Origin of the sequence: Blautia sp. MSK20_18 (genome assembly GCF_020553125.1) — a bacterium.
In the GTDB taxonomy this organism is placed as follows: domain Bacteria; phylum Bacillota; class Clostridia; order Lachnospirales; family Lachnospiraceae; genus Blautia_A; species Blautia_A fusiformis.
Genome location: NZ_JAJCGR010000004.1, coordinates 115,343 through 173,013 on the forward strand (window position 1 = coordinate 115,343; position 57,671 = coordinate 173,013).

A 57,671-nucleotide genomic window follows, 5' to 3' on the forward strand; every position below is an offset into this window, starting at 1 on the left:
GGATACAGAATTATGAGAAAAAATCTGAAGGGCTGTAAGAAGCTGGCAGGGGAAACTCTGGCCGGTAATTTTACGGTCCCTGTGATCGGGAGTATTGCGGTTGCGGCGATGAGCGCAGTTTCAAGCTATATTTCTACAGCACTTTTTCCGGGAGATTCCCTGTATGCGATCATTGGAGGAGAGGTATTCAGCTTTGTCCTTTCTCTGGTGATCTGTATTTTTTCCGCAGGACTTTACCGGATCTATCTGAATATTTCCAGAAGGGAAGCCTACTCTTTCGGAGACCTTCTGTACTTTTTCAGCCATCAGCCGGATCATGTGATCGTGGCATCCTTTGTGCTGGCATTGATCAATCTGGTGACATCACTTCCACTGGCGTGGTTTTCTTTTACAAGCAATATGGGAAATACAACGGAGGAGCAGATGAACTGGGCAGTAACTTACATGCTGCTCACACTTCTCGGGTTCGCGCTGAACCTGCTGGCAGCTATGCCGTTCACCATGAGCTATTACATTTTGTCCGATAATTCGGACATAAAAGGAGTGCAGGCACTGAAAGCCAGTGCAAAGCTTATGAAGGGACATTACTGGGAATATATGAAAATGCTCTTAAGTTTTGTTCCGTGGATCATTTTTTCCATATTTACATTGTATCTGGCACTGATCTGGCTGGTGCCTTATATAGAAACCTGTATGGCAGTTTTCTATCGGAATATTTCCGGAGAGTTTGATGAACCTCCAGAGGATCCTTATCCTCCGGTAACTCCGATCCCGCAGTTCCACGATGAAACCGAAGCCTGATCGCCTTCCGGAGGATGTTTTCCCTTTCCGGGAGGATGCTTGAAACGCAGGTGATGCCCTTTCCGGGGGGATGCTTGAGACGCAGGTGATGCCCTTTCCGGAGGGATGCTTGAGACGCAGGTACTTTCCCTTTCAGGGGGACCATTTTGGCATGGGCAGGTACGAGGGGGAAAGCACTCAAAGTTGCGAAGCCCGCTTTTCCCCCTCGAGCTCCCCCTTTCCGGGCACGCAGCTATTGTAGGTTGTAGGAATATGTGAAGATATTGGAGGGGCGATGGATTCTACTATGTTGGCTGTGGAAGGTTGAGCCGATTTATGCTGACGTAAATATATTGGCGAAGCCTGTTCCTGAATAACAGCGATACACCACAATCCAAAGAACAGGCCCGCTACGCAGGCCACTTTCCCATTCAGCCAGAAGCGATAAACAGTGAAGAAGCAATAAACAGTGCCGAAGCAACAATCGGCTCAGCCTGCTACTGTCGGTACAGCAGAATACAGTGCCGAAGCAATAATCGGCTCAGCCTGCTACTGCCAGTGCAGCAGAATACATGGCCGAATCAATAATCGGCTCAGCCTGCTACTGCCAGTGCAGCAGAATACAAGACAGAATCAATAATCGGCTCAGCCTGTCACTGCCAGTACAGCAGAATATAAGGCAGAAGCAATAATCGGCTCAGTCTGTCACTGCCAGTGCAGCAGAATACATGGCCGAATCAATAATCGGCTTAGCCTGCTACTGCCAGTGCAGCAGAATGCAAGGCCGAAGCAATAATCGGCTCAGCCTGTCACTGCCGATACAGCAGAATACAGGACTGAGCCGATACACTTACACATTCCACAACGCATCACAGCGGCGTGGCCAGGAGGGGAAGAGCGCGAGAAGGGGAGACGGCCTTCGCAACTATGAGTGCTTCCCCTTCTCGCAAATTACCCACTTTCAAAAAGTGAAAACCATAATCCAAAAAAATCAAACCATCCAATTTCCTCTCACTTCAAAAGGTGAAAACTACAATCCAAAAAAATCAAACTACCCAATTTATCTCACTTCAAAAAGTGAAAACTATAATCTAAAAAATCAAACCACACAATTTCCCCTCACTTCAAAAAGTGAAAACCATAATCCAAGAAGCAAACCACATAATTATAGATTCAAAGGAAGTCGTCCCACAACCTCCTTTGTCAACCCACCTATGAGAATCCCCGCCAGGACACCTGACACCAGCAGTGCCGGTGCATAAACCATCAAACTCGTATTGCTCACCACGATCATGGCAACGATCAGCTGCCCGATATTATGTGTGACACCACCGGCCACACTGATACCGATCAGACTGAAGCCGGAATGTTTTTTCAAAAGATCCATCACAGTCAGGCTAAGCGCAGCGCCAGCCAGACTATACAAAATACTGAACAGATTTCCAAACATAAATCCGATCACCAGGATTCTGACAACGGACACGAGAGCCGCTTCTTTAAAGGAATATCGGTCCAGTATAAAAAGTACCGCCAGGTTTGCAAGCCCGAGCTTGATACCCGGAATTCCTGTAAATACAGGGACCAGAGACTCCACATATCCAAAAATGATCGCTACTGCGGCAAATAATCCGAGATAAGCTGTTTTTCGTTTCATAAATAAATCCTTTCATTTGTTGCAGGAATATCGTTGCAGAAACAGCACAGACATAATACCGTCTGTCAGAGAAAACTCTACGGAGAACACGTATTACGCATATTCTCCGGAAATTTTATGTCACCGCATCAATTTTAGGCGAACTCTCCGAATCCAAATCCTCTGCAGTATTTTCCCCTTCTATCACAACCTTATTAGGAAGGCAGATGATGGAACCGCCGTGCTCGTCCACAGCCTTCTGTTTCATACAGTAATGATCCGGGCAGGTTGCTTCGATCATTGTAACTTTTCCATCTTTGATTTCGCAGACATTGGTGTCTCCGATGTGGATGATCTGGTCCTGGGAAAGCGAATAGGTTCCGAATTCTTTTCCGTCAACGGTAATACGGATCGTATTATGGGAACGTTTCCCCGCAATCTGAAAACCAAGCCAGAGAACCCCCGCCAGAATCAGGATCCCGGCAATAAAAATCAATTCTTTTTTCTTCAAAACAAATCTCCATTTCTGTTACAGATTCAGAAAAAATCATATCATAATCGAAATTAAAAGGCAAACATAAGTTAATGATATCTAACCATAATTCATACAGCTGTTCCCAACGGAAAGGGAGGAGTGGCGATGATTTTTCTTTTATAAAAGACATAAAACAGAAAAATTCATATTGAAAAAAGTTATAGACTACTAACAAAAGTGTAGACAAGAAAAAAAACAGGTGATATAATACCTAACTGTAAGTTAGCATCGTCTAATTTTACAAAAAAGATTAATCAAAACTAATTTATGTATATGGATAAAAACTATATAATTTATCCAAAAGACAGTTATACGCAGATTACAGGACTGGATCGAGAGCATCTGACGTAGCAATATATGTTCGCATAGCGTGAGTCTGATGCAGCAATTTACAGAATTGTTAAAAATACAAGGGAGAAAAGAGATGAAAAATCAGAATTTTTATATGAGAGTGATCTCCTTACTGTTGGTGATCCTGGCTGTACTTTTTTATAACAGCAGCATGAAAGCCCAGGCAAATGAAAAAGAGATCGCGGCTCTGACAGATAAGGTAGATACACTTCAGGAGCAGCAGAATGAACTTCTCAGTGCGCTGGAGACGAGTTATGTAAATCGTATGCAGAATCAGGCAGCATCTGCAGGATCAGGCAGCAGTGATGCAGATACAGCAGGCGATGACAAAACAACAGACACTTCAGACGGCAATGTATCCGATGCAGACGCAGAGGACACAGCAACCGCAGATTCCGATAATGTATATAAAGATGGAACCTACACAGGAGAAGCTGAGGGATACGGCGGGACCATTCAGGTGGAAGTGACACTTGCCGGTGATGAGATCACATCCATCAACGTAGTCAGCGCCCCAGGTGAGGACAGTGCATATCTTTCACAGGCAGAGAGTGTGATCGATTCCATCCTGAGTGCTCAGAGTACAGATGTGGATACCGTATCCGGAGCAACGTTCAGCTCCACAGGAATCCTGAACGCAGTGGATGCGGCACTTGGAAAGGCGGAAAACTCATGAAAAAAAGACAGCGGGAGGTAAGGCTGATGCGTGCGGGAATACAGCTGGCATTTTTTATTGCCGCCCCGTCTCTGTTTTCTACAGCCTTTGCAGGTATCAAATCGATCTTTCTTGCCATTGCGGCCGGTCAGCCGGTGGAGTGGAATTCCTTTCTGACTGTAACGGCAGTGCTTCTGATCTTTACCTGTTTTTTCGGAAGACATTTCTGCGGATATGCGTGTGCATTCGGATCTTTCGGAGATGCCGTATATGAAGGCTTTTCCTGGATCCGGATGAAATGCTTTCACAAAAAAAAGAAACCGGCTCTTTCCGAAAAAATGGTTCACGGGCTTCAGAAAGTCAAATATATCGTACTGGCACTGATCCTGCTTTCCTGCCTTACAGGTGTATACGGAAAGCTTACGGGAACCAGCCCGTGGGATGTTTTTTCCATGCTCACGGCAAGACGGCTCCCGAACAGCAAATATCTGGTGGGAATTGTGTTCCTGGTGCTGATCATTGTGGGAATGTGTACACAGGAAAGGTTTTTCTGCCAGTTTCTCTGTCCCATGGGAGCGGTTTTTGCATTAATGCCAATCCTTCCGGGTGCACTGTTTCGGAGAAACCGTGAGAAATGTCCGCCGAAATGTGGTCTCTGTAAAAAAAGATGTCCGGCTCATCTGGATATCGACGGCGACACAGGCAGATCCGGCGAATGTCTTTGCTGTCACGCATGTGCCGCAGCCTGCCCGAGAAAAAATATTCATATTGGAACAATTGAGGAAAAATGATCTATGAGATATCAGGCTCTGAAAAAGAAAACTTTTCTGGCAGCAGTTACATTTACAGGAATTGCGGTGTTGTTTCCTGTGCTGTGCATGGCTGCTTCGGAAAATGATGTACAGACATATACCGATACAGATTTTGCAATGGATACTGTGGTATCAGAAACACTCTATACCACAGGTGACGATATAAACAGTAAGCTGACAGCTGTGCTGACAGATGTGGAGACGAACCTTCTTTCCTGGACCAATGAGAAGTCCCAGATCTATAAGGTGAATGCAGACAGCGGAAAAGATACGGAGATTTCCGACGAGCTTTCCGGATACCTGAAACGTCTTCTGAAGATCGCAGAGGATTCTGACGGAGCCTTTGACCCAACCATCGGGAAGCTGATCCGCCTGTGGGATATTGGAGGGGAAAACCAGAAAATTCCGGAAGAAGCAGAAATTAAGAATGTTCTGAAGGATTCCGGATATCAGAAGATTTTTCTTGACGTAAATACGGTCCACATGGAGGAGGGCTGTTCTCTGGATCTTGGAGCAGCGGGAAAGGGTATTGGCTGTGACCTGATCCTTAAAGAACTGGAAACAAAGAAGGATGTAACAGCAGCACTTATGAATCTGGGAGGAAGCAGTGTCATGACCTACGGAAGCAAGCCGGATGGTTCTTCCTGGAATGTGGCGGTGACAGATCCCAGAGCTGAAAATGAGGATGACTATCTTGGTGTGGTTGCCTTAAATGGTACAGAATTTCTTTCCACATCCGGAGATTATGAGAAATATTTTATCGAAAATGGTGTAAGGTATCACCACATTATGGACCCGTCTACCGGCTATCCGGCAGAAAGCGGAGTGACCGGGGTAACGGTAGTCTGTGACTCAGGTCTGGAGGCAGATGCGCTTTCCACAGCATGTTTTGTGCTGGGGGTGGAAAAAGGGACACAGCTGTTGAAAGCTTACGGTGCAGACGGACTTTTTGTGGATGAAGACCATCATGTGTATCTCACTGAGGGGATGAAGGAGCGGTTCAGCCTGCTTGCGGATTCCTATAGTGTGGAGGATATTGCAGAGTGAAGCTGATCTCCCGGCGATCCGGTTTATGACTGTTTGGCAGAGGGGAATGCTCATATCCGCAGTACTTGCGATAGTAAACCTGGAAAGGGTTCTATAAATATATCATATTTTTAGGAGGAATAAGCAATGCAGAAGTGGAATCTATTGAAAAAAACAGCTCCATGCATTTTAAGTCTTGCAGTGGCAGCAACAACCTTTCCGACCGCTGTAATGGCATCTGATCTTGATGCAGCCGTGGTTTCCGAGGCAGAGGCAGGAGATACGGAGGATTTTAGCACAGAGGAAACGGCAGAGGATACTGAAGCTGTAGCAGAAGAAACTATAGAGGATGCTGCAGACATAACAGAAGAAGCAGCAGAGGATGTAGCAGTACCAGAAGCTGCTGCAGACGAAACAGAGGATATCCAGCAGGAAGATACAGAAGCTGTCGAGACTCTGTATGAGACAGCAGAGGAAGCAGACCCGTTCTCTACAGGGGAAGAGGATTTCACAGAAGGCGATGAAGTGGCGGAAGCATTTTCCGATTCTGACCAGCTGACAGGCGAGTATCAGTACGTATATGCAGGACTTACCTGGGGTGAGTACTGGGCAGCAGAAGGCGTATATGCAGCTGGAGATACAAGCTCTTCAGAAGAGAAGGATTCACATAGTGAGTTTGATACAGGAGCTTTTGATACAGTAACAAGAGCGACTGCAAATCATGGACTTCACAGAGGAAGCTATCAGACAGAAGCTACGATCATTGCTGAAGACGGAACCAGATTCGACGTATCCTACTGGGAGGATAAAGGAAGCACACTTTATCTTACAGACGGTTCCAAGGTAAAATGGAACAGAGGCAGTATAACAACAGAAGATGGAAAAACCTATACGATGGATCATTATGAGATATATGGTCTGAAATATGTCCCGGTAGCAGTTAAGACCGCAGATTTTGCAGATTTCTGCAAAAAGTATAATGTTGTACAGGATGGAGCTGTGCTCTCCGGAGGATACAGTGAAAACAATCTCCAGTATTACAAAGGCCTTGTGGCAGACGTAAATGCACAGACAAATGGTCTGAAATATGCGGAGAAAAATGGTGACGGCTTTACATTTACAGCAAGAAAATCAGACGGAACAGCTTCCGGTATCAAGGATCAGGCGTTAAAAACAGCAACAGGGATCAAGCCGGGTGTAAAAGCAGCAAGCGGAAGCTACGGCGAATTCCTCCGTGTGGATCTCAATGGAAATTATGGCGATCTTGGTGCAAATATGCAGGCTGTACGCTGGGATTATTATGGAGATGATTCCACATATACAAAATGCCTCGCTTCTTATGGAACCAAGTTTGCCGCAGATAACTGGATGCATAAAGCAATGGGAATCCAGCTTGGACTTACAAAATCTGCACGCTGCAAGCTTCCGGGAGGAACAGACGGAACAGGATACTGGAAACTGACAGTGTATGCTCTTGGATATAATGACTATACCTACAGCTTCCAGGCAACTGCAGAGAATATCGTAAATCCTACAATGGAGCCGACTGATTTTACAAGTCTTAAAACGGAAGTAGAAGCTGCAAAAGCTCTGGCAGAGGCAGATTACACAATTGCAACCTGGAAGTCCTTTGCCGGTGAGCTTCAGGAAGCAGAAGACATTCTTGCAAAAACAGATGCAAGTCAGGCTGAGGTAAATGAAGCACTTGAACATCTTCAGGGAGCAGAGAAAGAGCTTCAGAAGGTAACAGTTACACTTGATAAGACAGCAGCAGCTGTATATACAGGAAAAACAACGACTCTTAAGGCAACAACAAATGACAGCGATGCAACAGTGACATTTGAGTCCGGCAACACAAAGGTTGCAACAGTAAGCAGCAAGGGTGTTGTTAAAGGCGTAAAAGCCGGAACAGCAGTTATCACAGCAAAGGTCGGAAATGCCACAGCAACCTGCAAGGTAACAATAAAAGCTTCTACAATTAAATTTGCAAAGGCTTCCGTAACGATCTACAAAGGAAAAACAGCAACTGTAAAAGCAACTGCAACACCATCTGCAACTGTAAAATACACAAGCAGCAACACAAAGGTTGCAACCGTAAACAGTAAAACAGGTGTTGTAAAAGGAATCAAAGCAGGAACCGTTACGATTACAGCAAAGGCAGGAGCCCTGAAGACAACTTGCAAAGTAGTTGTCAAGAATCCTGCATTCAGTCTTGTAAAATCTTCTGCAACGATCAAAAAAGGTAAAACAACAACCATCAGATCCAAAGCAACACCTGCAGGCAAGGTTACATATACAAGCAGCAATAAAAAAGTTGCAGCTGTAAACAGCAAGGGTGTTGTAAAGGGAATCAAAAAAGGTAAAGCAACGATCACAGTGAAATGCAACGGAATTACAAAGAAATTTGTGGTAACAGTTAAATAATTTCACTGTTGAACCGAATGCGAGCACAGATATCCGGGAGCCTCTGCCGCAGACATAGAGCAATGTCTGCGGCAGAGGTCTGCTGATTTCTGAAGAGCAATGTCTGACAGAGGCCGCAAGAAAAGAGGAGAGAGTAAGGAAGCATGGAAAAAGATCTGAAAGATAAAAAGCAGGAGGAAAAAAATACTCCGAAGATACCCTGGACCAAGCTGGTCCCTGCAGCTGCTGTGATTGCGGCGCTTGTGTTTTCAGGCATAAAGGCGAAGGGCTCTGATGGAGAGACAGAAGCAGTCGGGCAGGCAGAGACGACCGTAATGTCCGCTTCAGAGCTGGAAAAATATCTCGGGTATGAAAAAGAAAATACTGTTTCTGACAGCACAGCTGAGAAAAACAGTACAACAAAAAAGAAAAGCTCATCTAAAAAAAGTTCAAAAAAAACAGCAGCGAAAAAAAGCTCAGGTACAAGAACGGTTTCCGAATCTGCAAAAAGCAATGCCGGCGCCGCAGGACAGGGAACCACGCAGACACCAGTAGCAAGCGTTCCGGCAGATGGATATAAGGACGGTACGTATGAAGGAAGCGGAACCGGATTTGGCGGGACGATCCGTGTGAGGGTGACGGTCAGCGACGGAAAGATTGCAGCCATTGATATTCTGGAGGCATCTGGAGAAACCGCGTCGTATTTTGCGTCAGCTCAGGGTGTGATCAGCAGGATGATCGCCGGAAATACACCGAATGTAGATGCAGTAAGTGGAGCAACCTATTCCTCCAACGGAATCATCCAGGCAGTTCAGAATGCCCTCTCCCAGGCAGCGGCAGATGGAAACAGCCAGCAGGTCACCCCTACACCTGCAGCAACTGCTTTACCAACTCCGACATCAGCTCCGTCACCTACAAAAAAACCATCCAAAAAACCATCTCCTACAAAGGAACCGGAAGATCCGGACAGTCCCAAAAAATATCTGGATGGTAAATATACAGCTTCGGCAAAGGGCTTCAATGGAGACGTGAAAGTAATTGTGACCATCAAGGATGGAGTGATCGAAGCTCTGAAACAGGAAAATACGGACACAGAGCAGTTTTTTGAAAAAGCATGGAGCGTGCTGGAAGAACAGATCATCGGTACAGATTCTGTGGATGATATTGATGCAGTCAGCGGAGCAACCTATTCCTCCAACGGGATTCTGGATGCTGTAAAAAAAGCCCTCAAAGAAGCGGTTAATCCGGAGTATGGAAAGAAACCCACACCAACTCCTACAAAGAAACCGATACCAAAGCCAACAGCCACACCGAAACCTACGGCAACGCCGAAACCAACAGCCACACCGAATCCAACAGAGACGCCGGCAGCAACCCCGACGCCGGAGCCGGACGGCCCGGATGTGACGCCGGTTCCTGAAAAACCCAATGTAACTCCAACACCAGGGACAGATGAGCCGGATGCAACACCGGAGCCAACGGAAGCACCGGAACCGGTGGGAATGTACAGAGATGGAACGTATACAGGCTCGGCTTTTGGATATGGAGGAAAAACATATCTGACAATTACGATCTCAGGAGGCCAGATCGCATCCATTGAGCAGACAAATCAGGATACACCGGAATTTTTTGATCCTGCATGGAGCACGATCTATTCTCAGATCATGGCAAACCAGTCGGCGGATGGGATCGATACTGTCAGCGGAGCCACATATTCCTCCGAAGGGATCCTGGACGCTGCACAAAAGGCCCTTGCCCAGGCAAAGAATTAACCGGGTGAACGTTGGAGCAGCTATAAACATCTGAATCTAAGCCAATAATAAGAGGTGAAAGAAACCTCTGGACTTCTTGATTTTTTTGAAGTTCAGAGGTTTTTTGCTAGGTTTCTGAAATTGCTTCTATAAATCGATAAAAAAATAACAGGAATGTATACAGAATAATAGGAAAAATATCAGAAAATATAAGCGGTTTAAATAATTTGAAATGCAAATTAGCGGGGATTAACCTGAGAAATACAATAAAATTTTTATTGCACAGGGCAATGTTTTATGTTATGTTTGAATGTGTGTAATTAAAGTTGTTATTAAAATGACAAACAATGCTGAAAGGAGAACAAATATGAGCAGTAAAATTACGATCATCGGAGCAGGAAGTGTAGGAGCAACTATCGCTTATACCTTATCACAGAGGAGTATTGCATCAGAGATCGTTCTGATCGATATTAACAAAGATAAGGCTGAAGGTGAGGTTATGGATATTGAGCAGGGAACCAGTTTCCGTGAGCCGATCTCCATCGTGGCAGGAGATTACCCGGATGCTGCAGATTCTGACATTGTGATCATCACTTCCGGTATTGCCAGAAAACCGGGACAGACTCGCATCGAGCTGACACAGACCAACGTCAACATTATGAAGAGTATTACTCCGGAGATCGTAAAGGTGGCTCCCAAAGCGCTTTATATTATCGTAAGTAATCCATGTGATATTATGACTTATGCATTTGCAAAGCTTTCCGGACTGCCGGAAAATCAGATCCTTGGTTCCGGAACCGCCCTGGATACGGCCCGTCTCCGCTGCAGACTTTCTCAGCACTACGGTGTATCTGAGAAAAACATCCACGCCTATGTATTCGGAGAGCATGGAGATACTTCCTTTGTACCGTGGTCCAGAGCCTTTGTTGCAGGTGCGACCCTTGATGAGTTTGACAAGATCGTTCATGAGGATCAGAAAGATCTGCAGCCACTTGACAGAGAAGAGGTTCTGGAGTATGTTCATACTTCAGGATCAACTGTGATCGCCAAGAAGGGTGCTACATTTTATGCGGTAGCCGTATCTGTTTGCAGACTTTGCTCGCTTCTTCTTGCAGCATCTGATACAATAGTCAGTGTATCAACCATGCTTCACGGAGAGTACGGTGTTGAAGACGTATGTCTTAGTACCATGGCTTCTATCGGACCGGAAGGTGTAAAACGTATCGTTCGTGTTCCGCTGACCGAGGAGGAGACAGAGAAGCTTCACGCAAGCGCCAATGCTCTGAAGGACGTGATCGCACAGATTGATCTTTGATAAATGTCAGAAGCTGTGTAAAAAGGAAAAAGCAGCCTCAGGCAAATTTGAAACAACGGGAGAAAGATAAAAATGGATATTATTCAGGTAATTACCAGAGAATTGAACGTTGAGAAATGGCAGGTCGAGGCAGCGGTTAAGCTGATCGATGAAGGCTGCACCATTCCTTTTATTTCCAGATACCGTAAGGAAGCAACCGGTACACTGAACGACGAACAGCTTCGTAATCTTAATGAGAGACTTACTTATTTAAGAAATCTTGAGGATAAAAAGGCTCAGGTTCTGGGCAGCATCGAGGAGCAGGGCAAGCTGACTCCGGAGCTGAAGAAACAGATCGAGGCAGCGCAGACACTCGTTGTGGTAGAGGATCTTTACCGTCCGTACCGCCCGAAGCGCCGTACACGTGCCATCATCGCCAGGGAAAAAGGTCTGGGACCTCTGGCCGACATCATCCTTCTCCAGATGACGAAGAAACCTCTTGAAGAAGAGGCAAAAGCATTTCTTTCTGAGGAAAAAGAAGTCAAAACTGTGGAAGAGGCCATCAGCGGTGCCAGAGATATCATTGCAGAACATATTTCTGATGAAGCAGATTATCGTATCAGTATCCGTAAGAGAACAATGGATAAGGGAACTATATGTTCCACCGCAAGAGATGAGAAGGAGCAGTCTGTATACGAGATGTATTATGACTTTGAGGAGCCGGTGAAAAAGCTTGCAGGTCATCGTGTCCTTGCTCTGAACCGTGGTGAGAAAGAGAAATTTCTTACTGTGAAGATCCTTGCACCTGAGGAAGAGATCATCCGTTATCTTGAAAAACAGGTGATCGTCCGCGATAATCCATACACTACACCGGTTCTGAAAGAAGCCATTGAGGACAGCTATAAACGTCTCATCGGACCGGCTATTGAGCGTGAGATCCGAAGCGCCCTTACAGAGGCAGCAGAGGACGGTGCCATCCATGTCTTTGGCAAAAATCTGGAGCAGCTTCTCATGCAGCCTCCAATTGCAGGACAGGTAGTTCTTGGCTGGGACCCTGCCTTCCGTACCGGATGCAAGCTGGCAGTGGTAGATCCTACCGGAAAGGTTCTGGATACCACAGTTATTTATCCCACAGCACCAACCAATGAGACCAAGATCCGTGCCGCAAAGGAAACCCTGAAAAAGCTTATCAGCAAATATCATGTGACACTGATCTCTGTAGGAAACGGAACGGCATCCAGAGAATCCGAGCAGATCATCGTGGAGCTTCTTAAGGAAATCCCTGAAAAGGTCCAGTATGTTATCACCAACGAGGCAGGTGCTTCTGTATATTCCGCAAGCAAGCTTGCCACGGAAGAATTCCCGAATTTCGATGTTGGACAGAGAAGCGCCGCATCCATCGCAAGACGTGTACAGGATCCGCTTGCAGAGCTTGTAAAGATCGATCCGAAATCCATCGGTGTCGGTCAGTATCAGCATGATATGAACCAGAAAAAGCTGGGAGAAGCCCTTAACGGCGTTGTGGAAGATTGTGTAAACAAGGTCGGAGTGGATCTGAATACTGCGTCTGCATCCCTTCTGGAGTATATTTCCGGAATCAGCAAGGCCATCGCAAAGAATATTGTAGCCTACCGTGAGGAAAACGGCCGTTTCCAGACAAGAAGAGAACTTCTTAAGGTTGCCAAGCTTGGTCCGAAAGCCTTTGAGCAGTGTGCAGGTTTCACACGGATCACAGGAGGCAAAAATCCTCTGGACGCAACCAGTGTCCATCCGGAAAGCTATGACGCAGCAAAAAAACTCCTGGAAAAGCTGGGCTACACACCGGAAGATGTGGCAGAGCGTAAGCTTACCGGTATTTCCAGGCAGATCCGCGATTACGGAAAACTGGCAAAGGAGCTGGAAATCGGAGAGCCAACCTTACGTGATATCGTAAAGGAACTGGAAAAACCTGCCAGAGATCCACGTGACGAGATGCCGAAACCGATCCTCCGTACCGATGTCCTGGATATGAAGGATCTGAAAGAGGGCATGGTTCTTAAGGGAACTGTCCGCAATGTCATTGACTTCGGTGCTTTTGTGGATATCGGTGTGCATCAGGATGGCCTGGTCCATATTTCCGAGATGAGCGAGAAATTCATCAAACATCCGCTGGAAGCAGTCAGTGTGGGAGATATCGTGGATGTCCGTGTTCTTGGTGTTGATATGAAGAAAAAACGGATCAGCCTTTCCATGAAGGGAATCAGTAAATAAAGAGAAAAACTGAGTAAAGAGAAGCAGGCAAGTATATTCAGCAGCATTCTGCGGCGGATTACCGGACAGATATACAATAAAGCTATAACAGAAATACAGCAGTGGTTTATACCCTATACTTTATAGAACCGGAGAAATCAGGTTTACAGGGAAAAACCACTGCTGTATTATTATATTACCAGATGCGGATTATAGGGAATGTTTACATCAGGAATACATAGATCGATCCGCATATGTATATCGAATGATCGATCAGACAGGAGGAATCATATTTGGATAGTACTGTACAGACCGTGCAGGAGGTCGGAAATCAGGTAAGCCAGTACAGGCAGATGTTTGAAAATTACCTGCCGGACATCACAAAATTCGGAATCAAGGTTGTTCTGGCTATCGTTGCTTTCTGGGTAGGAAGCACGGTAATTAAATGGATCGTAAAGTTTGTGAGGAAATCACTGACAAAATCCAGGCTGGATACAGGAGTGGCACAGTTTATGTCCTCTCTGGTCAAGATCATACTTTACATACTCCTGATCTTTAATATATCCACAAGCTTTGGAGTAAAGGAATCATCTCTGGCAGCACTTCTTGGAACTGCAGGTGTTACTATGGGTCTTGCCCTCCAGGGTGGACTTGCCAACTTGGCAGGAGGTATGATGCTTCTTCTGTTCAAGCCGTTCCAGGTAGGGGATTACATCATCGTTAACGGACAGGACGGAAGCGAGGGAACGGTAGCCAAGGTCGAGATTTGTTATACAACGCTGTTATCCATTGATAACAAGCACATCGTGATCCCCAACGGTACTCTTTCCAATGCGACCATCACCAACGTAACAGCAAGGGATCAGCGAAGGCTGGAGATCAAAGTGGGGATCTCTTATAATGCAGATATCCAGAAGGCCAAGGATATCCTGGAAGATATCCTCACCGAAGATCCGGATACAAGAGAAGACGAAGAGATGGTGGTATTCGTAGATGAGCTGGCAGAAAGCTCTGTGATCATGGGCTTTCGTGTCTGGGTAGATACCGACCGCTACTGGGCAGCCAGATGGAGATTGAACCAGAGGATCAAGGAAGATTTTGATTATTATGGAATTGAGATTCCTTATAAGCAGCTGGATGTGCATATTCATAAATAATATGCATAAAGGAAGAAAGATAAAGCCCTTTCACATGGCAGAGAAATTGCTGTGTGGGAGGGCTTTTTTGGTGAAAGTAACGGGTTTTGGGATTGTTACTGGCATTCACGATAGTAGAGAGTATGAAAATTATTGACAAACCAGTGTCGGGGTGCAATAATACCCCACAGAGATAGTATTTGGACTCAAAACTATACTCTGGCTGAAATCACTGGAATCTTATATAAAAATAGCCACCGGAACCCGGGATCGGGAACGGACGGATATATGAAAATTATAAAAGATACGAGCCTGTATCGATGATAACGAAGGCGTTACAACAGTTATGGGAATTTTGAGCAACTGTTGAAGAGCATGCTTTTCGTGTATAAAAAACAGGACTCAATATACAGGGAATCAATCAGAAGCGTTTCAGGGTCGAAGTGTACCCCGAGACGCTTTTTTATTAAATACAGAAGCGGATGCTTTTATCCACTTGAAAATTATTCCCTGCAGGAAAGGACTTATATAAGATGACAATAGAGATGTTAAAAGGAAAGATCCACAGAGCAACCGTTGTCCAGGCGGAACTGGATTATGTAGGAAGTATCACTGTGGATGAGGAACTGCTGGAAGCTGCCGGGATACTGGAATATGAGAAGGTTCAGATCGTAGATGTGAACAACGGCAGCCGTTTCGAGACATACACCATTTGCGGAGAACGCGGAAGCGGTATGATCTGCCTGAACGGAGCAGCAGCAAGATGTGTAAGCACCGGTGACAAGATCATCATTATGGCTTACGCACAGTACGAGCAGGAAGAAGCCCGTACTCACAAGCCTGCAGTTGTATTTGTAGATGAAGAGAACAGGATCAGCAGAGTGACCAATTATGAGAAACACGGACTGCTGAAGGATATGGCCTGACGCAGATCAGGAAGATAATAAGACGAAGGTGAATTCAGAAAAGAGGCTATCTCAAATCTATTAAGAAAACCGGTTCCGGAACCGGAAAAGAGGAGAGCACAATGCAGGTAACAAAAACAGTAGAAGAAACAAGAAAACAGATCAAAGCGTGGAAAAAAGAAGGAAAAACAGTAGGCCTTGTGCCAACCATGGGATTTCTCCATGAGGGACACGCAAGCCTGATCAAAAAATGCAGAGAGCAGAATGATATCGTAGTGGTATCCGATTTCGTCAATCCTACACAGTTCGGTCCTACCGAGGACCTGGAAGCCTACCCGAGAGACTTTGAGCGTGACAGCAAACTCTGCGAAAGCCTGGGAGCAGACCTGATCTTCTGCCCGGAGCCTTCCGAGATGTATCATGATCCCCACGCATTTGTAAGTATAGATACTCTGTCAGAGACACTTTGCGGAAAAACACGTCCGATCCATTTCAAAGGTGTGTGTACCGTTGTGACCAAACTGTTCCATATTGTGGCACCGGACAGAGCATATTTCGGACAGAAAGACGCACAGCAGCTGGCCATCATCCGCAAGATGGTGAGTGATCTGAACTTCGATATTGAGATCGTAGGCTGTCCGATCATCCGTGAGGAGGACGGACTTGCAAAATCCTCCAGAAATACATACTTAAGCCCTGAAGAGAGAAAAGCAGCTCTTTGCCTGTCAAAGGCAGTAAAAGCCGGACAGGAAGCCATTCACGCAGGAATCCCGGCAGAAGAGCTTCTCGGAAAAATGCGAGCAGTGATCGAAGCAGAGCCTCTGGCAAAGATTGATTATGTATCCATGGTAGATGCACTTACCATGCAGCCGGTGGAAAAAGCTGACCGCAGCGTTCTTGTAGCAATGGCTGTTTACATCGGAAAAACAAGACTGATCGACAACTTCAGCTACGAGGTATAATGTATGGGAAAAGTTTTAAAGAAAATCGGAATTATCAGCAGCCTTGCATCCAGATATATCGGGATCATTATCATTGCTTTTTCCTGCCTGGCTTTTTTCTGGCGTGACGGATTTTCTTGGATGACGAACTATACGTCTGTATTTCTGGGAGTGATCATGTTTGGTATGGGTCTGACCATAAAACTGGATGACTTCCGGGCAATTTTTTCCAGACCCAAAGAAGTGGTGATCGGTGCAGTGGCTCAGTATACCATTATGCCGGTGATCGCCTGGCTTCTGTGTAAAGTGATGAACCTTCCGGCAGATCTGGCACTGGGAGTGATCCTGGTGGGATGCTGTCCGGGCGGAACAGCCAGCAATGTGATCACCTATATCGCAGGAGGTGATGTGGCGCTTTCTGTGGGAATGACTATAGTTTCCACACTGGCAGCACCGTTGATGACACCGTTTCTTGTATATGTTCTGGCAGGAACCTGGGTGGAAGTATCCTTCTGGGCTATGGTGATCTCTGTGGTAAAGGTAATTCTGATCCCGGTTCTCCTGGGAGTTTTTCTTCGGAGTCTTGCGGGAGAGCATGTGGATAAGGTATCCGATGTTATGCCGCTGGTGTCGGTTGTAGCTATTGTTATGATCATCGGAGGAATTGTGGCTGTAAATGCAGAGAAGATCGTAAGCTGTGGAGTTCTGGTGCTTGGAGTAGTGGCGATCCACAATTTCTGTGGTATGATGCTGGGATTTCTGGCTGCAAAAATCTTCCATGTGGAGTATTCCAGAACAACAGCTATAGCTATAGAGGTAGGCATGCAGAACAGTGGCCTTGCTGTCTCACTGGCAGCAGCTAATTTTGCAGCCAATCCGCTTGCAACACTTCCGGGCGCGATCTTCAGTGTATGGCACAATATTGCGGGTTCCATTTTTGCGGGGATCCGCCGTGCAGGTGCAGAAAACCTTGCAGAGCTTGACCGGATCAGGGAAATCGACTGCTGTAATTGCGAAAAGCAATAAGTAGTGAATGCGGATTGCGGATGTCCTCCTGACGGGGAACAGCAAAGCTGTGGAAGAATGTCTGTAAAGAAAGATCCCGGGGAGTTTGAGAGATAAAATGACAGATTATGTCGAAAGAAAAAGTCATAAAATGCAGAATTGTGGTTTACAAATTTTAGCCGGTATACTATAATAACCACATGGACGAACAAACGTCCCCAACATATGAAAACCGGGGGGCCCGCTGAAGCGAGCTGAGAGTAGACTGTAAATGTCTTGACCCATAACCTGATTTGGATAATGCCAACGTAGGGACATATGCACGAAGGATTCTTAAAGACACAGAAGATTAGAGAGTACAGAAGAGATCAGAAGTACAGAAGATTTTCATTAAGTACGTAAGATTAAGAGCCGGTTGCCGTGATGCGTATGCGTTGCAGCAGCCGGTTTTTTGTTGTATAAACACAAAGAATTTATGGAAGGAGATTTTTTTTACATGAGAAATTACAGTACACAGATGGAGGCAGCCCGTAAAGGCATCATCACACCTGAGCTTGAGATCGTAGCTAAGAAGGAACGCATGACAACAGAGGAACTGCTTCCGCTGGTAGCCTCCGGTAAGGTGGCGATCTGTGCAAATAAAAATCACAAATGTATCGATCCGGAGGGCGTAGGTTCCATGCTCCGCACCAAGATCAATGTAAACCTTGGTGTATCCAGAGACTGCAAGGACTACGATGTAGAGATGCAGAAAGTAATGGAAGCTGTAAACATGGGCGCCCATGCTATCATGGATCTTTCTTCCCACGGAAATACCATTCCGTTCCGACGCAAGCTGACATCCGAGTGTCCGGCAATGATCGGAACCGTTCCGGTTTATGATTCCGTTATCCACTATCAGAGAGATCTTGATACGCTGACAGCTAAAGATTTTATCGATGTAGTCAGACTCCATGCACAGGATGGTGTTGACTTTGTAACTCTTCACTGTGGAATCACAAGAAAGACCATCGATCAGATCCGTAATCACAAGAGAAAAATGAATATCGTTTCCAGAGGAGGATCTCTTGTATTTGCATGGATGTGCATGACCGGTGAGGAGAATCCGTTCTATGAATACTACGACGAGATTCTGGATATCTGCCGCGAGTATGATGTGACCATCTCTCTTGGTGATGCCTGCCGTCCTGGATGTCTGGCTGACGCAACAGACGTATGCCAGATCGAGGAGCTTGTACGTCTTGGCGAGCTGACCAAACGTGCATGGGAAAAGGACGTTCAGGTTATGGTTGAGGGACCGGGACATGTGCCGCTTGATCAGGTTGAGGCAAATATGAAAGTACAGCAGTCCATCTGTCAGGGTGCACCGTTCTATGTATTAGGACCTATCGTAACTGACGTTGCACCGGGATATGACCACATCACATCCGCGATCGGCGGAGCAGTAGCTGCTATGTCCGGAGCAGCATTCCTCTGCTATGTAACACCGGCAGAGCACCTTGCACTTCCGAATCTTGAGGACGTAAAACAGGGAATCATGGCATCTAAGATCGCAGCTCATGCAGCAGACATTGCCAAAGGTGTCCGCGGTGCCCGTGAGATCGATGACAAGATGGCAGATGCCAGAAGAAAGCTTGACTGGGAGGCACAGTGGGAATGCGCCATGGATCCGGAAACAGCAAAACGTATCTGGAACGAGCGCAAACCGGAGCATGATGATACCTGCTCCATGTGTGGTAAATTCTGCGCAGTACGAAGCATGAACAAGGCACTTGCAGGAGAGCATATCGATATTCTGTAAGAATACAGAATGCATATGAGCATGCAGCATCACAGTAGAACGTGGTGTTGGCAGTATCTAGCCAGAAAACTGGTTGATTGAATGCGGATATGGAAAGAACAGTAATGCTGAAATTGTGGAAAGTCTGATGTTCCGATAATAAAACATAAACCGCTGTGATCTAAAATGAAGATCACAGCGGTTTTTTTGCAGAGTAGGGGACATTATTGCAGCTTGCGAAAAGACAGGGCCGCGTTATAATAAAAACAGAACTTACATATAAACGGTTTACATAAAAAGGAAGGAAAGGTACGAAATGAAATTTCCGAAAAAATTGATAGCATTTGGTCTGTCATTATGTATGTCTGTTGTTCCATGCGGACCGGTGGCGGCCGAAGATTTTACAGACGCACAGACGGATATGACAGACGCCATTGATACTTTTACAGATGATGGGAATTCTGAGGAATCAGAAAATACCGTAAACACAGATCAGATCACGGAAGAAAATACTGCCGTGAGCACAGATCAGATTACAGAAGAAGAGTTTCCGGGATCAGATATCGGAACGGAAACGGATGAAGCTGAAAGCTCAGAGAGTGAGGAAATACAACAGGATTCTGAAGGAGAATCAACTCTGGAAGAACCTTCGGCGTTCATCAGAAAAGCAGAAGGAACAGAGGAGGCTGCGGCACCGGAAGAAATTTTTGGTGACGGAGAAAACCAGGAGCAGCAGGAAGATATATTCACAGATGATATTCCGGCAGCAGGCACTTCCGAAAAAGAAACAGATGTAGAGAGCACAGAAATATATCTGTATGCGATGAATGATACCTACAGCAGTGTGATCTCCATGCCGGATACCATGCAGACATCTTATCAGATCCAGACATCCGGCAAAAATCCGGTATATACGGTTGTTTCCGGTTATACTGCGAAAGTCAGCGAAACTGGTCTTGTTACTCCTAAAATGCAGTATGTAACCTATGTAGACCAAAACGGAAATGACGTAAAGAGCCAGTGGGAATACATGTTTGGAGAGACCCTGATCTCTGTACAGGATGGAAACAGTACCGTTTATTATAAATTCATACTTAAAGATTATGCGGAGTATTACGCAGAACAAAAAATGGATACATTCCTCAAAGAAAATATTACTGCGGAAATGTCCGATTATAAAAAGGTTGAGACGATCGCCAGATGGCTTGCCAACAACTTTAATTACAGTCAGTATCATTCCGGTTATACAGGCCTGATGCTGGATGGCGGCGGAGACTGCTGGGCCAATACCAGTGCAGTGAACTATATGTGCGAAAAACTGGGACTGACCGTGTATGCAAGGTATGCGGCAAATGATCCGGGGGCAGGAAGCGGTCACAGGAACTCCGTAGTCATCATTGACGGCGAAAGATATCTGGTTGACTGCGGATATACGGGAAATGCCCCCAGACATTATGAATTGTCCAAAATGGACTATGACTATTCTTATGAGATCCTGAATGATGGAACACTCAGGCTGTATCAGTATGAAGGGACAGATACAAATATCGTAGTTCCGGATACTATTGACGGAAGAAAAGTAACGGTTCTTGGAAACAGTACCTTCCAGTATTGCACCCAGGCTTCTGATATAGAGTCTGTTACTTTGCCGGATTCGCTTACAACCATTGAAAAGAATGCTTTTTACAACTGTGAGAAATTGAAATCTGTTACGATTCCCCCAAATGTGTCATCTATAGGGCTGGCTGCTTTTGTGGAGGGCTTGTCTGAGTCCAGTCTGACAGAAATTAAAGTAGATCCGGAAAATCCGTATTTTTCTGAAAAAGACGGAGTGGTATTCAGCAAGGATGGCACAAAACTGATCGTGTTTCCGTCCGGACGTTCCGGAGATTACCAGATCCCGGATGGAACTGTAAGCGTAGGAGACTATGCTTTTTATTACTGTGTAAATGTTTCTTCCATAACAGTCCCGGGAAGTGTCAGAAGCCTTGGAGAAGGTGCATTCGGAAACTGTTCGTCGCTTACGAAAGCTGTCCTAAACGAAGGCTTGGAAGAAATCGGTGAATATGCATTCCAGAGCAGTTCAGGGATCCGTGATATTATAATTCCCGCATCTGTAAAATCAGTTGGGAAAAATGGACTTTGTCTGTCTTCCGGGTGCAGGATAAGAGTACTGAGCACAGATACTGTCTGGGCGGATGATGCGTTCAGGGATTCAGCACTGATCGCGGGAAAAAAGGATTCCACACTTCAGAAATACGCAGAGGACCATGGCCGCACGTTTGTGGAGCTGTCAGCAGACAACCGGATACCGCTTCAGAATGAATGGTTTGAACAGATCACTCCAGAATATGAATATAATGGAAAAAGCCATGAACCCGAAATAGAATCCAGTGAATCCGCACCGGAACTTGAGCAGGGCTCCGATTATGAAGTAACTTATGAAAATAACATCAATGCAGGAACTGCGACTATAAAGATCACGGGAAAAGATATTTTCTGCGGTACAGTAGAGCGGAGTTTCAAGATTACGCCAGATGAAAATGGAATGCATGTGTGCTATTTTGCGGAAAATAATGAAACCTACCTGGAAACCACCTTTAAAGGAAAAAAAGTGGAACCGGAAGTGGTAATTGACGGACTGGTACGGGGGAAAGATTATACGGTAACCTATGTTAATAATGAAAAGCCTGGTGAAGCTCGTGCAGAGCTCACGGGAATCGGCAATTATAAAGGATCGGAAACATTATATTTTACTATTTACGGAAAACTACCGGCTGCGGATCCAATAGCTGATCAGACATATACAGGAAATGAGATCACACCGGACATCGTGATACCCGGATTGAAAGCCGGCGAAGATTATTATATGTATTACGAGGATAATCAGTATCCGGGTGTGGCAACGGTAACCATTTATGGTACCGGTTATTATAAAGGTACTGCAACCATTCATTTCAAGATCATAAAAAAGACAGAAAAGTTTGTCAGCAATGTTAAGCTAAACAGAACCTCTTACACTTATACGGGAAAAACCATCCGGCCATCAGTAACCGTAACTGTAAATGGAAAGAAGATCGGTGCGAGTGCTTATAAGCTGTATTACAAAAATAATAAAAACTCCGGAATTGGAACTGTGCAGGTCAGAGGGACTGGAAAATACAGTCGTATCAACAAAACGATTACCTTTAAGATCCTGCCTCCAAAAACTCTGCTGACAGGACTGAAAAAAGCAAACAGATCCTTTATCGCAAGCTGGAAGAAAAATATACAGGCAACCGGCTATCAGATCCAGTATGCAGCAGACAGCAGATTTACAAAAGAAAGAAAAACGGTCACAGTTGGAAAACAGTCTGCGACCAGATATAAGATATCAGGACTGAAAAACAAAAAGACCTATTATGTCCGCATCCGGTCATATAAAAGAGTCGGAAAAAAGATTCTTTACAGTAGCTGGAGTACGGTAAAGAAAATCCGGGTTTGATCATAAATGAGCGGATCTCAGACCCATATAAATGGAGAACAATACTTCCGGGACAGAATTAAGCCTTGTAATTATAAAAAGAGCGCGTTATAATGAACTCGTAAAAAAGAAAATTTCTTCGGGGCAGGGTGTGATTCCCTACCGGCGGTATAGTCCGCGACCCGCTTCGGCGGCTGATCTGGTGAAATTCCGGAACCGACAGTAAAGTCTGGATGAGAGAAGAACGCGCAGTATTTGAAGAACGTGCTCAGCGCCCCGGGAAGAAGCTCCCGGGGCTTTTTATGTGAAGGAATTTTTTCGCATAAAGATTTCTTGTAGAAATTTTCTTTGAATATTTCTGAAGAAGGAGAGAGAGTTATGAGTGAACAGATATTACAGAGAGGAAATGCCGTGGAAAGAAGCAGAACAAGAACTATCGCGCAGGTAGCTATGCTTGGTGCTGTGGCAGGAGTATTGATGAATCTTGAGTTTCCGATCCCGTTTCTTGCACCGTCTTTTTATCAGCTTGATTTTTCCGAGGTACCGGTTATGGTAGGAACCTTCGCTATGGGACCTGTAGCAGGTATCCTGATCGAGCTTGTGAAGATTCTCGTACATCTTGTGACTAAGGGAACCATGACTGCCGGTGTTGGTGATGTTGCCAACTTCCTGTTTGGATGTGCCTATGTGGTACCGGCCGGCCTGATCTATCGTTTCCGTCACAAAAAGAGCAGAGTACATGCAGTTGCAGGTATGGCAGCAGGAACAGTTCTGACGGCGATCCTTGCATGCTTTGTCAATGCCTTTGTACTGCTTCCGGCTTACGGTAAGGCTTTTGGAATGCCAATCGAGACCTTTATCCAGATGGGAAGCGCAGTACACAGCTCCGTAAACGGACTGCTTACCTTTGCATTGCTGATCATTGCTCCGTTTAATATCTTTAAATATGCACTGACATCTCTGATCGTATTTGTAATTTATAAGAAGATCCGTGTTGTACTGAAGGGTGACTGATCATAAGCAGCTGCCGGAGGATGATGGAAAGATCAGAAAATGGTGGTTTCAGATAAATATCTGAGAATGTGAGAAATGCCATGTAATATATTGCCGATGGGCAGTAGATTACATGGCATTTTTTATGTCAGGCGTTTTGTTCAGCAGCTTTCATGACTCCAAGCTCACGTCTGGCAAAAACAACGGCCAGCACAAATGCGGAGGTATCTGCAATTGGTCCTGCGTACATGACGCCATCGATTCCGAAGAAGACTGGGAAGATGACGATCAGCGGCAGCAGGAAGAGTACCTGCCTTGTAAGAGACATGATCACACCAAGCCTGGCTTTTCCAATGGAAGTAAAAAAGCCGGCAGACATAGGCTGGATCCCGTTGGCAAAGGTCATCAGCATGAAGATGCGGAGATATTTTTCTGCAAAATGAAAGTACAGGTCGCTGCCGTTTCCGAAGATGCCTACGATCTGATGCGGGAAGAACTGGAAGCAGATAAAAAATATGGTTGCGATCACAGTACATAAGGTTACGGAATAGCGGTATGTCTGGCGTACACGGCTGTATTTTTCGGCGCCGTAGTTAAATCCCCAGATGGGCTGGGAGCCCTGGGAGATTCCGATGCAGATGGCCATAAATACCTGATTGACTTTGGAAATGATCCCTGCACAGGCGATTGGAATATCACTTCCGTAAGCGGAGAGTGCTCCGTAATGGCGAAGTGTATTGTTCATGACGATCTGCACTGCAGCAATGGCAACCTGATTGATACAGGATGCCATTCCCAGAGAAAAAATGGCAGACAGATTGCGTGCCTTAGGAATCAGCATGGAGTGGTCCAGGTACATTTTTCGGAGTCTGGAAAAATAAAAGATGATCAGAAGTCCGGATACGATCTGGCCGATCACGGTTGCCCAGGCTGCACCTTTGATGCCCCAGCCGAATCCAAAGATGAAAAGCGGGTCCAGGATGGTGTTGATGGCGGCACCGGCCAGGATGCAGGTCATGGAATAGGTAGGACTCCTGTCTGCTCGGATCAGGTGGTTGCCGCCTGTGCTTAAAACATAAAAGGGAAGTCCAATGGCGGTGATCCCCATGTAATCAATGGCATAGGGCATGACGTCCGGTGTTCCGCCGAAAAAATGAAGCAGTGGCTTCAGGAACAGAAGGACGATGACAGAGAGTATCGTACCGGAGATTATCAGCGCGGAGAGTCCGGTTCCTGCAATGGAGCTGGCTTTTTTTTCGTTTCCTGCGCCCATTTCCAGGTTGTAATTGGAGGCGCTGCCGATTCCCAGGAGCAATGCAGCAGCAGTAGAGATAATGGTTACGGGAAATGCGATGTTTGTGGCGGCGTTTCCAAGCATTCCTACGCCCTGGCCGATAAAGATCTGGTCAACGATATTGTACAGAGCGCTGACCAGCATGCTGATGATGGCGGGAATGGCGAATTTGGCGATCAGGCTGCCTACAGGGGCGGTTCCCAGAGGGTTTTCGGCCTGGGCAGCATTGGTCTGGTTTTTCAATGTTTTTTCCTTCTTTCTTGTCTACAGTAGCTGTTTGGTAATGTAATAAGTAAATTTAAATTTTATAGCAGGGTATTTATTATAGCACTATTGTGAAGGGAGTGTAAGTATAAAAAATTGACCTTTGGTTTTGGATGGGATAAAATGTTTTTAGAAAAAATTTTCGGGAAGGAGTTTTTCAGATGGGTAAGATCAATAGTGTGAAAAAACTTACAGATAATAAGTTCGTGAATCTTTATGGAGTGGATGCGACCAGTGTACATGATACGCCGGTTTCTTATTTTGTGGCCTCCAGGGCGAAGAGTGTGGAGGATATGAAGCTTTCTACAGGGGAGAATCATCCGGATGGGGTGATCATTTACAGTGTTTATGGAGAGAAGCGGGATAAGGTTGTGCTGATCCGTCAGTATCGGTATACGATCGGCGGGTATATTTATGAGTTTCCGGCGGGGCTTGTGGAGCCTGGGGAGGATTTCCATGAGGGTGCTGTGCGGGAGATGTTTGAGGAGACCGGGTTGAAGCTGGAGCCGATCAAGGTTGCGGAGGCTTTTGAGAAGCCTTATTTTACGACGATCGGGATGACGGATGAATCCTGTGCTACGGTTTATGGGTATGCCAGTGGTGAGGTTAGTAAGGCTGCGCAGGAGGATAGTGAGGAGATCGAGGTTGTGATCGCGGACCGGGATGAGGTCAGGAGGATCCTGAAGGAGGAGAGGGTTGCGATCATGTGTGCTTATATGCTGATGCATTTTCTTGAGGATGAGGAGGTGTTTGGATTTCTTGGGGAGATTTAAACGGAGGTAGTTATATGGCGGAAGGGGACGCCAGTGAGGGGCTTCTTTCCAGGCTGGGGCTTCGTCGGGGGCTGGCTTCTAAGGTGCCGGAATTCTGCTAAAAGCGCTTCAAAAAATCTCGAACTCGCGTCTGAAGCCGCTCAAACAGCGAGATTTTTTGAAGCAACGCAGATTTCCGCCACCTAAGAAGCAGCTCCCCTCCTGCAGAGTCAGTCTGGAAAGAAGCCCCTCACTGGCTGTGCGTTGGCCGTGAGACGTGTTAAATCTCGTGGGGAGTGTTGCTAGTGGGGTGGTATGACGGGAGTTGGATGAGCCATCGGCGCTGCGCTGGATGGCTGGGAGGAAAGGCTGAGATTCCCTGTGGCTTGAAGAGGGGAATGGGTCATTGGCGCTGCGCTGGATGGATGAGAAAAACGGGGAATCTGCGGTTGTGGATTCCCCGTTTTGGTCAGAGCTCTGTGAGTTTTCCTAGGTCTTTGTTGTATTTGCAGTATTTGCCGTTTTCGGAGATAAATGGCTGGTAGGTGTCGGTACGGTTGTCTTTGACGTAGACGATTCCGGTGGCGATCATTTCTACCAGGGAGAAGCGTTTGCTTAAGCTGGAGATCCAGCGGTAGGTTTTTTCGTTGCCGGAGTCTGCCATGAGGAGGTTGTAGCCGCCTGGGCAGGCTTCCAGGGTGAAGTAGATTTTCTGGGACCGGATGGAGGTGTTGAAGACCTGGCCGGTGATGTAGGTGGAGAAGTTGGTTTCTACAAATTGGCGGAAGGTGTAGAGATCGTAGATCACGCCGGTGGTCTCATCTTTGATCTTGTCGCCGCGTTCGATGCGGGCTTTCAGGAGCTTGAGGACTTCGATGGTCCAATTGATGAAGGAGATGCTGCTGTAGGTCATGCTTTCCTGAAGTTGATCGACCAGCTGTTTTGACAGGATGTTGGATTTTGATGCTTCATTAAAAAGTTCTTCGTTCATAAGGTTCCCTCCAGTGTTGGATTTTTATATGGTTTTCGCTCTTTTTTTGTATCTTTTATTATAAGTCTGAATTGTATATAAAGCAATAAAAAATGCGTAAAATACAAAGATAATTATTGAAAAATGATATATAATTAACGAGTGCGTTTTGATAATATCAGTGTTTTCGGCAGCTTGTTTAAAAATGGATTGTAAACATCTAGTTAATTTGAATAAGTATAAGTAAGAGTTTTACCAAATATCGCCATTTTATTGATAAAATTTTGTTGTATATCTCCCTTGACATAAAGCCTTCCTCCGGGTGTATCATAGTGCTGTGTTAAAGGAGGTAGACTATTATGTTTGAGACATTACAGGAGAAGACGGAAGAGAAAGCAATGGTACAGTTCCTTGAACGCTTTACAGATTATCCATTTCTGGTAAAGTTCAAGAATTCCGAGTATCACATCGGAGAGGGTGAACCTACATTTACGGTGAATTTTAAGAAAGCGATTCCTCTGGCGGATCTGATGAAGAGCACATCCCTTGCACTGGGTGAGGCGTATATGCGTGGGGATCTGGATATCGAGGGAAATCTTTATGAAGCGCTGGACCATTTTCTGGGACAGATGGGGAAATTTTCTACCAATGAATCTGCTCTGAAAAAGATCATGTTCAGTTCAACATCAAAGAAGAATCAGGAAAAGGAAGTAACCAGCCATTATGATATTGGAAATGATTTTTATAAACTTTGGCTGGATGAGACTATGAGTTATTCCTGTGGGTATTTTATCCATGAGGATGATACGTTGTATCAGGCACAGGTAAATAAAGTTGATTATATCCTTAAGAAATTACATCTGGAAGAGGGTATGAGTCTTCTGGATATCGGCTGTGGCTGGGGCTTTCTGCTGATCGAGGCAGCTAAGAAATATAAGGTTCATGGTACCGGTATCACCTTAAGTCATGAACAGTATGCAGAATTTCAGAGACGGATCAAGGATCAGGGTCTGGAAGATTATCTTACGGTAGAGCTGATGGATTACCGTGATCTGCCGAAGAAGGAGTATCAGTTTGATCGTGTTGTCAGTGTCGGTATGCTGGAGCATGTTGGACGTGATAATTATCAGCTGTTTCTTGATTGTGTGGAAAAGGTTCTGAAGCCGGGCGGACTGTTCCTGCTTCACTTTATCAGTGCTCTGAAGGAGCATCCGGGTGACCCGTGGGTCAAGAAATATATTTTCCCGGGCGGAACTGTTCCGAGCTTACGTGAGATCCTGAACCATATGGCAGAGGACAATTTCCATACCCTGGATATCGAAAATCTCCGTCTGCATTACAATAAGACATTGCTTCACTGGGAAAAGAATTTCCGGGACAATATTGAAAAAGAAAAGACTATGTTTGACGAAGAGTTCCTGCGTATGTGGGATCTGTACCTGTCAGCATGTGCGGCAACCTTCCACAACGGAATTATCGATCTTCACCAGATTCTTATGACCAAGGGTGTGAATAATGATCTGCCGATGACACGCTGGTATTGATAAAAGCCTTTACAAACCTGCCGGAAAGGAATATCATACTTCTATAAAACTATTTATTAAAGCGTATAAGGAGCCTGTGGATTCAGCATATGATTACAGAAATGCTGAATCCGCAGGCTTTGTTTTTTAACCGATAAACCGCGAAGGAGTTATTCGGTCATGAGCAAGTAGCGAAGCGTATTGCGAATATTCGCTTGACTATTCCGTTTACCGATAATTATGGAATGTGCATAAAAACAAAGCTGCAAACTTGTTCAATAAGCAGAATCATAGAAAACTATCTTGACAGATCAGGAGAAAAGAATAATAATGTAATTACTTTAATAAAATAATTAATAAAAGATGATATACAATAGAAAGAAATTAAAGGAGGAGAATAAGATGCTTCAGCAGGTAATGACAAATCCAGGAGAGATTATTTTCAGAGAGGTTCCAGTTCCGGAAGTGGGAGATGACCAGGTTCTGGTTAAGATCATGAACATTGGTATCTGCGGATCAGATATCCACGTATATCACGGCAAGCATCCTTTTACAAAATATCCGGTAACGCAGGGACACGAAGTATCCGGTGAGATCACGGGACTTGGAAAGAATGTGACAGGCTTTAAGGTTGGCCAGAAAGTAACCATTGAGCCTCAGGTATACTGCGGACATTGCTATCCGTGCCGTCATGGAAAATATAATCTCTGCGAGGAACTGAAGGTTATGGGCTTCCAGACAACAGGAACAGCTTCTGAATTCTTTGCAGTAGATGCATCTAAGGTAACACCGATCCCGGAGGAGATGTCTTACGAGGAAGGTGCAATGATCGAGCCGCTGGCAGTTGCAGTCCATGCCGTGAAGCAGATGGGCGATGTAAAAGGGATGAACATCACAGTGATCGGTGCAGGTCCCATCGGAAATCTTGTCGCGCAGACAGCCAAAGGAATGGGGGCAGCCAGGGTTATGATCACGGATGTCAGTGACCTTCGTCTTGCAAAAGCAAAAGAGTGCGGCATTGATATCTGTGTAAACACAAAGGAGAAAAATTTCGGAGAGGCACTGGTAGAGGCGTTTGGTCCGGATAAGGCAGATGTGATCTATGACTGTGCCGGAAATAACATCACCATGGGACAGGCCATCCAGTATGCGAGAAAAGGCAGCGTGATCGTACTGGTAGCGGTATTTGCGGATATGGCAACCGTTGACCTTGCTGTTGCCAATGACCACGAGCTGGATATCAAGAGTACTATGATGTATCGCCATGATGATTATGTAGATGCCATCGATCTTGTAAATGCGGGAAAGGTTCATTTAAAGCCGCTGATCTCAAAGACATTTAAGTTCAAAGATTATCTGAAGGCTTATCAGTATATTGATGAGAACCGTGAGACAACCATGAAGGTTATCATCAATGTGCAGGAGAAATAATTTCTGAAGATTATAAGTGATATAAGAAAAACTCCCGGATGTTTGGCTGTCCGGGAGTTTTCAGATGGTGGCGGTGTCAGATTATGGGAGAATTTTTGGAACAGTTTTGAGTGATTTGTTTATTGATATGTGGTATGGTTATTATATCTTATAGGATTCTTGTCTGTATGGACATTCTGAAAGCTTCGTATTCTGGAGCGTTTTCCATTTTAAGTTCCTGTAGAGTTTGTAAAAATACGTTTTATGGGGTTTTTATGTTTTGATGATGTGGTATAATTTGTATATACCGGTGGGAGTGATCAATCGTTTGTTTTTGGATGGACGGTCGGATGAAGTGCAGCGTGTGATGACGGATGTAAAATGGCGTCAGAAGCTGTATGATGAGTATGAACTGTAACAAGTGATATGAGTATGACGAGGAGAAAATAGCATGGAGAATATTTTTCACAGAGTAAGTATCCGTAAATATGAAGATAAACCCGTAGAGAAGGAAAAGATCTTTCAGATCCTGAAAGCGGGTATGCAGGCGCCCAGCGCATGCAATCAGCAGCCGTGGGAATTTTATGTTGTGACAGATAAGGAGAAGATCCTGGAGCTTTCCAAAGCCACTCCCTATTCCGGATGTGCAGCAGGTGCACCGGTTGTGATCGTTCCGGTATATCGGAAAGAGGGATTGCCTGTTCAGGATATGGCACAGATCGATATGTCTATCGCACAGGAGAATATCTGGCTGGAAACGGATGCACTGGGACTTGGCGGCGTGTGGATCGGAATTGCACCGCTTAAGGATCGTATGGCGTTGGTCCATGATATTCTGAAGCTTCCGGAGAATGTGGAGGTATTTTCTCTTTTTGCCCTGGGATACCCGGCAGAGAGCAGAATGCAGCAGGATCGTTTTGATAAAAGCAGGATCCACTTTGTAGAATAAAAAAAGCCTTCTTTGAGGAAGATAACATCCGGAAACAGAAGAAGTCTGAATGTAGTGAAAAATACCAATAAATCCTCTGAAAATTTGTGCAGAACGCATTTTGCATGATCGGGATTTTTACGATAAAATGTAAGTATAAGAACTGAAAAACTGCATTAAATGAAAGAGGTGAAGGGTATGAAGGAATATGAGATCATTATTGAAACCATTAATCCTTGCGGTGGCGATCGTCATTCTCAGCAGGAGATCGTTGAAGCAAAGATCGAGAGTCCGGAAGCTTTCGTAAAAGAAAAAGGAAGATTTCCGATCATTGATAAGATCGAGAATCCCGATGGCGGAGTCGTGATTGTAACCGGTGACGGAAAAGGATACATGGTAAGATATACATTTTCTGAATAATGGATAATGCGGCGTATGTGGCGGAAAACGGATCGTAAAGCAGAGCTGGGATCAGATCTGGCTTCGTTACATACGCCGTGTTTTGGCTTTTACCTAAAAAATGCATAAAAAAACATATGCAAATTTGTAAAATATATATAAATTATTTGTTGAATTTTTATAAAAAAAGGAGTAAAACATTAGATAAATAAAAAAGAGAAATGCATGGAACAGGACAGACCACAAAAAGCAGGCCGGATCACAGAGAGCCGCAGGCTGATGAGAAGCGGCAGAAGGTATTTTGTGATATCACCTGGGAGCATCCCGCTGAATAGAAATCTTTAAGTAAGCCGGGACGTAGTCTTCACGTTACAGAAGAGGCTGTTTGAAGAGACAGCATTAAGTGGTTGTATTTAGTGATAAATATGAGAATACAGAGTGGTACCACGGAACATTCCGCCTTTGTTATCCGAAAGGATAGCAGGGGCTTTTTTAATATATAAAAATACAAAGGAAAGAGAGTTGATATTATGAACGGAATAACAATGATGATCATAGCCATTGTAGTTCTCGGAGGCGCATATCTTCTGTATGGCCGTTATCTCCAGAACAAATGGGGCATTGATCCGAAAGCAAAAACTCCGGCATACGAAATGGAGGACGGAGTTGATTATGTACCGGCTGATACAAATGTAGTATTTGGACATCAGTTTGCATCCATAGCAGGTGCAGGTCCCATCAACGGACCGATCCAGGCCGCAATTTTCGGTTGGCTGCCGGTTCTGTTATGGATCCTCATCGGTGGTGTATTTTTCGGAGCTGTGCAGGATTTTGCATCCATGTACGCATCTGTAAAGAATAAAGGACGTACTATCGGATATATCATCGAAGCGTATATCGGAAAGCTTGGAAAAAAATTGTTTCTTTTATTCTGCTGGCTGTTCTGTATTCTGGTTGTTGCCGCATTTGCAGATGTTGTAGCAGGAACCTTTAACGGATTTGTCGCAAATGATGCAGGAGCTGTTACAAAGGTAGCGGCAAACGGAGCTGTTGCAACCACTTCCATGTTATTTATATTTGAGGCTGTTGCACTTGGATTTTTCCTTAAATATACAAAGTTCAATAAATGGATCAACACTGCAGTAGCAATTATATTACTGGTAGCCGCAATTGCACTGGGACTTAATTTCCCGATGTATGTAAGCCTTGGAACCTGGCATATCATCATCTTTGCATATATCCTGATCGCCAGCGTTGCTCCTGTATGGGCACTGCTTCAGCCACGTGACTATCTGAACAGTTATCTGCTGATCTTTATGATCGTTGGCGCAGTTATTGGTGTATTTGTAGCCAATCCGTCCTGTAACCTGAAAGCTTTTACAAGCTTTAATGTGGACGGACAGTACATGTTTCCGATCCTGTTTGTAACCATCGCCTGTGGTGCTGTTTCCGGTTTTCATTCACTGGTATCCTCCGGTACTGCATCCAAGCAGATCAAAAATGAGAAAAATATGCTTCCTGTTTCCTTTGGAGCAATGCTGATGGAAAGTATGCTTGCCATCATCGCGCTGATCGCAGTTGCATCCTTTGCAGACGGCGAGGCAGCAGCACAGGGGCTTACAACACAGCCGCAGATTTTTGCAGGTGCTATCGCAAACTTCCTTTCTGTAGTTGGCCTTCCACATTCACTGGTATTTACCCTGATCAACCTTGCAGTATCTGCATTTGCACTGACCTCTCTTGACTCTGTAGCCAGAGTCGGACGTCTGTCATTCCAGGAATTTTTCCTTGATTCTGATACAGATGAGGAAAACATGAGCCCGTTCCTGAAGGTGGTGACAAATAAATATTTTGCAACAGTTATCACACTGGTACTTGCTTACATGCTTACAAAAGTAGGCTATGCGGAGATCTGGCCGCTGTTCGGTTCCGCAAACCAGCTGTTATCCGTACTTGCCCTTGTAGCCTGTGCAGTATTCTTAAAGAAAACAAAACGTCAGGGCTGTATGCTCTGGATCCCGATGGTATTCATGATGGCAGTTACCTTCACAGCACTTGGCATGACCATCACAAAGCTTTCAAAGGCACTGGTAACAACAGGGCTGGATCTTGGAAACACCTTACAGCTTGTATTTGCAGTATTACTGCTGATCCTTGGTGTACTGGTAGCGATCCAGGGCGTGAAGAAACTGCTTGAGAAGACAGATGATAAAAAAGCAACAGCATAATATTATCGGATGAGATCACGGATTTCTGTTTGGCTGAAGAGGCATAAAAGGTGCTGATCGTACTGATGGATTTGTTAGTGTATTGCAGCAATTCTTTACCTTCCTCCAGCTTGCTGCGCAAAATAAATGCGCTGACAGAAAAACCAAGGGTCTTTTTAAATAATCAGGAAATGATGGCTGCGATGATGGAAGGAATGCCGCTTCGTCAGTTGTTAAGCTTCGTTCTCGGAATTAAAAGAAAAATGCTGGAACAGATGGTTGGTGCTTTAAACGAAGGCGTTGCATATAATAAAAAAAATGTATCAATGGAAATGAAAGCCTTATGCCAGACCAGAAATTAGAGAATCTACTTAATCTTGCCATGAATGCCCTGCCGCAGGAACGGGCAAAATCGGAAAATCTGAATGTGGGGTATGATCCCACCACCAGGCTGTGGGATGTGATCGTGAAGTACAGCGGCTTGGAAAGCGGACTTGGTGGTGAGAGGATCCAGGTGGTCCCGCTGCTTGGTGGTTATGCAGTAGTGACATTGCCGGAATCGGAAATTGCTGCATATTCAGTCAGAGAGCAGATCGAGTTTATAGAAAAGCCCAAGAGACTTTATTTTGAGACCTTTGAAGAGAGGGAGGCAAGTTGTATTTTGCCGGTGCAGAATGGAGCCGATGGCTTAACCGGTGAAGGGATTTTGGTGGGTATTGTGGATTCCGGAGTGGACTATTTTCATCCTGATTTCAGAAATGAGGATGGCAGTACCCGGATCCTGCGACTGTGGGATCAGAGTGTAGCTGGAAATCCACCGGAAAACTATGTATCAGGAACTGAATATACGAAGGAAGAAATTGATGAGGCGCTTGCACTCGGGGAAACCGAAGGCAGGCGCCTTGTTCCGTCTGGAGATTTCAGCGGACATGGAACAGCAGTTCTTGGAATAGCAGCAGGAAATGGGAGAGCATCGGATGGAGTGAATCGAGGCGTTGCGTATAGAAGTGATCTTCTAGTGGTAAAAATGGGAAATCCACGGGAAAATTCATTTCCGCGGACAACGGAGCTGATGGAGGGTATTGATTACCTGATACGGCAGGCAGTGAAGATGAGAAAACCGATCGTTATAAACGTCAGCTTTGGGAATAATTATGGTTCTCATGAACCTTATAATTAAGGGAAAACATAAGAAAACACTGATATTTCCTGTGTTTTCAGGCAATTCAGTGTTTTACTCGGATTCATGTTTGGTTGTTGTTTGAGTCTTATAATACTCGGTCAGGATCATGTTAATCTGCTGGGAACGTGTACGATAGTTCGCTTTTGCATCCTTATCAATCTCAGCAACCAGTTCTTTGGACAAAGTAGTATAGACCTGAATATTGTTGGAACTGATAGCCATGTGGCACCTCCGATTCAATTTAATAGAATTATTCTATCATACTTCTTCGGGAGGGGCAATGTGAACTGAAAATTGAAGAATTATTGTTACTGTAAAATTGGAACGGTCGTAAAGAAAATCTATGAATAGAGAACGATAAGAAAGGTAGAACAGACAATGAAGAAAACAATTTTTGAAGAGATGGGCGGTACTTATATCAGACATGGGGATTATCTTATCCCTGCTCTTACCTTACCGAAGGAAGAAGAACAAAGGGTTGTCGGTGTATGGGGACAAAGACATTTGCGGTATTTGAAGGAATACCGCAGATTGCTATATCTGAATATGCTTACAAGCGGCAGGCTGAATGGTTATTTGGCTGATATAGAAGAACAGGCACAGGAACGCTTTGAAAGACTTGTAGAACAGATGAAACAGGCACAAGGCATTACAGAACAGCTAAAGGTGGAAAATGTCTTGGAATGGATAGGAAGAATGAACAATATACAAGTATGTGCGAGGGAGATTGTGGATAAAGAGATAATTTATCAAGAATGAAATGTAAGATAAATAGTGTATAAAATGTAGCAGGGCATCATAAGATAAAATTGTAATTGCATTTTCCACATAGTTCGTGTAAAATGTAATTAGAAAAGCTGTGCATCAGCGGTGGGTTGACACCTAAAATCTGATACGTTTTCCGAACGAAGGTGTCGGAGGTTGGCAGGCAACGGAAAAACCTGATATTTTCCAGACGAAGGTGCTGGAGGTTGGCAGACAACGGAAAAATCAACCATGAGAAGGGAATGTTTAGTGCTGCGGCGTGAACATTCCCTTCTCTAAATTTTATGGGATAAGGATTAAGTTATGGACAAAAGACGTGCAATTCAGATTATGACAAAAGCGGCACAACTATATAAAGAACATCTTGAGGATCAGAAGGTTTTGTTCCTATATGGCTTACCGAAAGAGGTGAATAAGCAATTACAGGAAAGTAATAAGATTTTGTCATCTGTACAGGGATATGAAGTTGTTTTCCATAGATACAATTTTTTACATTTGACAGGAGTTCGATTGAATAAAAAAGAGACAGCTTCTGCAATTCATTTTTACCAGAAATGCCTGGATAAGCGATTAACAGAAAATGATTTTGTTTTTGCAAAAGATGGCTCTACGGGGCAAAAATTGGATATATTGGAACGTATGATGCTTATTAAGAAAAACGTAACAATGATAGGAGAATTTACAGATCGAGGACCGAAATTATATACAGAAAAAGCTGCCGGGAATATATGTGGTTGTATTGGCTTCGTAAAAGATAAAAATACGAAATTAAATGTACCGAACACATTGCTGAAAAAGGACATCAGAGATGTAACAGCACAGCCTACATATAAAGTATTTGCTGTAATATCAAAACACTATACAGATGAGAAATATACAAATCTTGTGAAGATGGACAAAAGTATTGATTTGAAAGAGTGTTGTTTCTCAGAAACAATAGAAAATATGATAGATAGAGAAAATCTATAATGAAATATAAAGAAACCATGCTACTGCTTTTTGTAACAGTATCATGGTTTTATTGTTTGTCGTCTATATTTTAAGTTGATTATTACTTTACAAAATTGGCAATGTTATAATTATCATTGATTTTAGAAGAAGGGAGTATCGAGGGAAATTAGTGGAACTGGTTTTGCAAGCATAGCGTTTGGATATCCAAACGCACTTTGGGAGCCCCCCAAACCCCATTTGTTGGCTTTACAAAGTAGGAATTTTTTGCTCAAGATAAAAAGAGAGTGCGTAAGCGGAAAGAAATCAAATTATGCTTACGCACTTTGTGCCTCACTTTTGCTCGGTGGTTAGCAGTTTGTGAATTATTGGGATGAAGCAATATAACTGTTTTGAGAAAACGGGATATTTTTTATATTAGTAGTTTAAACATTATAGTTCTGTGTTGTGCGATTTTTGCCTGGATTGAACAGGATGTTTTTTTTGCAATTCCTGTTTCCTCTGATATTCAAGTTCCCAGGTACGATGAGAGAAGCTATAGGGATCTTCCATATTGAGATCATCCACTTCATGGGTTGCGATATCACGATAGTGATAGTCATAATATTCACCAAAAGTACCTTTGAGCTGCTCAATCAGTTTCTCTCGGAAAGTAGGTCGTATCTGGATTCTGGCATCCAGTAATTCTGTATATTGCTCTGGTTTAGGCCGGAGTTTTTCCTCTTGGAAAGCGACAGCATCTTTTTCAAGCTGCTCTTTGAGAGCCATATCCTGAGAATCGAGAATATCCAGATTCTTATCCATCTGGTCGTATTTTCTGGAAAGGCTCGCCATATCTTTCTCTGTGGAGCATTCAGCCTGAAACAGCAGCTGTTCTTTGGCAGATTTCAGTTCCTCGATTTCTTCTGTTACGGTTGTAAGCTGCTGGTTTAACTTTATATGCTGGAAAGGATTTAGAATACTGGTTTTACTTTTTTGCACATTTAGTTCTTTCTTTTCAGTAACTTTCGCTTTGAGCTTTTTCTTAATGGTATCATATTTATTTAGGATAGGACGAAAATGCTGCATCCAGTCATGGATCACTTCTTTTTGCATTTCATTATGAAGTAAATGATATTGTGTAAAAATCATATGATTGCGGATTGCTTCTAATGTTTCTGCAATTACCGGAATAGATTTTTCGACAGCTTGAACCAATTTTTTTATCTGTGTTTTTAATTCCCGTAGTATTCTGTTATCCGCACGAACCCGACGGTTGATTTCACACCGGTCTGCTATCATGCCTTTCTTTTCCATATTCTGGGCAATGTAGCCTTCGTGGATGGTTGGCTGTTCAGTGATTCCCTGAGCTGCAAAACTGCGGTGATCAATGGCGGCATTTATCTGATTAAGGGCAAGCATTTTATTTACGGCATCTGCCCAGTTTGCTCTCCAGAGGCAGAGCTGTTCCTCACTGTTCCATTGTTCGGAAATCGGGTTTTGTCTGCCATACCGGGTGCTTTTTGGATGTTTGTCGATACGTTCATAACCTTTCTCCTGTGCTGCCGAGGGAGTCAGATATACTTTCTTTTTCCCAGCTTTATAACGATACTGTTTTTCCCAGCCCTCTTTCTGAGCATCCTTAAATTCAGAAGCAGTAAATCCCTTTTCCTCTCCATCTTTGATGCATAGATATTCTTTTTCGGTTTTATACTGCCATGTTCCGTTTTCGTTTAATGGACGGACAGTAAGTAGAATGTGTGCATGGGGATTGTGACCATCTGTATCGTGAATGGCGAAATCGGCACACATTCCCATATCTACAAAATTCTTTTGAATAAAATTCTGAAGAAGAGAAATATTGCTGTCTTTATCCAACTCAATAGGGAGTGCGACAACAAATTCTCTTGCCAGTCGGCTGTCTTTTGTTTTTTCAGCAGCTTCTACAGCATTCCAGAGTTGCTCCCGGTTTTTCCATTTAGGCGGAGCCATAGGGGGAAGCATTACTTCCTGATAGATCAGTCCATGTTTTCGGGTGTAGTCATGCTGGATGCCATCGTAATCATTGTATATGCGGCTACAGCTCATATAAGCAGATGCAGCGACAGCAGACCGCCCGGAACCACGGCTGACGACCTTGGCTTGCATATGATAAATTGCCATATCTGGCACCTCCTTTCGATGTTGCCTGCAACAGCGGATAGCCCTCGGCAGAGCGCACGAGCCCCGTAGGGGATACCACCGCCCGATTTATCGGGTGGTGAGTAAGTGCGCCCTTCGGGAGTAGAACTTGTGCGTTTACATTCCCCTTAGCCGGATCATCAGCTCCCGCTTTAGGGTATCTAAATCCATTTCTTTAATATGTGGAGCAATGCTTTCCAGAATCGCTCCTTCTTGAATCAATCTGCGTGTTCTGGCATTACGTTCCTTTTTACGGTTTCTTGCTTCGATTTCTTCCAGTCTGTGTTTTGCCTGTAAAAGCACTTTTTCTTCTGGTGTCATAATTCTTTTATTTGCCATATCTGGCACCTCCTTTTTATGCCCGTATCCGGGCGATTTAGTTTTAAAATCTTGTGGTTTAGTACTATAGTTTTAGATAACTGACAGTGGCATGTCTCTGGTGATAAATAAGAAAAGAAAGTAGTACTACTGTCAGTGAAAAATAGTTATTGTGCGATGCTGCTTTGTTTCAACTCTGGTTTGAAGTGTGATTATCTAACAGAATTTTTTTCGTTTTTTTTAAATTAGCTGTTGCATTGTCCTGACGGATATTCCGGTTATTGATACGGATGGGAACACATCTCTCCAGAATCCGGTCATAAATTCGCTTGTGTGCGATATCAGCGGCGTTATTCAGCTCTGATAAAGTGAGATTGGTTGTTATGATCAGGGGCTTTTTACTGCGGTAACGGCTGTCAATCACATTGAATACCTGTTCCAGTGCAAAGTCAGAGTTCCGTTCAATTCCGAGGTCATCAATGATCAGAAGGCTGTAGCGGTTTAAGCTGTGGATGAACTGATTCCTGTCTTCAAAATGCATTCCGGTAAGGGTATTCAGAATCCGGGAAAAGTTGGTCATCAGTACCGGGACGCCTTTTTCCAGAAGGGCATTGGCAATGCAGCCTGCAAAGAAAGATTTTCCAGTACCGACATCGCCCCAGATGAGAAGTCCGGAAGCGTTTGCTTTCATCTCTTCCCAGTTACTTACATAATTGTGTGCAAGTTTCATTTCCGGATTGCTGCCGTTATCTTTGGCAAAGGTGTAGTCATAAAGTGATTTGTCCTGTAAGCCGCTGGTTTTGAGATGCTCTATTTCCATTTGCTTTTCATGAAGTTTTCTCTGGGCTTCCTCCTGTTCAAAGATCTCCTGCTGGCACTTACAGCGGATGGAAGGAATAAGAACCTTTCCCTGTAATTCATGCCTGCACTGTCTTGGCGTATTGCATTTGGAACAGTAGATCAGGTGATTTGTTTCGTTAAAATATTCATCAGACTGAAGCTCTCTGTTTGGTGTGATAGCTGTTGGTTTTTCTGTAAATGTTGTCATAATGTTTCGTATTCCTCACTTTCATAATTTCGTTGCCGGGAAACAGGATGATCCTGTCTTGCCCAACGGATGATGGTAGCTGCATGGTTTTGGTATTGCTTTCCGGTAGAAGCCATATAACCGGATAAGCGTTCCATATAGTCCTGCCAGTCAGGGATTGTCTGCCGGATATTTTCCAGCTCCGTCTCTGACAGAAAAACATTTTGAAATGTTCCATAGGGTGAGCGTGGCTCTTTACTCCCTCTTATTGTTAAATGGTTCTTTTTTATCTCTTTCTTATTACTGGACAGTTTTCTGTCTGTATCAGGGAAAGAATCCTGTCTGTCAATAGGACAGTTTTCTGTCTGTCTTGAGGAAAGAATTCTGTCTGTATTGCTGAGGGTTTCTTTCGGGATTTTTACATAGATCCGATTAGGGTGTCCGGGTCCCTGCCGTTTTCGGAAGATAAGCTCTTGTTTTTCCAGTACTGCCAGAGCAGTTTTCACCGTCATCTGGCTTTTGTGGAGAACTTCTGCCAGTGCTTCAATCGTAAAGTAGAGGAACACATGACCATTTGTATCTGACCAGCCCTCATTTTTCTGGGAAAGCCTTGCACGGTCGAGCAGGATCATATAAAGCATTTTGGCAGTTTCGTTTATTTCCATGTCCAGAAGAAAACGGGGAAACATCATATAAGATGGCAGGCTTGTGTCTGCTGTCAGAAAGTCCGTCATGTGTTCACCTCCAATCACAATGGTTTATTCTCCAAGAAAATCCCAGTCTATATCACGATCCGGCTGTTCTTTTTCAGGAGCTGGAAAGGGCATCCTGATGGGGGATTCCCTTTCCAACATGCCTGCAGTCAGCCCGGACAGAAAAATCGGCAATGACTGTTTCAGGCTGTGTTCTACTGCTTCTACAATCTGTTTCACAAAAAGTTCTTCCCGTTCCCTTGTTTCCAGATAGGGATCAGCCTGAGTGCGGTAGTAGCGGTCAAAATAATCGACCAGTGCAAGGGAGATTACCTGGCTGTAAGATTTAAAATTCTGTCTGTCCATCGTCTGTAAATATTCCCAGGCTCTCCGCTGCTGGTCTTTGTCCAGATTAAATCGCAGGTTTGTGTTGCGGATATGGTTCTGCATGGCTTATCCCCTCCTTTTCAGGCTCATATAAGCCAGAGATTCATAACCTTTGGCAGTGGCACAGATATCATCAAGGATGGTAACTCGTGATTTGTCATACGCTCCAAAGTTACGGATCAGGCATCCACCGCCTCCGACCACATACAGGCGCATCAGGCCAGGATTGTATTCATATTTGCGGAGCGTGGCAAAAATATCTGTGACATACTGTCTGGCAACAGCAGTAATACAATCCAGATAAGACGCTGAAATGTCAGCGGTTCCAAACCGCAGAATCTGCTCTACGGTAGATTCTTCAATCTTTACTCCGAAGTTGTCCAGAACAGCGTTTTTAGCGGCAATCATGCATTGGTTTACGCCAAACTTTTCTGTCCAGCACCGGCTTTCCTGTGCTTTCTTATTATTGATATACAGAATGTTCATGGTTCCGTTGCCGATATCTGCAAGAAGATTTGTCCCCTTGAAATCTCCAAGTCGGTTTACGATAGCCGGATATCCCTGCGGGTAAAGGCTGCATCCCACAAAACGGAGATGATACTCTTTGCTGTTAAATCGGTAATGGACTTCTGGATTCTGGAGCAGATAGGAACGGAAATCTTCTCTCTGGTTTCTGATCCATGTCAGAGGAAGCCCGGCAGCCAGATGAACGTCTGCTTCACGGATGGAAAAGACATTCAGTTCCCTTGCAATCGCCATGAGAGTTAGAAGATAATATTCTTCGTCCATAGCTTTATCTGGGATAAATTCTTTGTGTCCTTCGCCAATCCGGTAGTAAATGCCGTTATATTCCAGAATATTCCCGGTGAAGATGGGTTCTGTTTCATAGGCTTTGATTCCGGTTGGTGTGACGGTATTTGCTGTTTTCATGTTGCCGTAGCCGTGATCTACAGCAATGATTTTTGTGTTTCTGAGTTCTCGCATAAAAAACACCTCCATTTTCGTATTGATTAATTCAGCAGGCTGTACCGGTGTGGTACTGCTTTGCTGTGAGATAAGCATACGAAAGTTGGAGGAAAAAGACATTGAGGGAAAATTGAGTTGGAATTGAAAAATAGGATATAATTTTGTAAAATAGAGCAATTTCTTTAGTTTTTTATAGCCCTGCATTTTTTTGTTATAAACGTTCATTAAATGTTGACATGTTATTATATAAATGGTAAAATTGTACAATAAAATGTGGAAAGTTGGATGGAATTTATTGAATTATAATAAAACTAATCGTACTTAACTGGCGGCTTATGTATTTGTAGAACTTAGAATAATAGAAAATTTAAAATATTATCAATTTTTACAGCTGTTGCAATGCTTTCAGTAGGAACAACAGTTTTTGCAAGTCCTTAACTGTTGTTTGATAAGGAGTGTAGTTTTATACAAATAGTGATATTATTGCAAAAAACTAGGATTTTATAAAAATAAAAAAATCAAGTCTATAGCTGTTTGAAGTGAGGAGAAAAGCGTATGAGAAATGTGTTGGCAACGGACATAAAAAACAATATTCGAAGCATTCGCTTTATTTTGGGGATTTTTCTAATCGTTTCGGCTACCCTGATGTCTGAGCATGAGATGTTGCAGAAGATCATAAATGCAGGCGGATCTGCAGAAGGACCAGGCTGGTTCGTAGCATACACCTATTGTATGAACAGCGTTAATATGCTTCTGTTTGTTCCCATTGCCGTTGCTTTTGCGGGTGGAGAGAATACGGAGGCTGAGCTGCACAGTCGTTTTTTTCTGTTCAGTTATATCCGTTCAGGGAGAAAACAGTATCTCGTAGGAAAAGCAGCAGGATTGTTGGTCTCCGGAGGTTTGACAGCTTTTTTAGCCATGGTGTTCCTTCTTGTAATCTGTATACTGAGGTTCGGTCAGTATCCTTCTCTGATTGACGGAAATTATGAGATGGCAGTGCTTGTGGGCAGAACGGCGGTAAGCTTTCTGAGATTGTTTTTAAATGGCGCTTTTTGGGCGCTAATTGGCGGTACGTCGGCTGTCATAACAAAAAATCGCTATATGTCCTATGCCGTTCCTTTTATTCTTTATTATGTCCTGACCGTATTTCAGGAGCGTTACTATCAAAAAGCATTCTTTCTGAGTCCCCGCTATTGGGCGGCGTCTATTTACTACAATGATATCTTCTGCATTGCTATATTAGCGGTTGGAAGTTTTTTAACGGCACTGATCTTTATGTGCGCAATAGAAAGAAGGTTGCGGTATGCGTGATATTAAACAGGCTTTTTGGATTGCAGGCCAGAATTTCTATGGATGGAAAAAAAGTCCGAGGATCTGGATGACCTTTATTTTGGCAGCTATATTATGTCTGATGCTGTCGGATCAGATTATTTCCCATGCGATAAAATATGAGACAATCCTTCAGGTATTCGAGCCGTTTATTTGGACATATGGGGATGCATCCTCTGTTATGCTGTCCTCCCTGCTTTTAATCCTGCTCTTTGCGGACATGCCATTTATCAGTCAGGCAACTCCGTATTGGCTTGTACGCACAAAACGGAAGATATGGCTTGCGGGTCAGATTATCTATGTGATCCTGGCGACTGTGATCTATAATATTTTTTTGGCTGTGATGCTTGGAATTATGGGAGCTCCCTTTTCCTTTACGGGAAATGTGTGGAGCGAAACAGCGGCAATGTTGGGCTATGGCGGTGGGGAGAGCATAACCGTTCCTGTTTCCATAAAAACAATGGAAAGCTCAACTCCTTATATGTGCGCAGCAATAGTGTTTGGACTTGTACTTTTATATACTCTTTTTATCGCAGTTCTCATGTTGTTTTTAAATCTGGCTGCGGGAAATATGGCAGGGGTGATCGGTGCTTTTGCAGTCAGTCTGTATGGGCTCCTGCTGAACCCAGATGTTTTCCGGAAACTGTTTCATTTTACAGAAAGTCAGGAATATAGGGCGAACGTGTTCTGCGGCTGGCTGTCTCCGTTGAACCAAGCTACCTTTCCCATGCACAGCTTTGGTTATGATTACCTGCCAGGGATCGGGATGAGCATGTTCATATTTGCAATATTAATCATAGCGCTGATCGGCTTGTCAGCCGTCCGAATTAAGGGCTATAATTTCTCTTTTACGCAGACAAACGAATAAATGGAGGGCAAAATGGAATATGCAATCAGGTTGAAGGGACTGACAAAATCCTTTCAAAAAGAAAAAGTATTAAAGAACATTACCCATGATTTTGAAAAAGGGAAGATTCATGGGATTATGGGGTTTAACGGTTCAGGGAAAACCGTAATGTTTAAATGCATCTGTGGATTTTTACAACCTGAGAGCGGCACAGTGCTCGTAGGGGGAAAACAGATCGGGAAGGAGCTGGACTTTCCAGATTCCGTAGGCATTATCATTGAAAACCCTGGCTTCTTTCTGGATCTCAGCGGTTTTGCGAATTTAAAGAGACTGGCGTCTCTGAAACACCGTATTTCCGATGACGATGTGAGGGCGACGATGCGTGCCCTAGGGCTTGATCCTCTGTCTAAAAAGAAGGTAGGACAGTATTCTCTTGGAATGCGTGAACGTCTTGGTATCGCACAGGCAATCATGGAAGATCCGGAGCTTTTGATATTGGACGAGCCTTTTAATGGTCTGGACAAGCAGGGGGCAGGAGAGGTCTGCGAGCTTTTGCGGGGATTAAAGGAACGAGGGAAGACTATTCTTATCGCAGCACATAACATGCTGGAGATCGAATGGCTCTGCGATACGATCTGTGAGATGGATGCAGGTGTCCTGACGCAGATAAAATAAAAATACGGGGGAAAGAATATGGGAAAGGTATTAATTAAATGCATTCAAACACCAATGCAGAAATATTTTTATGATCGTTCTTTGGATTCTGTAGTTATGGTGAATGATGAAGAATATCAGATATTAAAAACTGTGGAAAAGACAAAATTGGTTCCTGATGGAGTGTTAAGACGGTTTGTGAAAAGCGGATTATTGCGTGAGACTGCGATAGAAGAAATTGAGCATCCTGAGACAGAAAACTTACATTTGTTGGCAGAACATTATATGGGCAATCTGATTTTGCAGGTAACTCAGCAGTGTAATTTATACATTAAAATAAATAAGGTAGTCTGTTTCTAAAAAATATACGAAAACGTTAATAGTGTCAGGAAGGTATTTATAAGTTAAAGAGTTTATAATTGAAGTTTCGTGAAAAAGCGACAATTCTATAAGATATATGGAGGAAAAATGAAAAAAAGTGTTTTAGCAATTATGGTAGGTGCGTTGTGTATTATTCTTTCCAGCTGTCAGGAAACACCAGAGGAGAGTTCGGTAGTCAGCAAAGTGGATGGGATTAGCGAGGCGGCTGTCTGTGAACCTCTTAAAAAAGGAGAAAAGAGAGAGACAAATGTTCCAACGCATTGGAAATTTGAAGAAAAGAAAAGCAACGACCGTGTGGTTATCCAGGCAGATATTAAGTTGGCCGAACAAAGCATTGGCAATCTTCCAGTCATAGAGATGCAAAATCACGAGTTAACGCAGGAAGAACTGAATGGATTGATTGATTATTTTACGGACGGTGAGGAACTATATATGCCACAGATGGTGACAAAGGATGCGTATCAGGAAGTGTTAGACAGGATTTCCAGCAAGGAAGGAAGTTACTTGCAATCAGCATATTCTACATCGATTGCAGGGATTCAAAACGCAACCCGAGAGGGGATGGAGCTTGCACCGGATGAAGCGTCTGCACCGGAAAAGATGGAGATAAAATTTCAAAAAAAAACAGAGGATCACGGTGTGGAAGCGGCACGGAGTTGGATGAGTACTGAATTGGAAAACACAGATACAGAGGATTATTTTACTGCAGATGTGGGCGAGGACAGGAAGGCATATATAGAAGCAGAGCGGTATAATCAGGAAATTGACAATGACAGTAGTTTTCTCTGGATGGAGGGTTCTAATTTTATAGAAGAAGAAACAATAGAAACTGAGGAAATGCAGAGTGAGTATTACAGTAGCTTTGGCATGGATACCAACGGCTATACAGAGAAATTTCATGAACTGGCAGATGCGTATCGAAAGTGCATGGACAAGATCACCTTTACAGAGGAAGATGGAAAGGAACAGGCAGAACAAGTTTTAGAGGATTTAGGTATCGATGGAATGGGCCTTGTAGATTCTGATCGTACCGTGTGGTTCCCGAATGGCGCATGTTCAGAGCGCAATGGTCTGGGACTTGGTAGTGATGCTTTGTGGCAGGGAGATCTGGATAGAGGATTACCGGGATATCTGTATTGTTTTTCGAAAAGTGTAGAGGGTATTACTTCAGTTCCTGATGGCGTGGTTGCGGAAGAAACAGTGGATAGTTATGTGCCTCCGTTCCAGGTAGAAACAATCTCTATTCTGATAACAGAGGAAGGAATTAAATATTTTAAATGGGATGGGATATCGGAAGAAGTCTGTACGGTGACGGAAAATACAAAGCTTCTGCCTTTTGAAAAAATACAGGCAAAGCTGACAGATCAGATTTTTTATTGGTATTCCGGAAAAGGCCAGTCTGCCAACGACACTACCGCACTGGAGTATGATGTGGTAAACGCAAAATTGCAGTATACTTATACCACAGCCTATCAGGAGCCGAAACACGCATGGTTGGTTCCAGCATGGATTTTTACTGTCAGGGAAAGTATTGGTGGAAATTCTCTACAGGAGCTTTCTTATGTGATCAATGCTTATGATGGCAGTGTGATTGGAGAAGCATATTAGGGTTCAGCGACACTTGAATTTTTATTGACCATAGAATTACAAGGTTTATCATGAGAATAATAAATATGCGATATTTGGCTTGGATATATAACAGGTAAGAATAGGAATAGTGCAAATGATTAAGCTCGCATTGATTGATAACGGTATACCTTATCATATGAGAAATAACAGGAATCAAAGGATTGTTCATAAATCTTTTTTGGCTTCTAAATGCGATCCAAGTGAGTATAAAGACGATAAATCATTCCATGGCGCTGTATGCGTCGGAATTATCACAAGCATATGTAGTGATATAGAATTATGGGACTTGAATGTGACTGACTCTGCAGGAACAACACAGATCACAGTTTTGCTGGAAGCTTTGGAATGGTGTATTCAAAATAAAATAAAGTTAATTCACATGAGTCTTGGAACAATCAATTATTTTGATATTAAACCCTTATGGATTCAAATAAAAAGATTACTTGATGCTGATGCGATTATAGTAGCAGCATATCATAACAGAAATATAAAGACTTATCCAGCTGCATATCCAGGTGTTTTTGGTGTCAGGCAGGATCGTTATGGTCTTTTGGGAAATGGTCAAATTCTGTTTCAAGAACAAAAAGGTTATAATATTGAGAATTCTATTATAGCAAATTTTTCGTGGAATGGGATCGTAAATCAAGCCAATAGTTATGCGGCTCCTGTTGTCACTGGACATATTGCTACATATTTAAACAGAAAGCCCACAGCAGGATTTGATGATGTTATGGACTTTTTGATGACTATAGCAACGCATAAATCTGATTATCCGGATATACTAGAAAATGTAATAAGGGATAAAACCAATATAGAGATACCGGTAATTGCCGGTATTGATTTAGATTACGAGGAAATGATACAGCTAAAAGTGATGTTTAGTCAGAACGGTTATTACGCAATAAATCTGCAGAAAAATCCTTTAGATGAAAATGTAATTCCTTTAGAATATTATGACGATTCCAATGAGTCATTGAACGATATCCTTTATACAGTATATATAGCTTATGAACCTGATATTATTCTTTTGAATCAAGAGGAAGAAATATTTGAAAGTAGTAAGGCATCAGATATAGATATGTATATTGTGCGTAAAAATAATATGTATGAATTGTATGCAGAAGATCGAATAGGAATAACTTACAATATAGAGGATATATATGAGCTTGTTTGTCAATATTTTGCTTAACGAATAGTGAGGATGGCAATTGGATATGAGAGAAAATGGGAAAACATGGTATCGAATTTGTAAAATGTTGTGTGAATATAAAAAGTATTTTCCAGGGATTATCTGTTGCCTTTTGGGTTCATCATTCATAACGTTTATACACCCACTGCTTATAAGACAAATAACAGATTGTGGTATATTGCAGAAAAACATGAAATACATTCTTTTATTTTCTGTTATATTAATAATAATTTCTTTAACCCAGCAAGAGTTAAATATAATCCAAACAAAATTATTTTCAAATGTACATAATCAGTTTACACATTCTCTCTATAAAAAGACTTACTGGAAAATCAATAGGATGAAAATACAGTATTTTGCTGAAAGAGGAAGTGCAGAGATTATAAATACAATTGGTATGGATATTGATAATGTGTCATCTGTTGTGGATCAGATTACTCAGTTTTCTATATCATCAATTCTCCAAATAATAGGAGGAGTAGTTGGGCTGTCCTTATTAGACTGGAAATTAGCAATATTGATAGAAGCAATTATTCCACTGAAATTTATAATAGTGTCCTATTGTGCAAACAAGAAACGGGAAGTGTTTGAACAGTGGATTGAGGATAAACGAAAGTTTATGAGTTGGTTTGCCGAGTGTATAAATGGAATTCATGAAATGAAGCTCTGGAATCTGTTTCAGGTAAAAAAATCTCAATTTGAAGGTCTGCAAAAAGATTTGATGGATTCATATAAAAAGAACGCAATGCTAGATGAATATAGTACTGTCAGTGTTGTAGTAATAGACACGGTTGTAAATGCGTTATTATATATATTAAGTGGGCTTTTTATAATAAAAGGAGAATTCACTATAGGCGGAGCATTTGCTTTTATTACATATAGTGCATATGTTGTAAATCCAATTTCAGCATTGATAAACATTAAATATTATTTTGCGCAAATTGAGCCATCGGCAAAACGTCTTTTTGAGTTATGGGGACAACCGGAAGAATTGGAAATGAAATTATGTGAAATGAAACCTGAGAAAATTTATCAAGATAGGGATATGGTTTTTGAAGTAAAAAATCTTGTCTTTGGTTATGAACCAGGACACCCTATTTTAAATGGTATTTCACTATGTGTAAAAAAAGGGGAACGAATTGCGATCGTAGGAGAAAATGGAAGTGGCAAATCAACACTTTTGAACCTTTTGGCGGGATTCTACCGGCCACAAAAAGGAATAATAAAATTGTATGGAGCTCCTGTGGAATTGATGGATATACAAGATATGAGAAATAGAATTGCGGTTATAAGCCAAAGACCATATCTATTCCAAGGGACTATAGAGGAGAATGTTAATATCGATGGAAAGGCGTCAAGAGATGCAGTTGTTGAAGCATGTAGAAAAAGTGGTGCTTTAGGTTTTATTGAAAAATTGGATCATGGATTTGGACAAAAAATTGGACAAGATGGTGCAAAACTTTCTGGAGGAGAAAGACAAAAGATAGCTGTAGCTAGGGCTCTGCTGAAAAATGCAGACATTTTACTTATGGATGAGGCTACAGAAGGATTTGATGTTGAATCAAATGAAGCTTTACGTGAGTTATTACATAGTGAATTAAAAAATAAGACTATCGTTTTTATTACGCATAAGTATAAAGAACTGGAAAGTGTTGATAAAGTATATCGCCTTTCAAAAGGAATTTTAGAATTGGTGCGGAGTTAGAGATATAAATTTCTAATAGAACTGAGCCACTATGCATTTGACATATTGTATCAAACAGTAGGTTGATGACGAGATGATTGTAATGTATCGCAGATTGAACAAGCAGAGGAGCATATTTACAAGTTCTCAGGCATTGATGAAGGCAATATACCTAGACTATAAAAAATTTGAGATAGGAGGAGCGAAAAGTGTCAAAAAAAGAAAAGTGATCCTTATGTAAACGCTCCATGTCTAAGAAAAAATGGAAATGGACAAGCGCCTAGTCTTGGAGTGTATCTCAAAACTAGGCGTTTACATTATTGAGGCAATATATTTTACAAGTGTTTGTAGGAACCGTTAGTGCTTGGTGAGAAGAATACTTTTTGCCAGAGCAATTCCAGCTTGTGGATACAATTCTTGAATTGCTTGATATTTTTCTTCAATCAATTCGGGTTCGTCTGCCCATATATCCTCATAAATTTTCAAGGCTTTTTTAAAATGGGTTTTCGCTTGCGAAATATTTGCAGTGATCAGGCAGATACTTCCAAGGGATTCCTGTACCTGGGCATAATCCAAACAGTGGTTTGAATTATATTCTTTGATAATCTGTGCTAATTTCTGAAGAGCAGACAGGGCAAGGTCAGGTTCTTGTATTTCAATTAAGAGGACAGCATAATTATTAATCTGAGGAATACTGTCATTAGTATAAAGAAGCTGGTATTGTTGTAAAAGAGAGATACCCATTTTCATGTGCCTTTTAGCGAGATCAAGTTGTCCGTTGATTCGGTAAAGCCCTCCAAGATTGGAATGGAGGTTGGAAACCAGGTGGGCATTTTCTTTTGTGGTTTCTTTTATTTGAGCAAGTGCTTCTTTTTCTAATTTTATCGCTTTTTCTGTTTTGGGTTCCAGAGTTGCCTGATAATCCAATAGTAAGGCACGGTCAGATGCAGTCCCGTAAGTATTTGCTTTTATAAAATGCTGTAGTTCCTGGATGATTTTTTTCATACCCTTTTGATAGTGGTACTTCTCCATATATGGAAAAACATCTTCTAAAAATAACAGGTATTGGGGAATATCGTCCTTTTCAATGAAAAGCATGATGTTTTCTACTGTTTGAAATAATTTTTTATAATAGCTAACTTCAATGCCATGCATCAAACATATTTTTTGCAGAGAATCCAATAACGTGTGGCAGCTTGTAACAGAAGGTGCGGTCTCGGAAACTGCAATTTCCTGAATCATTGGATGCAGAGAAATAGTATGCCGGAGACTTGACTGTACAAAACCTGTCTCGATCAGATCATTCACGTCATTTAAAGTAGGCAGCTCCAGCCATTTGGAAAATATACGGGCAGAAATACCAGATGAAGGCATAAAACACATATTGCACATAATATCCTGCTGTTTCCGTGATAAGGAGTATAACGAAAACAGGGTATGGATATGGTTGTAATAGGTGGCTTTTTTGCTCTGACCATCTTTCATTACTTTAATCTTATCTTCATTATGAAGAGAAGCCTTTTCCTCTTGAAGTTTTATCAATAATTGCTCTGGAGTTAAAATTCCATTTTCCAGAAGTTTGGCTGCCAGTTCGACAGCAAAAGTATGGTAGTGTACAGTTTCTATGATTTTTTCTACGATTGCCCGGTTTTCCTCTGCTTCTGAATAAAATACAGATGTCAGTTGAAAAAGAGTGGGTATATCTTTCAGTTCTTTTAATTGAAAACTACAGTATTCAGACAGTTGGCTTCTGGTTGTAAATAAAACCCGGCAACGGTATTTTAATACGACTGACAGGCAACTGTCCTGTGTGGATGTGACATTAAAATTGTCTATGATCAGCAGTGTATCAGATTTCAAAGAGCGTAAGAAACGGTTATGTCTTTGAAAACGTTCCTGCTCACTGATTTCTGGTGGATCATCAATAAAATCCATGTCTACAATATCTTGATATAGATTACCGGTGTATTCCATATAGAGAATATTGGTGTACTGTTTTCTGTATTGCTTTGCATAGGCTTTAGCAAGCTCGCTTTTTCCAATTCCGGCAATTCCATAAAGAAATATATGTCGGTTCTCTTCAAACAAAGTATGGAGTTCATCCAGTTCTTCTTCTCTTCCTAGAAAATGACGGCATGGTTTTGGGACTTCGCTGTCCATAATGTAATCCAGAACAATCGGAGATAGAACACCTCCTGCAATCAGTTTTTGATTTCTTGTATCACGTTTAATAAATTGCCGTTCCATACCAAAAGAAAGTACTTTTGCTAAAAACAACAGCCTTGAATCAGAAGGTTTATATAGAGATACAAGTTCCTGCTTTTTTGTATCCGAAATCGTATCGTCCTGTATGAATAACGTGTAAATGTCCTGTATAACCATGTTGCAGTCTGCCATTAAGGGAAGTAAGTTCCGCTGAATGGTTGTTGCCAGTTTTTTCTGATTGCTGGGTTTTGCATAATATGAGGTTATTTTGGGACTGATTTTTGCTTGTCCGGTTATCCAGCGGCAAATTAGACCATTATCCATAGAAAAATCTTCATTTATCGGATCATTCATAAAATCTTCAAATAATTCGTATAAAAAATCAGGTTGGTTCATCTGATTGCTTTCACTGATTTGATTTTTTAGGCATGTGCTAATAGAAGAAAAATCACATCGTTCCAACAGAAATCCCTCCTTTGGTTTTCGTGTTTTATATTCTTAAAGTCTTTTTATTATAACACGAACAAATGTTCTGGACAATAGGAATTGATACTGTATAGGAAGAAAATGAATCTTAAAAACTCAATCTGCGGTCAATTTCAATTCAATGTGATTGGTGCAGAATAATTTTAGAATGTAATCAGGCTTTCGAAAGCCGAATTCAATTCATACAGAACTTTTGTACAATCCTGCCGGCATAGGATGTAGAGAGAACTGTATGCTGAAGGAGGCATATAGCATGAATACGTTATTTGATTCTGTAGAAGTTCTGGATACAAAAAAAGAAATCCAAAAAGAGAATGTAAGCTATGAACATGCAGGATATCAGATTCGAGTGCATTTTAATGGGGAAAAGACATTGATCCAGTGCATTCAGAATCTTACTGAACGAAAAATTGCAGGTTGATTTTCTTAAGTTCTTGTTGTAAAATAAAGACAATTAAAGACAATGACTACGCAAGACCGATGAAAAGAGGGATAGAATGTATCAGGCAGGAATTTATTGCCGAATTTCCATTGAAGAGCAAAATAAAGAGGGTGAATACAGCAATAGTATTCACTCTCAGATTCAGATGGCAAGAGATTATATTGCAGAGAATAAAGATATTGCAGAGAAAAAAGTTTATGTAGACGATGGGGCTTCTGGAAGTAATTTTGAAAGAACTGAATTTCGGAGGATGCTGGCAGATATTGAGCTTGGTGTTATCAATATGGTGATTTTTAAGGACGTATCTCGACTTGGAAGAGAACATATTGATACCAACTATTATCTAGGCAAATATTTCCCGGAGAAACAGATTCGGATTGTTTCGATTCTGGATAATTATGATTCAGCCGTTGGAACTTATGATGAAATGTTAGAAATAAAAACTTTGCTGAATGATATGTATTTGAGAGATACATCCAGAAAGATTAAGACAACGATTCAGACCAAAAGAAGTATGGGCGAATATACTCCGAAACAGCCCCCCTTTGGATATGTGAAAAGTAAAACAATTCATAATCATCTGGAAATTGATCCTTATGCAGCCGAGGTTGTTCGAAGAATTTACAGAATGTATCAAAATGGATTTGGCTGTACGGTTATTTGCAGGACTTTGAATGAAGATGAAATCCCTTGTCCCGCAAAATATAAAAAGGAAGTTTTAAAAACCAATTATGTATGGGATTCGGGAAAAGGTCTGTGGACATCGTCTACTGTAAGTGGAATTTTAAAGAATCCGGTCTATACTGGGGCGGTTGTGATTCGGAAACATGAAAGACCGTCTTATAAGCTGAAATACAAAAAGGCAATTCCCCTGGAAGAAATGGAGCTGGTGCCGGATGCACATGAGGCAATCATTTCTAAAGAAGAGTTTGATAGGGTTCAGCAAATAAGAAAGGGGCGCAGAGTTTCCTATTTTGATAAAAACAATGAACCACATAAATATGTGGGACTGCTCTTTTGTGGGAAATGTAAAACAGCCATGCGAAAACGTTATCTGGCATCTCATAAAGACTATGACGGATATATGTGTGGTTTTCATCAGAAGCAGGGGCAGAATTACTGTGAGCTGAATCATATTACATTTGAAAAGCTGGATGAACTGGTTGTATTTGCAATCAACCAGCAATTGAAACAGATGAAGATGGATATGAAGAATCTGGAAACTCAGATCAGACAGAAACAGCCGGAACTGGATGGTAAAATTGCAAAATTGCAGGCAAAAATAGAAAGAAATCTGGAATACCGGAAACGAGCATATGAACAGTTTATGGATGAAGTACTTTCCAAAGAGGAATATCTGGAATTAAAACAGATGTATGAAACAGAGAATCAGAAATATCAAAAAGAATTATCAGAACTGAACCATGAAGAGCAAAGGCAGCGGGCGGCGGTCAATGAAACAAAGATATGGTTGGAGCACTTTAATCGCAGAAGAATAACGGTAAAGCAGCTTACCAGAGAAGCGCTTGTGGAGTTAGTTGATAAAATTTATGTATATCCAGAGCAGAAAATAGATATATATTTTAAGTTTGCTTCAGTAGAGAGTTCACCAGATAGAATACTTGAGAAAGATGGGGTGATATGATGTATCAGATGGGTGTATATTGTCGTCTGTCGAAGGATGATGGAGAGAATAAAGTTAGTGAGAGTATTGAAAATCAGATGAAACTGATTCGTGAGTATGTGACTAAATCAGAGGATCTGGAAATCGCAGATATTTATATTGATGACGGTTATTCGGGGCTTTATTTTGCGAATAGACCGGAATTTCAGCGGATGATGGAGGATATCTACAAAGGGAAAATTCAAGGCGTTATTACGAAAGATATTTCCCGGCTTGGGCGTGAACATATTGAAACCAGTAACTATATTGAGCGTGTTTTTCCATCTTTGGGTGTGCGTTATATTGCAATTTTGGATGGCGTGGATTCTGTTCATCACAGTAATGAAGAATTGGCACAGTTTAAGACGTTGTTTAATGATATGTATAGTCGTGATATATCTAAGAAAATCAGAGGTGCATTGACCGCCCAGAAGAAACGGGGACAGTTTATGTCTGGGTTTGCCCCATATGGATATGTAAAAGATCCGGCAGATAAGCATCATTTTCTTGTAGATGAAGAAGCAGCTAAAGTGGTACGGAGAATCTTTTATATGAGTTTGGAAGGATATTCCAGGGATGGTATTGCAAAGAAACTGAATCAGGAAGGAATTCTGACACCGTCAGAGTATAAGAGAAAGGTGCAGGGATTGAAATATGCCAATGCATTAGAAAAAGCGGGTGCAAAGGGCTGGGCATATCCTACGATCAATGTAATTTTGCGAAACAGAGTTTATACAGGGGCTATGGTACAGCATAAATCAGAAAAGATATCCTATAAAGTGGAAAAGTATCAATATATTCCAGAGGAACAGCAGTATATTGTGGAAGGAATGCACGAAGCAATTATTAGCAAAGATACTTTTGAGCAGGTACAGGAACTTATGAAGAAAAGAACACGGACACCGGGATTTAATAGCGAAGTGAGAAAGGTAAATCCATACGCAGGAATTATTGTTTGTGGAGATTGCGGATATAATTTCCAGAGGGTTACTTGTCGGGACGGTTATGAGTGCGGTACCTATCACAAAAAAGGAAACACAGTTTGTTATTCTCATTTCATTAAAAAAGAAGTATTGGATTCTATTGTAAAAAATGAAATCCAAAGACAAGCGGAACTGGCACTGAAAGAAAGTGATAAGGATGAAATATTAAAAGTAGCAGATAGGAAGAAGGAGGTGCAGAGACGATGTGCAGAAGCAGACCAGCAGATTGAACGGTTACAAAAAGAACTTGCGGCTGTCCAAAAGTATAAAAAGAAAACTTACGAAAATTATGTAGATGGTGTTCTGGATAAAGAAGAATATCTCTCCTATAAGGCAGAATATGAAAAGCAGGATAAAGATATCAGGGCGAAGATTCAGTTGGCAGAACAAGAGAAAGACAGCTTTGGAGAGGCAGAAGAATCTTATGAAAACTGGATAGAGAAATTTATCAAGTATGGAACATTATCCGAAGTGACAAGAGAAATTGTGACAGAATTGATTGAAAAAATTGTTGTGAATGGAGATAAGAGCATTGATATTGTATTTAAGTATCAGTCGCCTTATCCGGTAGAAAAACAGGCAGTGTAAAGACTGCAAATTTTTTTACAGTAATTTTCCCCTAGTTATAATGAACACACAGAGGGGATTCCCTTCTGGAAAATTACATTGATACAGTTGCGGCCATGGGGCGGACTGTGATCGTTACAGGAACCGGAAATAACGGCAGTCAGCCCTGGCATGCAGGAGGAATCCTGCAGCAGGGGAAAACAGAAGAAATCCAGCTGGCGGTGGGAGCTTTTGAGCCCACATTAAATGTACAGTTATGGAAGGATTATGAAGATGAGATGGAAATTTATCTGGAAAGTCCGTCCGGAGAACGGATCGGTCCATTATATGAAAGGCTGGGGCCACAGCGGCATCTGCTGGAAAATACAGAGCTTTTGATCTATTATGGAAAACCCGGTCCCTATCAGCTGTCCCAGGAAATCTACATAGATTTCATTCCTGAGGGTAATTATGTGGACAGCGGTGTCTGGAAAGTTCTTTTAAGTGGAAAACGTGTGCGCTCCGGGCAGTATTTCCTCTGGCTGCCGGGTGGAAATGTACTGAATCGCGGAACCGGGTTTTATTCTCCTCGGGCTGTGGGAACTTTGACGATTCCTTCCACTGCCGGAAAAGTTATTTCTGTTGGAGCTTATGATTCCAGACAGAATGCCTACGCAGATTTTTCCGGAAGGGGAAGTCAGTTCCTGCCGATCCGGAAGCCTGACCTCGCAGCTCCCGGTGTATCCATCTCCGCCCCGGTTCCCGGCGGAGGCTACGCCACTGTCACCGGAACCTCCTTTGCGGCACCCTTTGTCAGCGGAAGCGCAGCTCTGCTTATGGAATGGGGGATCGTGAAAGGAAATGATCCGTTTCTTTATGGGGAAAAGGTGAAGGCGTATCTGAGGAAAGGCGCACAGAGTGTGGGCGGATATGAGGAATATCCGAATGTGGAGGTGGGATGGGGACGGTTGTGTCTGGCAGAGAGTATCCCATACGGCATATCCTGAATATATAGAAACGGACAGGATTTTCAGATACGAGCCTTATGATCCTGACATTGATAGGAAGATGAATTCAGTTACTGTCAGAGATGCTAGTGCAAATGGCGAAGCATTCACGCATAATGTAGATAAACAAAAACACAAATATAAAAAGAAGGAGGATTGGGTATGGGATTATTTGATAAGAAGATCTGTGATATCTGCGGAGAGAAAATAGGTTTATTAGGCAACAGAAAACTGGATGACGGAAATCTGTGTAAGGATTGTGCAAAAAAATTGTCACCATGGTTTGAAGACCGGCGGCACAGTACGGTAGAGGATATAAAACGTCAACTGGAATATCGTGAAAAAAACAAAAAAGCCGTAATGGATTTTTGTATAACACGTCAGATCAATACCAGAAATTACAATGTTTTTATTGATGATAATAAGGGGAATTTTACTGTTGCACGGAAGCTGGATGTCAATGAAAATCCGGATATAGTTCCTTTATCCGCTGTTGTGCAGTGCAGAGTTGATGTAGAGCGACAGCAGAACGAGGAAACATATACAACAAAGGATGGAGAAACCGTAAGCTATCAGCCACCGGTATATAAGTATGAATTTGATTATACTATGCGTATTAAGGTAAAAAATCCATGGTTTGATGATATGGATTTTCGTTTGAATACTTTTTCCATAAGCAGCGATAACAGAGGTGAATTGATGGAAGTGGAGCAGACAGGTCATCAGATCATAGCCGCCCTG

The 57,671-nt window shown here is 42.8% G+C and carries 50 protein-coding genes and 1 riboswitch (1 of these 51 cut by a window edge); of the genes, 38 read left to right on the plus strand and 12 right to left on the minus strand.

The genetic code is table 11. The features are described from left to right. Positions 1-12: 12 nt before the first annotated feature. Entirely contained in the window at positions 13-801 is a 789-nt protein-coding gene (locus LI091_RS03980) for a DUF975 family protein (RefSeq protein WP_161209370.1), read from the plus strand. Positions 802-1,945: 1,144 nt separating this feature from the next. On the opposite strand, the gene LI091_RS03985 is transcribed toward LI091_RS03980, so the two are convergent. Beyond that, positions 1,946-2,434, minus strand: coding sequence for a Gx transporter family protein (locus LI091_RS03985; protein WP_118608873.1), 489 nt, complete (start codon positions 2,432-2,434; stop codon positions 1,946-1,948). Between the two features lie 115 nt (positions 2,435-2,549). Further along, on the minus strand, positions 2,550-2,924 hold the full coding sequence (locus LI091_RS03990; protein WP_129974765.1) for a NusG domain II-containing protein: 375 nt from the start codon (positions 2,922-2,924) through the stop codon (positions 2,550-2,552). Between the two features lie 448 nt (positions 2,925-3,372). Here LI091_RS03990 and LI091_RS03995 point away from each other — a divergent pair, with 448 nt between their 5' ends. From LI091_RS03995 to LI091_RS04060, 14 genes are all read left to right on the plus strand, one after another. Further along, positions 3,373-3,975: an FMN-binding protein gene (locus LI091_RS03995; protein WP_059086695.1), complete on the plus strand. Its 603-nt coding sequence runs from the start codon at positions 3,373-3,375 to the stop codon at positions 3,973-3,975. Next, the gene (locus LI091_RS04000; protein ID WP_173722455.1) at positions 3,972-4,745 is read left to right on the plus strand and encodes a 4Fe-4S binding protein; all 774 of its coding nucleotides are present in this window, start codon (positions 3,972-3,974) and stop codon (positions 4,743-4,745) included. The genes LI091_RS03995 and LI091_RS04000 overlap by 4 nt, the downstream gene beginning before the upstream one ends. 3 nt (positions 4,746-4,748) lie before the next feature. Next, complete coding sequence (locus LI091_RS04005; RefSeq protein WP_265190852.1) at positions 4,749-5,813, plus strand: FAD:protein FMN transferase; 1,065 nt, start codon at positions 4,749-4,751, stop codon at positions 5,811-5,813. A gap of 126 nt (positions 5,814-5,939) precedes the next feature. Beyond that, positions 5,940-8,216 (plus strand): penicillin-binding Tp47 domain C-containing protein, encoded by a 2,277-nt coding sequence (locus LI091_RS04010; RefSeq protein ID WP_265190853.1) that lies wholly within the window; start codon positions 5,940-5,942, stop codon positions 8,214-8,216. A gap of 143 nt (positions 8,217-8,359) precedes the next feature. Continuing rightward, a complete protein-coding gene (locus tag LI091_RS04015; RefSeq protein WP_265190854.1) occupies positions 8,360-9,967 on the plus strand; it encodes an FMN-binding protein in 1,608 nt (535 codons plus the stop codon). A gap of 346 nt (positions 9,968-10,313) precedes the next feature. Next, entirely contained in the window at positions 10,314-11,261 is a 948-nt protein-coding gene (locus tag LI091_RS04020; RefSeq protein WP_144095413.1) for an L-lactate dehydrogenase, read from the plus strand. A gap of 72 nt (positions 11,262-11,333) precedes the next feature. Next, positions 11,334-13,490, plus strand: coding sequence for a Tex family protein (locus LI091_RS04025; protein WP_147602661.1), 2,157 nt, complete (start codon positions 11,334-11,336; stop codon positions 13,488-13,490). 272 nt (positions 13,491-13,762) lie between these two features. Then, entirely contained in the window at positions 13,763-14,626 is an 864-nt protein-coding gene (locus LI091_RS04030; RefSeq protein ID WP_320442566.1) for a mechanosensitive ion channel family protein, read from the plus strand. Positions 14,627-15,138: 512 nt separating this feature from the next. Then, entirely contained in the window at positions 15,139-15,531 is a 393-nt protein-coding gene (gene panD, locus LI091_RS04035; RefSeq protein ID WP_015526224.1) for an aspartate 1-decarboxylase, read from the plus strand. A 101-nt stretch (positions 15,532-15,632) separates the two neighbouring features. Beyond that, complete coding sequence (panC, locus tag LI091_RS04040) at positions 15,633-16,472, plus strand: pantoate--beta-alanine ligase (RefSeq protein ID WP_015526223.1); 840 nt, start codon at positions 15,633-15,635, stop codon at positions 16,470-16,472. Positions 16,473-16,475: 3 nt separating this feature from the next. Further along, the gene (locus LI091_RS04045) at positions 16,476-17,477 is read left to right on the plus strand and encodes a bile acid:sodium symporter family protein (RefSeq protein WP_015526222.1); all 1,002 of its coding nucleotides are present in this window, start codon (positions 16,476-16,478) and stop codon (positions 17,475-17,477) included. Positions 17,478-17,952: 475 nt separating this feature from the next. Next, positions 17,953-19,257, plus strand: coding sequence for a phosphomethylpyrimidine synthase ThiC (gene thiC / locus LI091_RS04050; RefSeq protein ID WP_022426187.1), 1,305 nt, complete (start codon positions 17,953-17,955; stop codon positions 19,255-19,257). 295 nt (positions 19,258-19,552) lie between these two features. Next, positions 19,553-22,720 carry a fibronectin type III domain-containing protein gene (locus LI091_RS04055; protein ID WP_265190855.1) on the plus strand — a complete coding sequence of 1,056 codons (3,168 nt, stop codon included), beginning with the start codon at positions 19,553-19,555 and terminating at the stop codon, positions 22,718-22,720. A gap of 110 nt (positions 22,721-22,830) precedes the next feature. Continuing rightward, positions 22,831-22,948, plus strand: a riboswitch (FMN riboswitch). A 129-nt stretch (positions 22,949-23,077) separates the two neighbouring features. Next, positions 23,078-23,713 carry an ECF transporter S component gene (locus LI091_RS04060; protein WP_022426189.1) on the plus strand — a complete coding sequence of 212 codons (636 nt, stop codon included), beginning with the start codon at positions 23,078-23,080 and terminating at the stop codon, positions 23,711-23,713. A 127-nt stretch (positions 23,714-23,840) separates the two neighbouring features. Here the strand turns inward: LI091_RS04060 and LI091_RS04065 are convergent, their stop codons facing one another. Beyond that, positions 23,841-25,229 (minus strand): MATE family efflux transporter, encoded by a 1,389-nt coding sequence (locus tag LI091_RS04065; protein ID WP_022426190.1) that lies wholly within the window; start codon positions 25,227-25,229, stop codon positions 23,841-23,843. Positions 25,230-25,411: 182 nt separating this feature from the next. Between LI091_RS04065 and LI091_RS04070 the strand changes: the two genes are divergently transcribed. Beyond that, the gene (locus LI091_RS04070) at positions 25,412-26,023 is read left to right on the plus strand and encodes an NUDIX hydrolase (RefSeq protein WP_015526218.1); all 612 of its coding nucleotides are present in this window, start codon (positions 25,412-25,414) and stop codon (positions 26,021-26,023) included. A 448-nt stretch (positions 26,024-26,471) separates the two neighbouring features. Here LI091_RS04070 and LI091_RS04075 read toward each other — a convergent pair whose 3' ends face one another. After that, positions 26,472-26,993, minus strand: coding sequence for a hypothetical protein (locus LI091_RS04075; RefSeq protein ID WP_021652735.1), 522 nt, complete (start codon positions 26,991-26,993; stop codon positions 26,472-26,474). Between the two features lie 338 nt (positions 26,994-27,331). On the opposite strand from LI091_RS04075, the gene LI091_RS04080 reads away from it, so the two are divergent. The 8 genes from LI091_RS04080 (at position 27,332) to LI091_RS04115 (ending at position 34,619) form a co-directional block, all read left to right on the plus strand. Next, complete coding sequence (locus LI091_RS04080) at positions 27,332-28,516, plus strand: SAM-dependent methyltransferase (RefSeq protein WP_015526215.1); 1,185 nt, start codon at positions 27,332-27,334, stop codon at positions 28,514-28,516. Positions 28,517-28,897: 381 nt separating this feature from the next. Further along, positions 28,898-29,926, plus strand: coding sequence for a zinc-dependent alcohol dehydrogenase (locus LI091_RS04085; RefSeq protein ID WP_173776202.1), 1,029 nt, complete (start codon positions 28,898-28,900; stop codon positions 29,924-29,926). A gap of 259 nt (positions 29,927-30,185) precedes the next feature. After that, positions 30,186-30,323, plus strand: a complete 138-nt coding sequence (locus tag LI091_RS04090; protein WP_161209391.1) for a hypothetical protein — start codon at positions 30,186-30,188, stop codon at positions 30,321-30,323. A 33-nt stretch (positions 30,324-30,356) separates the two neighbouring features. After that, the gene (locus LI091_RS04095) at positions 30,357-30,854 is read left to right on the plus strand and encodes a nitroreductase family protein (protein ID WP_161209393.1); all 498 of its coding nucleotides are present in this window, start codon (positions 30,357-30,359) and stop codon (positions 30,852-30,854) included. A gap of 177 nt (positions 30,855-31,031) precedes the next feature. Then, positions 31,032-31,253 (plus strand): hypothetical protein, encoded by a 222-nt coding sequence (locus LI091_RS04100; protein ID WP_015526212.1) that lies wholly within the window; start codon positions 31,032-31,034, stop codon positions 31,251-31,253. A 509-nt stretch (positions 31,254-31,762) separates the two neighbouring features. Then, the gene (locus LI091_RS04105) at positions 31,763-33,460 is read left to right on the plus strand and encodes a carbon starvation CstA family protein (RefSeq protein WP_265190856.1); all 1,698 of its coding nucleotides are present in this window, start codon (positions 31,763-31,765) and stop codon (positions 33,458-33,460) included. A gap of 50 nt (positions 33,461-33,510) precedes the next feature. Continuing rightward, on the plus strand, positions 33,511-33,801 hold the full coding sequence (locus LI091_RS04110) for a hypothetical protein (RefSeq protein ID WP_265190857.1): 291 nt from the start codon (positions 33,511-33,513) through the stop codon (positions 33,799-33,801). Continuing rightward, positions 33,783-34,619, plus strand: a complete 837-nt coding sequence (locus LI091_RS04115) for a S8 family serine peptidase (RefSeq protein ID WP_265190858.1) — start codon at positions 33,783-33,785, stop codon at positions 34,617-34,619. The genes LI091_RS04110 and LI091_RS04115 overlap by 19 nt, the downstream gene beginning before the upstream one ends. A 54-nt stretch (positions 34,620-34,673) precedes the next feature. On the opposite strand, the gene LI091_RS04120 is transcribed toward LI091_RS04115, so the two are convergent. Beyond that, complete coding sequence (locus LI091_RS04120) at positions 34,674-34,844, minus strand: hypothetical protein (RefSeq protein ID WP_005428285.1); 171 nt, start codon at positions 34,842-34,844, stop codon at positions 34,674-34,676. 156 nt (positions 34,845-35,000) lie between these two features. Here LI091_RS04120 and LI091_RS04125 point away from each other — a divergent pair, with 156 nt between their 5' ends. Together LI091_RS04125 and LI091_RS04130 are read left to right on the plus strand one after the other, a co-directional pair. After that, the gene (locus LI091_RS04125) at positions 35,001-35,381 is read left to right on the plus strand and encodes a TnpV protein (RefSeq protein ID WP_005428283.1); all 381 of its coding nucleotides are present in this window, start codon (positions 35,001-35,003) and stop codon (positions 35,379-35,381) included. Between the two features lie 309 nt (positions 35,382-35,690). Beyond that, on the plus strand, positions 35,691-36,356 hold the full coding sequence (locus tag LI091_RS04130; protein WP_005428282.1) for a PBECR4 domain-containing protein: 666 nt from the start codon (positions 35,691-35,693) through the stop codon (positions 36,354-36,356). Between the two features lie 411 nt (positions 36,357-36,767). Here LI091_RS04130 and mobQ read toward each other — a convergent pair whose 3' ends face one another. The 6 genes from mobQ to LI091_RS04160 form a co-directional block, all read right to left on the minus strand. Beyond that, positions 36,768-38,477 carry a MobQ family relaxase gene (gene mobQ, locus LI091_RS04135; RefSeq protein ID WP_023924145.1) on the minus strand — a complete coding sequence of 570 codons (1,710 nt, stop codon included), beginning with the start codon at positions 38,475-38,477 and terminating at the stop codon, positions 36,768-36,770. Positions 38,478-38,612: 135 nt separating this feature from the next. Next, complete coding sequence (locus LI091_RS04140) at positions 38,613-38,834, minus strand: DUF3847 domain-containing protein (protein WP_118227658.1); 222 nt, start codon at positions 38,832-38,834, stop codon at positions 38,613-38,615. A gap of 169 nt (positions 38,835-39,003) precedes the next feature. Next, positions 39,004-39,861 carry an ATP-binding protein gene (locus LI091_RS04145; protein WP_005428275.1) on the minus strand — a complete coding sequence of 286 codons (858 nt, stop codon included), beginning with the start codon at positions 39,859-39,861 and terminating at the stop codon, positions 39,004-39,006. Continuing rightward, the gene (locus tag LI091_RS04150) at positions 39,858-40,574 is read right to left on the minus strand and encodes a replication initiator protein A (protein WP_005428274.1); all 717 of its coding nucleotides are present in this window, start codon (positions 40,572-40,574) and stop codon (positions 39,858-39,860) included. The genes LI091_RS04145 and LI091_RS04150 overlap by 4 nt, the downstream gene beginning before the upstream one ends. 24 nt (positions 40,575-40,598) lie before the next feature. Then, a complete protein-coding gene (locus LI091_RS04155; RefSeq protein ID WP_005428271.1) occupies positions 40,599-40,982 on the minus strand; it encodes a hypothetical protein in 384 nt (127 codons plus the stop codon). Positions 40,983-40,985: 3 nt separating this feature from the next. Beyond that, positions 40,986-41,903: a ParM/StbA family protein gene (locus tag LI091_RS04160; RefSeq protein WP_009245410.1), complete on the minus strand. Its 918-nt coding sequence runs from the start codon at positions 41,901-41,903 to the stop codon at positions 40,986-40,988. 537 nt (positions 41,904-42,440) lie between these two features. On the opposite strand from LI091_RS04160, the gene LI091_RS04165 reads away from it, so the two are divergent. The 7 genes from LI091_RS04165 to LI091_RS04195 all read left to right on the plus strand — a co-directional run bounded on the left by LI091_RS04165 (position 42,441) and on the right by LI091_RS04195 (position 49,619). Continuing rightward, the gene (locus tag LI091_RS04165; RefSeq protein WP_005428267.1) at positions 42,441-43,196 is read left to right on the plus strand and encodes a hypothetical protein; all 756 of its coding nucleotides are present in this window, start codon (positions 42,441-42,443) and stop codon (positions 43,194-43,196) included. Further along, positions 43,189-44,082 (plus strand): hypothetical protein, encoded by an 894-nt coding sequence (locus LI091_RS04170; RefSeq protein ID WP_005428264.1) that lies wholly within the window; start codon positions 43,189-43,191, stop codon positions 44,080-44,082. Before LI091_RS04165 ends, LI091_RS04170 begins: the two co-directional genes overlap by 8 nt. Positions 44,083-44,094: 12 nt before the next feature. Then, complete coding sequence (locus LI091_RS04175; RefSeq protein WP_009245407.1) at positions 44,095-44,736, plus strand: ABC transporter ATP-binding protein; 642 nt, start codon at positions 44,095-44,097, stop codon at positions 44,734-44,736. A gap of 18 nt (positions 44,737-44,754) precedes the next feature. Further along, positions 44,755-45,075 carry a hypothetical protein gene (locus tag LI091_RS04180; protein WP_265190860.1) on the plus strand — a complete coding sequence of 107 codons (321 nt, stop codon included), beginning with the start codon at positions 44,755-44,757 and terminating at the stop codon, positions 45,073-45,075. A 108-nt stretch (positions 45,076-45,183) separates the two neighbouring features. Then, positions 45,184-46,704, plus strand: a complete 1,521-nt coding sequence (locus LI091_RS04185) for a DUF6034 family protein (protein ID WP_117636856.1) — start codon at positions 45,184-45,186, stop codon at positions 46,702-46,704. Positions 46,705-46,819: 115 nt separating this feature from the next. Further along, entirely contained in the window at positions 46,820-47,914 is a 1,095-nt protein-coding gene (locus LI091_RS04190) for a S8 family serine peptidase (protein WP_009245400.1), read from the plus strand. Positions 47,915-47,939: 25 nt separating this feature from the next. Further along, complete coding sequence (locus LI091_RS04195; protein WP_005428253.1) at positions 47,940-49,619, plus strand: ABC transporter ATP-binding protein; 1,680 nt, start codon at positions 47,940-47,942, stop codon at positions 49,617-49,619. A gap of 336 nt (positions 49,620-49,955) precedes the next feature. Here the strand turns inward: LI091_RS04195 and LI091_RS04200 are convergent, their stop codons facing one another. Continuing rightward, a complete protein-coding gene (locus LI091_RS04200; protein ID WP_005428247.1) occupies positions 49,956-52,199 on the minus strand; it encodes a tetratricopeptide repeat protein in 2,244 nt (747 codons plus the stop codon). A gap of 343 nt (positions 52,200-52,542) precedes the next feature. Between LI091_RS04200 and LI091_RS04205 the strand changes: the two genes are divergently transcribed. The 5 genes from LI091_RS04205 to LI091_RS04225 form a co-directional block, all read left to right on the plus strand. Next, positions 52,543-52,710, plus strand: a complete 168-nt coding sequence (locus LI091_RS04205; protein ID WP_009245398.1) for a hypothetical protein — start codon at positions 52,543-52,545, stop codon at positions 52,708-52,710. A 76-nt stretch (positions 52,711-52,786) separates the two neighbouring features. Continuing rightward, on the plus strand, positions 52,787-54,376 hold the full coding sequence (locus tag LI091_RS04210) for a recombinase family protein (RefSeq protein ID WP_009245397.1): 1,590 nt from the start codon (positions 52,787-52,789) through the stop codon (positions 54,374-54,376). After that, positions 54,373-55,965, plus strand: a complete 1,593-nt coding sequence (locus LI091_RS04215) for a recombinase family protein (RefSeq protein ID WP_005428244.1) — start codon at positions 54,373-54,375, stop codon at positions 55,963-55,965. The genes LI091_RS04210 and LI091_RS04215 overlap by 4 nt, the downstream gene beginning before the upstream one ends. 107 nt (positions 55,966-56,072) lie before the next feature. Then, a complete protein-coding gene (locus LI091_RS04220) occupies positions 56,073-56,930 on the plus strand; it encodes a S8 family serine peptidase (RefSeq protein WP_265190862.1) in 858 nt (285 codons plus the stop codon). 162 nt (positions 56,931-57,092) lie between these two features. Further along, positions 57,093-57,671: the 5' portion of a DUF4428 domain-containing protein gene (locus LI091_RS04225; protein ID WP_265190863.1), read on the plus strand. 276 nt of this gene lie beyond the right edge of the window; only the first 579 of its 855 coding nucleotides appear in the window; the start codon lies at positions 57,093-57,095; its stop codon lies off the right edge, out of view.

Bases quoted from the DNA above. Each gene is read 5' to 3' on its own strand.
- LI091_RS03980 (WP_161209370.1), top strand. From the start codon at position 13: ATGAGAAAAAATCTGAAGGGCTGTAAGAAGCTGGCAGGGGAAACTCTG.
- LI091_RS03985 (WP_118608873.1), bottom strand. From the start codon at position 2,434: ATGAAACGAAAAACAGCTTATCTCGGATTATTTGCCGCAGTAGCGATC.
- LI091_RS03995 (WP_059086695.1), top strand. From the start codon at position 3,373: ATGAAAAATCAGAATTTTTATATGAGAGTGATCTCCTTACTGTTGGTG.
- LI091_RS04000 (WP_173722455.1), top strand. From the start codon at position 3,972: ATGAAAAAAAGACAGCGGGAGGTAAGGCTGATGCGTGCGGGAATACAG.
- LI091_RS04005 (WP_265190852.1), top strand. From the start codon at position 4,749: ATGAGATATCAGGCTCTGAAAAAGAAAACTTTTCTGGCAGCAGTTACA.
- LI091_RS04010 (WP_265190853.1), top strand. From the start codon at position 5,940: ATGCAGAAGTGGAATCTATTGAAAAAAACAGCTCCATGCATTTTAAGT.
- LI091_RS04015 (WP_265190854.1), top strand. From the start codon at position 8,360: ATGGAAAAAGATCTGAAAGATAAAAAGCAGGAGGAAAAAAATACTCCG.
- LI091_RS04020 (WP_144095413.1), top strand. From the start codon at position 10,314: ATGAGCAGTAAAATTACGATCATCGGAGCAGGAAGTGTAGGAGCAACT.
- LI091_RS04025 (WP_147602661.1), top strand. From the start codon at position 11,334: ATGGATATTATTCAGGTAATTACCAGAGAATTGAACGTTGAGAAATGG.
- panD (WP_015526224.1), top strand. From the start codon at position 15,139: ATGACAATAGAGATGTTAAAAGGAAAGATCCACAGAGCAACCGTTGTC.
- panC (WP_015526223.1), top strand. From the start codon at position 15,633: ATGCAGGTAACAAAAACAGTAGAAGAAACAAGAAAACAGATCAAAGCG.
- LI091_RS04045 (WP_015526222.1), top strand. From the start codon at position 16,476: ATGGGAAAAGTTTTAAAGAAAATCGGAATTATCAGCAGCCTTGCATCC.
- thiC (WP_022426187.1), top strand. From the start codon at position 17,953: ATGAGAAATTACAGTACACAGATGGAGGCAGCCCGTAAAGGCATCATC.
- LI091_RS04055 (WP_265190855.1), top strand. From the start codon at position 19,553: ATGAAATTTCCGAAAAAATTGATAGCATTTGGTCTGTCATTATGTATG.
- LI091_RS04060 (WP_022426189.1), top strand. From the start codon at position 23,078: ATGAGTGAACAGATATTACAGAGAGGAAATGCCGTGGAAAGAAGCAGA.
- LI091_RS04070 (WP_015526218.1), top strand. From the start codon at position 25,412: ATGGGTAAGATCAATAGTGTGAAAAAACTTACAGATAATAAGTTCGTG.
- LI091_RS04075 (WP_021652735.1), bottom strand. From the start codon at position 26,993: ATGAACGAAGAACTTTTTAATGAAGCATCAAAATCCAACATCCTGTCA.
- LI091_RS04080 (WP_015526215.1), top strand. From the start codon at position 27,332: ATGTTTGAGACATTACAGGAGAAGACGGAAGAGAAAGCAATGGTACAG.
- LI091_RS04085 (WP_173776202.1), top strand. From the start codon at position 28,898: ATGCTTCAGCAGGTAATGACAAATCCAGGAGAGATTATTTTCAGAGAG.
- LI091_RS04095 (WP_161209393.1), top strand. From the start codon at position 30,357: ATGGAGAATATTTTTCACAGAGTAAGTATCCGTAAATATGAAGATAAA.
- LI091_RS04100 (WP_015526212.1), top strand. From the start codon at position 31,032: ATGAAGGAATATGAGATCATTATTGAAACCATTAATCCTTGCGGTGGC.
- LI091_RS04105 (WP_265190856.1), top strand. From the start codon at position 31,763: ATGAACGGAATAACAATGATGATCATAGCCATTGTAGTTCTCGGAGGC.
- LI091_RS04115 (WP_265190858.1), top strand. From the start codon at position 33,783: ATGCCAGACCAGAAATTAGAGAATCTACTTAATCTTGCCATGAATGCC.
- LI091_RS04120 (WP_005428285.1), bottom strand. From the start codon at position 34,844: ATGGCTATCAGTTCCAACAATATTCAGGTCTATACTACTTTGTCCAAA.
- LI091_RS04125 (WP_005428283.1), top strand. From the start codon at position 35,001: ATGAAGAAAACAATTTTTGAAGAGATGGGCGGTACTTATATCAGACAT.
- LI091_RS04130 (WP_005428282.1), top strand. From the start codon at position 35,691: ATGGACAAAAGACGTGCAATTCAGATTATGACAAAAGCGGCACAACTA.
- mobQ (WP_023924145.1), bottom strand. From the start codon at position 38,477: ATGGCAATTTATCATATGCAAGCCAAGGTCGTCAGCCGTGGTTCCGGG.
- LI091_RS04140 (WP_118227658.1), bottom strand. From the start codon at position 38,834: ATGGCAAATAAAAGAATTATGACACCAGAAGAAAAAGTGCTTTTACAG.
- LI091_RS04145 (WP_005428275.1), bottom strand. From the start codon at position 39,861: ATGACAACATTTACAGAAAAACCAACAGCTATCACACCAAACAGAGAG.
- LI091_RS04150 (WP_005428274.1), bottom strand. From the start codon at position 40,574: ATGACGGACTTTCTGACAGCAGACACAAGCCTGCCATCTTATATGATG.
- LI091_RS04155 (WP_005428271.1), bottom strand. From the start codon at position 40,982: ATGCAGAACCATATCCGCAACACAAACCTGCGATTTAATCTGGACAAA.
- LI091_RS04160 (WP_009245410.1), bottom strand. From the start codon at position 41,903: ATGCGAGAACTCAGAAACACAAAAATCATTGCTGTAGATCACGGCTAC.
- LI091_RS04165 (WP_005428267.1), top strand. From the start codon at position 42,441: ATGAGAAATGTGTTGGCAACGGACATAAAAAACAATATTCGAAGCATT.
- LI091_RS04170 (WP_005428264.1), top strand. From the start codon at position 43,189: ATGCGTGATATTAAACAGGCTTTTTGGATTGCAGGCCAGAATTTCTAT.
- LI091_RS04175 (WP_009245407.1), top strand. From the start codon at position 44,095: ATGGAATATGCAATCAGGTTGAAGGGACTGACAAAATCCTTTCAAAAA.
- LI091_RS04180 (WP_265190860.1), top strand. From the start codon at position 44,755: ATGGGAAAGGTATTAATTAAATGCATTCAAACACCAATGCAGAAATAT.
- LI091_RS04185 (WP_117636856.1), top strand. From the start codon at position 45,184: ATGAAAAAAAGTGTTTTAGCAATTATGGTAGGTGCGTTGTGTATTATT.
- LI091_RS04190 (WP_009245400.1), top strand. From the start codon at position 46,820: ATGATTAAGCTCGCATTGATTGATAACGGTATACCTTATCATATGAGA.
- LI091_RS04195 (WP_005428253.1), top strand. From the start codon at position 47,940: ATGAGAGAAAATGGGAAAACATGGTATCGAATTTGTAAAATGTTGTGT.
- LI091_RS04200 (WP_005428247.1), bottom strand. From the start codon at position 52,199: ATGAACCAACCTGATTTTTTATACGAATTATTTGAAGATTTTATGAAT.
- LI091_RS04205 (WP_009245398.1), top strand. From the start codon at position 52,543: ATGAATACGTTATTTGATTCTGTAGAAGTTCTGGATACAAAAAAAGAA.
- LI091_RS04210 (WP_009245397.1), top strand. From the start codon at position 52,787: ATGTATCAGGCAGGAATTTATTGCCGAATTTCCATTGAAGAGCAAAAT.
- LI091_RS04215 (WP_005428244.1), top strand. From the start codon at position 54,373: ATGATGTATCAGATGGGTGTATATTGTCGTCTGTCGAAGGATGATGGA.